We start from the raw sequence: 57,671 nt of genomic DNA on the forward strand, positions 1-57,671 counted from the left end.
TTACTTCCTGCGATATTTCTACTGCATTACTTGATACGTTTTGCGCTGCTATTGATACTTCATTTACTCCTGAGGTTAGTTCTTCTGTTGTCGCTGCTGCATTTTCTGCATTTTCTTCTATTGCTCTCGCTTTTTCCAGTGCTTCTTCGTTTGCCAGCATTGTCCTTTCCGCTACTTCTCCTAATATCTCCGATGATTCTTCTATTTTATTTCCCGCTTCTAATAACCATTTTACTGTTTCTTTCAGGTTATTTGACATGTTTTGCAATGACTTCGCTATTATCGCTGTTTCGTCTTTCCCTTTTGATTTGAATTCTACTGTAAAGTCTCCTGTTGCAAATCTGTCTACTTTTTTGCTTAATTCCATTAATGGTTTTGATATTTTTTTGGCAAATATTATTGATATTATTATCGATATTATTAATATTATTATTGAGGTTATTATCAACACTATTTTTATCTTTTCTGATGCTGAAAATGCTTCTTTTGTCGATACTTCTGATATAAATGCCCATTTTATCTCTTTGTATTTAAATGGCGCATATGCCACTATTACTTTTTCACCTTTGTAATTTTCCCCTATTTCCCATCCTGTTTCCCCTGATAATGCCTTTTCTACATAATCTGTTTCTACTTTTTGTTTTAATATCGTTTCTTCTCCTGGTAAATTGTTTCTCATTATTTTATCTTCACTTACTATGTATGTTTTTCCTGTTTCTCCCATGCCACTTTTGTCAAGAAATATATTTTCAAATGTTTCATCTAAAATTCTGACTATTAAATACCCTACATTTTCACCATCATATAATACTCTTTTTCCGGCAAAAAAGCCATGTTCTTCTTCACCAATATTATATGATTCTATATCCGAAAAATGCACATTATCATCATTAGATTGTTTTAGAATATTATATAACTTTCCTAAAACAGTATCTTTATATTTACCATTTTCTATATTTGTTCCAAAATCTTCATTTTTCTTCACAGAATACAATATATAACCATCTGGAGTTATATAATAAATATCATAATATATTGCTTTTATATTTATTAATTTTCTCAATAATGGGTTTATTTGCTCATGTATGGCATTATATTGATATATTTCATCCAATATATCTGGTGAAATTTTGTTTTGATCAAAATTATCATCATAGAAAAAATTATCTAATTTTTCCCTATTTTTATATGGGTTTTTTTCATAGTATACTATTTGTAGGTCTTTTAAATATTTATCAAATCCACCTAAACTTTTTGAGAAATCCTCTTCACCATAAAAACCATTCAAATTTTCTATTATAACCGGCATTTCTGTGAAATAAACTAAATCGCTTTTTACTTCAGATAATGTCTTTTCTAAAAACGCTTTTTTAGAATCTCTGGCAACTATGAGTTTATCAGCAAAACTTTGTTGAAGCGAATTTTGCGAATTTGTAAGACTTATATAAAAAAATATCGAAAAGGATATGAAAAGCAAAGAAAAAACCAGAATGAGAATTTTAGAATTTATTTTCATATTTTCCCCTCCCTGAAATAACAACTAATTTATAAACTCTAAAATATTAGAAATATATTTATCTTTATATCGTGGTTCATTAAAAATCTCATGCTTGGCATATTTATGTTTTTGTATGACCAATGTTTTGAATTTTTTTGCTAATTCATTACAATTATCAACTTTAATTATTTTATCGGATTCTCCATATTGCAATAATACAGGTATATCAACATTTTCCGCTTCTTCTAAAGCTTTTTCGGCTTCTGAAAAAAGTTGCTTTGCTGTTTTAAAGGCTATCTTATTATGAACAAGTGGATCGTCTAAATACTCTTTAATTGCCTTTTCATCATGACATAAATCTTTTGGGTCTATACCATTATTTATTGATATTTTTCCCATCCATCCTATTGTTGATAATAAAATTTTATGAAATGATGTATATAGTTTCCCAACTGCTGGAGAAGATAATATCAGTTTTTCCGGTTTTTTATTAGAATATTCTGTATATCTTAATGCGATTAGTCCACCCATACTATGCCCAAATAATATAAAATTTTCTGGTGTTATTTCTTCTATAAATTTGTATATTTTATAAAAACTTTTTATGTAACCTTTTGACCCTTCACTTACTCCATGCCCTGGAAGATCAAAAGTAATCACCTGATAGTCCATATCAAGAAGTATATCTATTAAAAATTTATATCTTCCAGAATGCTCACCTAACCCGTGAATGATTACAAATGTCTTTTTCGGATTTTCAGTATTTTTATATCTTTTCAAAAACATTTTATCACCTTAATTTTTTTTATTTTGTCTTAATTTATATTTTTTAATTCATAAATTTTTGTTTTTCTATTTCTTTAAATAATTTTTTATTATTGTCATATTTTCTCATTAATCTGAAAATTTCCATTAATGCTTCTTCTTTTGACAAATCATGTAACCAATTTCTTAAAATCCATGAATATCTGAGTTCTTCTTTTGTAAATAATAATTCTTCTTTTCTTGTTCCAGAAAGTTTTATATCAATTGATGGGAATATTCTTTTTGTAGCCAGTTCTCTTGATAATACCAATTCCATATTTCCCGTTCCTTTAAATTCTTCAAATATTACTTCATCCATCTTTGAACCCGTTTCAACAAGCGCTGTCGCCAATATAGTTAAACTTCCTCCCTCTCTAATTCGCCTTGCAGCACCAAAAAATTTTTTGGGAAATGTTAATGCGGAAGGATCTACACCTCCACTTAATAATTTACCACTTGGCGGAACATAAAGATTATATGCTCTTGCAAGCCTTGTCAATGAATCCATTAATATAATAACATCATGACCAAATTCAACCAATCTTTTTGCCATATTTAAAGTCATTTCAGCAACTTTTATCTGATTTTTTGGGTCCATATCAAAAGGAGCTGCTATTACTTCCGCATCAACTGTTTCTCTTATATCTGTAACCTCTTCAGGTCTTTCATCTATTAATAATACTATTCTTTTGGTCTCTGGATTATTTTTTGCTATAGAATTTGCCATGTCTTTTAATAATGTTGTTTTACCAGCTTTTGGTGGTGCAACTATAAGCCCTCTTTGCCCTTTACCAATAGGTGAAAATATGTCTATAATTCTTGAACTAACCGGGGAAGATTCATACTCCAGTTGAAGCCTTTCATTTGGATAGACTGGTGTAAGATTTTCAAAAGAAATTCTATCTCTTGCATGCTCAGGTGCCTGAGAGTTGACCGCTTCTACTCTCAATAAAGCAAAGAACTTCTCTCCTTCCTTTGGTGGTCTCACTTGACCAGCTACTACATCTCCAGTTGAAAGATTAAACCGCCTAATTTGAGACTGAGATACATATACATCATCATTTCCGTTTAATAATGAATTATGAGTATTTCTTAAAAAACCATATCCATCTGGTAATATTTCAAGAACTCCTTCATGAAAAAAATATCCAAATGATTCGGTTTGTTTGCTGAGTATTTTAAACTTCAACTCATGATCAGTCAGTACAGAATAATTTTCTATTCCATATTTTCGTGCAAGATTATATAATTGTCTTCTGGACATTTGATTTAATTTTCCCATATCTATTTCTACAGGAATTATTTCATCTTTTTTTATATCTTTATTATTTTCATTCACGCTTTCACCTCATTGAATTTATTTGTAATTGAATCTATTATATTCATTGATTATTTTTTGTAATTTCACTTCATATGTGTTATCATTAATAAGCATAATTGATATTAGCAGAATGTTAGGAGTTTATGAAGAATTATTTTTGTGGATGCTTTTTATTGTATATTATACCACATTTTTTATTATATAAAAAACTATCAACAACCTATTTCTAAAAAAAATTATATGTATTAAGGTTTGATTTTTTCTGTGTATAAAAATAGTTTTATTTACAATCTAAATAATAAAATGCCCCAATGGGGCATTTTATTATTTTTCTTCTTCGTTTTCCTTTTTCTCAATATTTTCGACTAATTGTAATAAGGATAATTCTGCAGCATCTCCTCTTCTAAAACCTATTTTTAATATTCTTGTATATCCACTGTTTCTATTTTCAAATACTGGTGCGATTTCATCTACTACTTTATTTGTAAACTTTCTGTCATTAAAATATCTATTTATCTGTCTTCTTAAAGCAACACTTCTATCTTTATTGTCTGTTGTTTTTGCTTCTTTAGCCTTTGTCAAGATTTTTTCAACTAATGGTCTTACTGCTTTAGCTTTTGCTGTTGTTGTTATTATGCTTCCATGTTCAAACACTTCTCTTGCTAAATTTTTTAATAATGCCTTCCTATGTGAAGCATATCTGCTTAATTTATTTGTTTTTACTCTATGTCTCATAGTAATCAGGCTCCTCCCTTCTGGATCTCATCATAATCCAATTGGAATTTTTCTTTTAATTCCTTTCGGATCTCATCTAAGGATTTCTTCCCAAAATTTTTGATTTTCATTAATTCATCAGGATCCTTTTTTAGAATATCTCTAACTGTATGTATTTTTTCTCTTTTTAAACAATTTTTTGCCCTTTTGCTTAAATCTAATTCATCAATTTTTGTTTCTAATATTTCAATATTTATAGTTTTAAATTCATCTTCTGCTTCTTGAGTTGCAGATTCATCCACGATACTTTCACCTATTTCAACAATAGGTTGTTCTTCTTCAGTTTCTTCCGTAATTTCTTTCCATGAAGAATATATAATATTAAAATGTTCAATTAGTATTTTGGTTGCTTTTACCAATGCATCTTTAGGATCTACTGATTTTTTTGTCCATACTTCCAGAATTAATTTGTCATAGTCAGTTCTTTTACCAACACGAACATTCTCTGTTAAATAATTTACTCTAATAACAGGACTGTAAACTCCATCTATATATATATATTCTATATCTTTTGATAAATCCATTTCTGCCGTTGAAACAAATCCTTTCCCAATAGTTGCATATAATTCCATTTCAAACTTTTTATTTGCATTCATGGTTGCAATCTTAAATTCCGGATTTGCTATTTCAATTCCAGCAGGGGTTATTATATCTCCAGCTTTTATTTCGGCTGGACCCATTTTGTCTATTCTTAAAATTATTGGTTCTTTTAAGTTAGTTATATTATCAAAATCTGTTACTTTTAGTTCCACTTTCTTTAAATTAACTGTGATTTCCAAAATATCCTCTTGAACGCCTTCTATTACATCAAATTCATGTAATTTTCCTGGAATTCTGATACTGGTAATTGCCAATCCAGGAATTGAGGATAACAATACTCTTCTCAATGCGTTACCTATTGTAACTGCATATCCTCTTTCTAAAGGCGACAAGACAAACCTGCCATATTTGTATTCTAATTCTTCTGATTCTTCTAAAGTTTCTAATATCATTTTTTCCGGTTTGATAAATTCCATTCATTACCCCCAATTTAGCTTTTCTAAATTGGAGTGCACCCCCTTTCTTTTTGTTAGGCGCGTTTTTGCGATAATTATCTGGATAATCAATGTAATTATTATTTTGAATAAAGCTCGATGATAGCCTGCAAGTCTACTGGTACTTCCATCTCATCTAATGTTGGCAATCTTAAAAATGTACCTTTGAATGCATTATAATCTACTTCTATCCAATCTAATTTTTTGTTTGCTTTTTGAGTTAATTCGATTCCCTGTTTAATAGGTAATATTGATCTGCTCTTTTCTTTCACTTCAATAACATCTCCTGGTTTTACTCTATATGATGGAATATCCACTTTTTTACCGTTCACAAGGAAATGCCCATGTCTTACTAATTGTCTTGCTGTTCTTCTGTTTACTGCATACCCCATTTGATATACAACATTGTCTAATCTTGTTTCAAGAATTCTCATTAAGTTTTCTCCTGTATTTCCTTCTTTTCTTGAAGCTTCCTCAAAGTATCTTCTAAATTGTCTTTCTAATACACCATAAATTCTTTTTAATGCCTGTTTTGATCTTAATTGTAATCCATATTGTGTTGGTTTTTTTGTTTGTTTTCCGTGTTGCCCTGGTGCATATGGTCTTCTTGCAAGAGCACATTTATCTGTATAACATCTTTCACCTTTTAAATATAATTTAAATCCTTCTCTTCTACAAAGTTTACAAAGAGATCCTATATATCTTGCCATTACATTCCCTCCTCTTAGGCCTTACATTCCTTTTCTTTTCTTTGGTCTACAACCATTATGAGGTATTGGAGTTTTATCTTTAATATTTTCAATTACCAACCCTGCAGCCTGCATTGTTCTTATTGCTGATTCTCTTCCAGCACCTGGTCCTTTTACATATACATCTAATCTCTTTACTCCATATTTCAAAGCTTCTTTTGCAACCTTGTCTGCTGCTAACTGTGAAGCATATGGAGTTCCTTTTTTTGTTCCTGAAAAACCAGCTGTTCCTCCACTTGCCCAATATAATGTATTTCCTGCTGGATCTGTTAATGTTATTATTGTATTGTTAAAAGTTGATTGGATATGTACAACTGCTTTTTCAAGAGATATTTTCTTTTTCTTTTGAGTTGTTCTCCTAGCCATAAATAAACCTCCTTATTACTTTTTCTTGCCGATTTTTGAAGGTCTTGGACCCTTTCTTGTTCTTGCGTTTGAATGTGTTTTTTGTCCCCTAACAGGTAATCCGTTTTTATGTCTGTAACCTCTGTATGAACCGATTTCAATTAATCTCGCTATACTTTTTTGAATTTCCTGTCTTAATTCTCCTTCAACGAGGTAATGTTCGTTAATATAATGTGTTATTTTACTAATTTCATCATCTGTTAATTCTTTTGCTCTTTTGTCAGGGTCTACTCCTGTTGATTCTAATATTTCCATTGCTCTATGTTTGCCTATTCCATATATATATGTAAGAGCAATGAACAACTTCTTGTTGTTTGGTACTTCAACACCCAAAATACGTGGCATTCAAATTTCCCTCCTTTAAAATTTATCCCTGTCTTTGGTTATGCTTAGGATTTTTGGAACAAACTACCCATACTCTGCCTTTTCTTCTTATAACCCTACAATGTTCACATCTTTTCTTTACTGAGGCTCTTACTTTCATTTGCTCATTCCTCCTCACTACTTGGATTTCTCTTAATTCTCTCTCTTCTTATTATTCTTCCTCTATTTAAATCATAGATAGATACTTCAACTATCACTCTATCTCCTGGTACTAATCTTATAAAATTTTTTCTCATTTTACCGGAAATATGAGCTAAAATCATATGCCCATTATCCAACTCTACTCTAAATGTAGCATTTGGCAACGATTCAACAATATGACCTTCCATTACAATAACATCATCTTTTTTTGCCACGATAATCACCTCTCGGGCTAATCTAATATAGTTAATATCTCTGGACCATTTTTAGTGATAACCAGAGTATTTTCATAGTGAGCTGCATACGATCTATCTGCTGTAATAGCAGTCCAACCATCTTCTAATACCTTTACTTTATTGGTTCCAATAGATACCATTGGTTCTATTGCAAAAGTCATTCTTTCTCTAATTAGAGGACCTTTTCCTTTTGGCCCATAATTTGGAATTTGCGGATCTTCATGTAATTTTCTTCCAACTCCATGCCCAACATAATCTTTAATTATTGAAAATCCAAATGACTCAACATATGTTTGAATAGCATTGCTGATATCGCCTATTTTGTTTCCTGGAATAGCCTGCTCTATACCTATCCAGAATGATTTTTCCGTTACTTCGACTAATTTTTTTATTTCTTCAGAAACTTCACCTATAATGAACGTCCTTGCGGCGTCCGCTATATACCCGTCTAATGTTAACCCTATATCTATTGATACTATATCTCCATTTTTGAATATTTTTCCCTTTAGTGGAAATCCATGCACAATTTCTTCGTTTACCGATATACACGTAGCGTACGGAAATCCACCATAACCTTTAAAGGTAGGAATAAAACCTTTTTCTTTCATATGGCTATTAACAAATTTTTCTACTTCATATGCATTCGAACCTTCTACTACTAAATCCTTTATTTTCTCAAAGAGTAGAGCGAGCTGTCTTCCAGCTCGCTTCATTTTATCAACTTCGGATTGCGTCTTAACTAAAATCATATTATCCCTTCCAATATATTAAACACTTCTTTTGTAACTATTTCAACCGTTCCACTACCGTCTAATGTAAAGAATTGGTTATAGTTCCTATAAAATTCTATTACAGGGTATGTTTTTTCCATATATACTTTGTATCTATCCCTCACTACTTCTTCTTTATCATCATCTCTTTGAATCAATTCTTCACCACATATATCACATTTATTTTCTATTTTTGGTTTTAATGTTATTACATTATATATTTTTCCACATTTTGGACATATTCTTCGTGAGGTTATTCTTTTTACAACTGTTTCCTCATCAACTTCAAGGTATATTATTCCAGTTATAGGATTTCCCATTTCATCTAATATTTTTTCTAAAGATTCAGCCTGAGGAATTGTCCTTGGAAATCCGTCTAATATAAAGCCTTTTTCAACATCACTTTGATTTAATCTGTTTTTTATTACTTCCAACATTATTTCGTCTGATACAAGTTGTCCACTATCTAATATTGATTTTACTTTTTTCCCTAATTCACTTCCTGAAGCAACAGCTTCTCTTAACATATCACCAGTAGAAATATGAGGTATATTATATTTTTTCGAAACTTCTTTAGCTATAGTTCCTTTTCCTGCTCCAGGAGGTCCAAAAAACAACAAGTTAAGCTTTTTCATTATTATCTCCTCCCACGGAGTTTACCTTTTTTCATAAAACCTTCATATTGTCTTGTTATCATATGAGCTTCAATCTGTTGCATTATATCTAATGAAACACCTACTGCAATAAGAGCTGAAGTTCCACCTATCCATATATTAACACCAGATGCACTTCTAATAATATAAGGCAATAAAGAAATTACTACAAGGAATATTGCCCCAATAAATGTTACTCTCATCATTGTTTTGGTTATATAATCAGATGTTGGTTTTCCAGGTCTTATACCTGGTATAAAGCCTCCGTATTTCTTTATATTTTCTGATATATCGTTTGGATCAATAACAACTGAATTATAAAAATATGCAAAGAAGAATATAAGTAATGCATATATTATTAAATAAATTGGTGTTCCATAACCAAACCATCTATTTACCCATTGAGCTCCTGTTGCGGTTGCAAGCATTGAGGGTAATGTCATAATAGCTGATGCAAAAATTATTGGTAATACCCCGCCACCATTCACTTTTATTGGAATGTATGTAGAAGCTCCTCCATATATTTTATTTCCAACAACTCTTTTTGCATATTGAACATTGATTCTTCTTTCTGATGTTTGTAAATAAACTGTTCCCACAACTACTGCAATTGCAACTATAATTAATATTATCCATTCAAAAACACTTAATCTTCCAACTAAACCACTTGCTACATATTGTGGAAATCTTGATACTATACCTGCAAAAATCAATACTGATATTCCATTACCTATACCTTTTTCTGTTATCATTTCACCTAACCATAATAAGAACATGGTTCCTGCAACTATTGATGTTGTTGATATCAATATGAATAATAAATAATTCAAATTAGGAGCTCTATATCCAGCTACTCCTAATGACAAGAAAAATCCTTGAAGCAATGCAAGACCTAATGTAACCTGTCTCGTCAATCTTCCAAATTTTTTTCTACCCTCTTCCCCTTCTTTTAACATTTCTTTCAAACTTGGAATTACTGATGCTAATAATTGTAAAATAATTGATGCGTTAATATAAGGTGTTACACTTAAAACAAAAATTGAAAACTGTTTTAAAGACCCTCCTGTAAATACATCAAAAAAACTAATTAATCCTTGTGAAGCTCCTCCTAATCCTGCTATAAAACCTTCCCATCTTACTAAATCTATACCAGGAATAGGTATATATATCCCTATTCTAAAAGCTATTAAAGCTAATAATGTAAATATAATACGATCCCGGAGTTCCGGGATCTTCCACATATTTTTAAATGCTTCTTTCATTACTGAATCACCTCGACACTTCCGCCGGCTGATTCTATTTTTTCCTGTGCTTTTTTACTAAAAGCATGAGCTTTTACTTTTAATGGTTTTGTCAATTCACCATTTCCTAATACTTTTACACCATCTTTTATTTTTTTAAGTATTCTTTTTTCTAAAAGTTTTTCTGGAGTTATTTCTTCGTTTGCTTCGAATTTACTTTCTAATACAGAAATATTTATTTCTGCATAGTCCTTTTTAAATGGTGCATTTGTAAATCCATATTTTGGAATTCTTCTAAATAAAGGTGTTTGACCACCTTCAAAACTTGGTCTAACCTTTCCTTTACCTCTGGATTTTTGACCTTTATGTCCTTTTCCACCTGTTTTTCCTAACCCAGAACTCCAACCTCTTCCTGTTCTTTTAGCTACTTTTCTTGATCCTTCGGCGGGTTTTAAGTCTGATATTTTAAGAGACATATTTGCTACCCCCTCATTCTTCAATTTCTTCAACTTTTATAAGATGTTGTACCTTTGTTATCATACCTCTTATTTCTGGTCTATCTTCTTTTATTACTTCTTGATTAGTTTTTCTTAACCCCAAGGCATCTAAGGTGGCGAGTTGTCTATAATTTTTTCCCGCTCTTCCTCTTACAAGTTTTATTTTTAATTTAGCCATTTCTTATCCCTCCTTATGGGCACCTTGAAATACCTTTTTAACACTCAAGTCTCTAAGTTCTGCATATTCTTTTGGAGATTTTAATTCTTTTAATCCATTCAATGTTGCTTTCGATAAATTTATAGCAGTTGTTGAACCCAATGCTTTCGAAAGAATATTATGTACCCCTGCTAATTCTACAACAGCACGAACCGCTGCTGAGGCAATAATACCTGTACCTGGTCCTGCAGGCTTTAATAATACCTTTGAAGCATCCTGTTTTCCTAATACTTCATGAGGTATAGTACCATTTTTTACAGGAACCTCTATCATATTTTTCTTTGCATTTTGAATTGCTTTCCTTATTGCTTGAGGAACTTCTCTTGCATTTCCACTTCCAACTCCAACTTTTCCATTTCTATTTCCTACAACAGCAACAACTCTAAAAGATATATTTTTTCCTCCTGTTGTAACCTTTGTAACCCTTCTAATTTCTATTATTCTTTCTTCAAATTCTTCAGCAGCTGCTGAAGCCATTAAATTCTTATCTAAGGCCATTTTCTGTTTACACCTCCTTAAAAGTCAAGACCTGCTTCACGTGCAGCATCAGCTAATGCTTTTATTTTCCCATGATATTTGAAGCCGCCTCTATCAAATGATACTTTGGATATTCCTTTTTCTAAAGCTCTCTTAGCAATCAATTTTCCAACTTCTTTAGCAGCTTCAATATTCCATGTTTTTTCTAAGTTTAGTCCTTTATCTACCGTAGAAGCAGCTGCTAATGTATGTCCTTTTGTATCATCTATAATTTGAACATATAAATGTTTATTGCTTTTGAAAACTGCCATTCTTGGTCTTTCAGGAGTTCCAAAAACTTTTCTTCTAACCCTTAAATGTCTTTTTCTTCTTAACTTTTTCTTTTGAATGGGTTTAATCATCTGGTCAGCCTCCCTTAAACTTTCTTACCTTGTTTTCTGATAATTACCTCACCAACGTATTTTATACCTTTTCCTGAATATACATTTGGTTTTCTGAATCTCTTAATTTTTGCTGCTACTTCACCAACTAAGTATTTATTAATACCTTTTACGATAACTTTGTTTGGTGCTGGTACTTCTATTGTTATTCCTTCAGGTGGAAGGTATTCAATTGGATGAGAATATCCCAATTGCAAAACCAATTTAGAACCCTGCATCGCAGCTCTATAACCTATACCAATTATTTCTAATTCTTTTTTAAATCCTTCAGTTACACCTTTAATCATATTTTTTACCAATGATGCATATGTTCCTTGAAACATATTAATTCTTTTTGCATCACTTTTTCTTTTCATTGATTCCTCATTGCCTTCAACTTTTATTTTATTATCTTCAATTACAAATTTAACATATGGCAAATATTCTTGAGTTAATTCGCCTTTTGGACCTTTAACTTTTATTATATTATCGTTAATTGTCACTTCTACTCCATTTGGTATATCTATTGGATTTTTTGATATACGTGACATTTATTCAGCACCTCCTACCAAACGTAACAAATTAATTCTCCACCGACTCCAAGTTCTCTTGCTTCTTTGTCGGTAAGAACACCTTTTGATGTTGAAATTATTGAGATACCCATTCCACCTTTTACTACAGGTATTTTATCTTTTGATACGTAAACTCTTCTACCTGGTTTTGAAACCCTTATAATACTATGAATTACTTTTTGTTTATTTTTTCTGTCACCTTTATATTTTAACTGTATTTTTAATATTCCCTGTTTCCCATCTTCTATAAATTTATAATCTAATATATATCCTTCTCTTTTTAATATTTCCGCTATATTTCTTTTTAAATTTGATGCTGGAATTTCTACACTTTCTTTCATAACAAGATTCGCATTTCTTATTCTTGTAAGCATATCTGCTACGGGATCACTCCACATTAAGATTCCCTCCTTACCAACTTGCCTTTTTAACGCCTGGTAATTTTCCTTCCAGGGCTAATCTTCTAAAACATACTCTACATAATCCAAATTCTCTATATACAGCTCTTGGTCTTCCACATATTATACATCTGGAATATTCTCTTGTTTTATATTTCTTTGGTTTTTTCCATCTTGCAACCATTGATTTTTTTGCCATTATTTACCTCCTCCTTAATCTCTCTTGAAAGGGAAGCCCATTAATTGAAGGAGTTTTCTTGCTTCCTCATCAGTCTTTGCAGTTGTAACAATGGTAATATCCATACCCTGAACTCTTTTAACCTGATCTGGTTTTAATTCAGGAAATACTAATTGTTCTGTTAAACCAAATGTGTAATTTCCTCTTCCATCAAAACTGTTTGGATTCATACCTCTAAAGTCTCTTAATTTTGGGAAGATTATGTTTATTAATTTAAACAAGAAATTATACATTTTTACATTTCTTAGTGTAACTTTTGCACCAATCGGCATTCCTTCTCTTAATTTAAAATTTGCAACACTTTTTTTTGCTCTTGTAACTACAGCTTTTTGACCTGTGATTAAAGATAATTCTTGAGCATGTTTTTCAACAACATCAGCGTTTCTTGCGCCCTCACCAATTCCCATATTAACAACAATTTTAACTATTTTTGGAACTTCATGAATGTTTTTATAGCCAAATTCTTTCATGAGGGCTGGAACTACTTCCTTTTCATATTGTTCTTTTAATGGAATGTATTCATATCTCATAATCTATTCCTCCCTCATTAAACCTTATCTATAATTTCATTACATTTTCTACAAATTCTTACTTTTTTACCTTCTTCTAAGAATCTGTATCCAACTCTTGTTGGTTTACCACAACTAGGACATACAATCATTACTTTACTTATATGTATTGGAGATGGTTGTTCTATAATTCCGCCTTCTCTTAATTGCTGGGTAGGTCTTTGATGCTTTTTTACTATATTTACATTTTCAACTATAACTTTATTTAATTTTGGTATTACCCTTAAGATTTTCCCTTCCTTACCTTTATCTTTTCCGGAGATTACTTTTACTAAATCACCCTTTTTTATTTTCATACTCTCACCTCACCATACTTCTTGTGCAAGAGATGCTATTTTTGTATAACCTGCTTCTCTTACTTCCCTAGCAATTGGTCCAAACACACGAGTACCTACAGGCATATTATTTTTATCTATTAAAACTGCTGCATTTTCATCAAATCTTATATGTGAACCATCTTTTCTTTTTATTTCTTTTTTTGTTCTAACAACTACAGCTTTTACTACCTGACCCTTTTTTATATCTGTGTGCGGTATTGCTTCTCTTACTGAACATACTACAACATCTCCAACTGTACCAACCGATTTATGAAAACCACCTAAAACTCTTATAACTCTTAATAACTTTGCTCCTGAATTATCTGCAGCTCTTAAATAACTTTCGGCTTGAATCATTATGCGTCACCCCCAACTTCTTCCACTGCTTCGGGTGTTTCATTATTTTTTTCCGCAAAAATATTCTTTTCAACTATTCTGACGACTTTCCATGTTTTTGTTTTTGAATATGGCTTTGTTTCTTCTATTTCAACAATATCTCCTATTTCACATTCATTATTTTCATCATGAGCATGAAATTTCTTTGATTTTTTAACGAACTTTTTATATATAGGATGTTTTATTTTTCTTTCTACTTTTACAGTAACGGTTTTATCCATTTTGTCACTTACAACTTCGCCTATTAACGTTTTTTTAGGCATTACTCATTACCTCCTTATACCCAATTCCCTTTGTCTGAGAATTGTTTTTATTCTTGCTATGTCTCTTCTCACCATTTTTATGGAAGCAGTATTTTTTATTTGTCCTAATTCGTGTTGAAATCTCATTTCGAATAATTTTTTCTTGGATTCTTCTAATTTTGCTCTTAATTCATCATCTGTTAAATTTATTAATTCAGCTACTTGTTTTTTCATTTTGCTTCCCCCCTTATATGGTACCTGGGTACTATTTTTGTCTTTATAGGTAATTTAGTTGCTGCATATTCTAAAGCTTCTTTTGCTAATTCTTCAGAAGTTCCGGCAATTTCAAATAAAATTTTTCCTGGTTTTACTACTGCCGTCCAACCTTCAACGTCTCCTTTACCTTTACCCATTCTTGTTCCGATTCCTTTTGAAGTAATTGGTTTATCAGGGAATATTTTAATCCATATTTTTCCATTTCTTTTTAATGTTCTAACCATTGCTAATCTACAAGCTTCAATTTGTTGCGAAGTTATTAAAGCAGGTTCTAAAGCTTTTAAACCCCATTCACCAAAGTCTACCAATGTTCCTCCTTTGGCATTACCTTTCATCTTTCCTCTTTGTATTTTTCTATATTTATATCTTTTTGGCATTAACATTTACATCACGCCCTCCTTTAGTTCATAACTGAGTATCGCCTTTATATACCCAAACCTTTATTCCGATTGTTCCAGACAATGTTTGTGCTTCAGCAGTTCCGTAATCAATATCAGATCTTAATGTTTGTAAAGGTAATCTTCCTTCCATATACCATTCAGTTCTTGCGATTTCTGCACCATTTAATCTTCCTGAGACCATAATTTTAATTCCTTTTGCGCCTCTTTTTAAAGCTGCTGATATTGCTCTTTTCATAGCTCTTTTGTATGAAGCTCTTTTCAATATTTGTGCCGAAATATTTTCTGCTATTAATAATGCATTTACCTGAGGATTTCTGATTTCATCAATATTTATTCTAACATTTCTATCATTAACCATTTTTTCAATTTCTTTTTTTAACGCTTGAATCTCTACACCTTTTCTTCCAATAATTATTCCAACTCTTACTGCTTTTATTGTTATGTTTATTTGTGTTGAAGATGGTCTTTCAATTAATATATCTCCTACACCAGCTTCGTAATATTTTCTCTTTATGTAATCTCTAATTTTTAAATCTTCTTTTAAAAATTCTGCATAATTATCTTCACTAAACCAATTAGCCTTCCATGGTTTTGAAATTCCTAACCTAAATCCATATGGATGTACTTTTTGACCCACGGACATTCCACCTCACTTCTGAGATTTTAACTCTTTTTCTTTTTCCCTATCTCTAACAACAACAGTAATATGCGCTAACCTTTTTTGTAATATGTCAGCTCTTCCTCTTCCTCTTGGCCATAATCTTTTCATTCTTGGCCCATCATTCACATATACTTCTGCAACGTATAAATCATCTGCATTTAAACCAAAATTATTTTCAGCATTTGCTATTGCTGATACCAATACTTTATATGTTAACCTTGCAGCTTTTTTAGGACTGAACATTAATATTTGTAATGCTTCATCTACATTTTTACCCCTTATAGCATTTACAACTGATCTTGCTTTTTTTGGGGAAATTCTTAAGTATTTTGCAGTAGCTTTTGCTTCGATTTTTGGCTGTGCTGCTTCAGCTTCTTTTCTTATTCTATGAAATACGGATCTTTTTAATTTTTTACCATCTTGAATTCTTGATACAGCCATGGTTACGTCCCTCCTCATTTCACCTTGCCTTTTTTAGCCTTTTTGTCAGCATGACCACCAAATCTCCTTGTTGGTGCAAATTCTCCCAATCTATGTCCAATCATATGCTCTGTTATATAAACAGGTATATGTTTCATGCCATTATGTACAGCAATTGTATGTCCTATCATTTCAGGTAAAATCATAGATGCCCTACTCCATGTTTTTATTACTTTCTTTTCACCTTTTTCATTTAATTCCCTAATCTTTTTCAACAGACTTGGGTGTACATAAGGTCCTTTCTTTAACGATCTACTCACTCACAGCACCCCCTAGGTTACTTTTTTCTTCTTCTTACTATAAATTTATCTGATTTTCTCTTTCCACGTCTTGTTTTGTATCCTTTTGCAGGTGTTCCCCAAGGACTTCTTGGTATATGACCTTTACTTGCACCTTCACCACCACCCATTGGGTGATCAACTGGGTTCATAGCCATACCTCTAACATGTGGTCTCTTACCAAGCCATCTTGTTCTACCTGCTTTACCAAATACTTCGTTTATATGATCTTCATTTCCAACCATACCAATTGTAGCCATACATTTTATATGAACTTTTCTCAATTCACTTGAAGGCATTCTTAATAATGCATATTTACCTTCTTTTGCCATTAATTGTGCATATGTCCCTGCCGATCTTGCTATTTTTGCACCTTTTCCAGGTTCAAATTCTATATTATGAATAATTGTACCTACAGGTATATTTTCTAATGGTAATGCATTACCAGGCTTTATTTCTGCATTTGGTCCTGATAATATTTCTTCTCCAACTTTTATACCTTTTGGAGCAAGAATATATCTCTTTTCACCATCTGCATATACTAATAATGCTATTCTTGCACTTCTATTAGGATCATATTCTATAGATACAACCTTTGCTGGAATACCAAATTTTTCTCTTTTAAAATCTATTAATCTGTATCTTCTTTTATGTCCACCGCCTCTATGTCTCATAGTAACTCTACCATATGAGTTTCTACCACCTGTTTTCTTGAGAGGTTTAATTAAGGATTTTTCCGGGGTGGATTTTGTAATTTCTGAGAAATCTGTGATTATCATAAATCTCCTTGAAGGAGTTGTTGGCTTAAATTTTTTGAGACCCATTCTAACTCACCTCTCCTTATAAATTACCTTGAAGCTCTTTTATAACATAACCTTCAGCTAATTTAACAATTGCTTTTTTCCATGATCTTGTTTTACCTTCAAACCTTCCCAATCTTTTTGGTTTTGGTTTCACATTCATTACATGAACTTTCTCTACTTTAACATTAAATATATCCTCAACAGCTTTCTTGATTTCTGGTTTTGTTGCATCTTTTGCAACTTCAAAAGTATATTTATTTTCACTCATCAACATATATGTTTTTTCTGTGAGGATCGGCCTGATTATTATATCATAATTAAATTGTTTTCTATCCATTAGCCGAGCACCTCCTCGATCTTTGTTACTGTATCCTTTGTAAGGATTACTTTTTCATTGTTTATTATATCAAATACGTTCAAACCATCAACATTTGTTTTATTTCCGTTTTTACCCTGATTTGGATTATCAGCGATTATAACTTTTACTCCAGGAATATTTCTTGCAGATAATTTTACATTTATATATTCATCTTTTTTCCACGGCAACACTATTAATGTTTTAGTATTTTCAAATCCAAAGTTCTTTAATACTTCTTTCATATCCTTTGTTTTTGGTTTTTCAAATGTCAATTCATCCACTACTATTAAATTATTTTCTTTTACTCTAACACTTAATGCGGATTTTAAAGCCAATTTTTTCATTTTTTTAGTTAATTTTTTTGACCAATCTCTTGGTTTTGGCCCAAATGTAACTCCACCATGTCTCCACAATGGTGATCTGGTAGAACCTGCTCTTGCTCTTCCAGTATGTTTTTGTGCCCACGGTTTTCTTCCGCCACCTCTTACTTCAGCTCTTGTCTTTGTTGAAGCTGTTCCTCTTCTTTTATTTGCTAACTGCATATCGACATATCTGTATAAAAGATCAATATTCGGTTCAATTGAAAAAATAGAATCTTTTGCTTCTATTGTTCCAATTTTTTCACCTTTAATTGAATAAAGGTCTAATTGAGCCATTTTTATTTACCTCCTCATTCTTCATTTTCGGGGCTTACTTTTTTATTGCTTCTCTTATTATTAATAATCCACCCCTCGCACCTGGAACTCCACCTTTAACAGCTATTAAGTTATTTTCTTTATCTATTTTTATAACTTCTGAGTTTAATACTGTAACTTTTTCATTCCCATATTGTCCGAACATTTTTTTACCTTTAAATACTTTTGCTGGTTCTGTATGATTACCCGTTGAACCCAATGCTCTATGGAATTTTGAACCATGTGTTTTTCTTCCACCACCAAAATTCCATCTCTTCATAACACCTGTATAACCTCTACCTTTTGACCAACCAGTTACGTCTATTTTTTCCCCTTCTTCAAATATTGTCACATCAATAACTTGACCAATTTCATAATTATCCACATTTTCAACTTTGAATTCCTTTAAGAATCTCATAGGTTTTACGCCAGCTTTTTTAAAAATCCCAAGTTTTGGCTTGTTTACTTTATACTCTTTAACTTCTTCAAATCCAACCTGAATAGCTGTGTATCCATCTTTTTCTTCTGTTTTTTTCTGTACTACTACACATGGTCCAGCCTTTATAACTGTGACCGGGATGGCTTTACCATCTTTATACACTCTTGTCATTCCTACTTTTCTTCCTAATATACCTTTCATGCTAATTCACCTCCAGAGCCCGATCAAATATTAAGCTTTCATATCTACTGATACACCCGATGGTAATTGTATCTTTAATAATTGTGTAACTGTTTCTTGAGTTGCATCATAAATATAAATAACTCTTTTATGTACTCTTTTCTCAAATTGTTCTCTTGAATAATTGTATTTGTGAGGAGATCTTATTACTGTATAGATTGTTTTTTCTGTTGGTAATGGTATTGGTCCTGAAACCTTTGCATTACTTTGTTTTACCGCATCAATTATTTTCTGCGCAGATTCATCTAACAATCTATGATCATAAGACTTTAATCTTATTTTGATCAATTTCTTTGCCATATAAACCCTCCTTTAAGCATTTAGCAAAGGGAGCGTGGAAGCTCCCCGATTTTATATTTTATAGTAAAAACTTTGCAAAAAGATTTTATTATTCTACTATTTCTGTAACAACTCCAGCACCAACTGTTCTTCCACCTTCACGAACAGCAAATCTCATGTTCTTTTCTAATGCTACAGGGTAGATTAATTCTACTGTTGTTACAATGTTATCACCAGGCATTACCATTTCTGCTCCGCCTTCGAATTCTAACAATGTACCTGTAACGTCAGCTGTTCTAATATAGAATTGTGGTCTGTAACCTTTTTTGAATGGTGTATGTCTTCCACCTTCTTCTTTCTTCAATACATAAATTTGTGCTTTGAATTTTTTATGTGGTGTTATTGAACCTGGTTTTGCTAATACTTGACCTCTCCATACTTCATCTTTATCAATACCTCTTAACAAACATCCAACGTTGTCACCAGCAATACCTTCATCTAATAATTTTCTGAACATTTCTACACCAGTAACTACTGTTTTTCTTATTTCATCTGTCATACCAACGATTTCTACTTCATCACCTGGATGAATTGCTCCTCTTTCAATTCTTCCTGTAACAACTGTTCCTCTACCTGTAATTGAGAATACATCTTCAACAGGCATTAGGAATGGCTGATCTACAGGTCTTTGTGGTTCTGGGAAGTAGCTGTCAACTGCATCCATTAATTCGTAAATCTTTTGTACCCATGGATCATCTTGAGAGTCTGCTTCTAATGCTTTTAATGCGGATCCTTTGATAACTGGTATTTCATCTCCTGGGAATTCGTATTGGCTTAATAATTCTCTTACTTCCATTTCTACTAATTCAATAATTTCTTCGTCATCAACCATATCTGTTTTATTTACAAACACAACAATTGCAGGAACATTAACCTGTCTTGATAATAATACGTGTTCTCTTGTTTGTGGCATAACACCATCTGTAGCTGCAACAACCAAGATAGCACCATCCATTTGTGCAGCACCTGTGATCATATTTTTGATATAGTCAGCGTGACCAGGACAGTCAATATGTGCATAGTGTCTGTTATCTGTTTCATATTCAACGTGTGCAATATTAATTGTAATACCTCTTGCTTTTTCTTCTGGAGCTTTATCGATTTGTTCAAATGGTGTAAAGTCTGCATATCCTTTCATTGCTAATGATTTTGTAATAGCTGCTGTTAATGTTGTTTTACCATGGTCAATATGTCCGATAGTACCAATATTCATATGTGGTTTGTTTCTGACAAACTTTTCTTTTGCCATTTTTTTCCCTCCTCTATGTTTTGTGATGAATTATTAACCGTTTATGATTTTCTCTGCTACTGAAGCAGGCACTTCTTCATAATGTGAGAATTGTATTGATTGTGTAGCTCTACCTTGAGATAATGATCTTAACACTGTCGCATATCCAAATAATTCTGATAATGGAACCAAAGAGTGAATTAATCTAGTATTTGTATTACCAACATTTTCAAAACCTTCTATTCTTCCTCTTCTTGAATTTAAATCTGCTATAATATCACCCATATATTCTTCCGGTGTTGTTATGTCAACCTTCATTATAGGTTCTAATAATACCGGATTTGCTTTTCTTGCAGCATCCTTTAATGCCATAGAACCAGCAATTTTAAATGCCATTTCTGAAGAGTCAACTTCGTGGTAGGAACCATCATATAATGTTGCTTTTATACCAACCATTGGATATCCAGCTAATATACCTGATTGCATTGCTTCTTTTATACCAGCTTCAACTGCAGGAATATATTCTTTCGGAATAATTCCTCCTACTATTTTATCTTCAAATTCCAATACTTTTGTATTATCTATAGGTTCAATTTTTACTTTAACATGTCCGTATTGTCCCCTACCACCAGATTGTCTGATATATTTTGTTTCAACATCTGCTGTTCCTCTAATTGTTTCCCTATAAGCAACCTGTGGCTGTCCTACTCTAACACCAACTTTAAACTCTCTTTTCAACCTATCTACAATTATTTCTAAGTGCAATTCTCCCATACCAGAAAGAATTGTTTCCCCTGTTTCATGGTCTAATTTTACATTTAAACTTGGATCTTCTTCAATTAAGGCCTGTAAAGCCTTAGATAATTTTGCTTCATCATTTTTTGTTTCTGGTTCTATTGATAGTGATATAACTGGTTCTGGGAATTCTAATTTTTCTAATACTATGCTTTCTGATTCTTCTGTTAATGTATCACCTGTTGTTGTATTTTTTAATCCTATAATAGCTACAATATCACCAGCTCTTATATAATCGACTTCTTCCCTTTGATCCGAATGCATAAACATCAGTCGTGAAACTCTTTCTTTTTTCCCTTTGGAGCTATTTTTTACATAACTACCCTTTTGTAATTTTCCAGAATAAACCCTTGCAAATGTTAATTTACCAACAAATGGATCTACCATTATTTTGAAAGCCAATGCTACAAATGGTCCATTTTCATCTGGAGTCAATTCTTTTACAAACTCTCCTGTTCTTTCATCATATGCTTTCACAGGAGGTAAATCCAATGGTGAAGGTAAATAATCAACTATCGCATCTAATACTGGTTGAACACCTTTATTTTTGAATGATGTTCCACATATAACAGGAATAAATGCTCCTTCAATAGTTCCTTTTCTAATAGCTGCTTTTATTTTATCTTCTGGAATTTCTTCGCCTTCAAAGAATAATTCCATTATTTCTTCGTCATATTCTGAAATTGCTGTAATTAAATCTTCTCTATATTGTTCTGCTTTTGAAACCAAATCCTCTGGTATATCTCTATATTCAAATTTTGTTCCGTCTTCACTAATCCAATAAACAGCTTTCATTTTTACCAAATCAACTACACCTTCAAAATCCGCTTCAGCACCAATTGGTATCTGAATGGGTAATGGATTTGTTCCCAATTTGTCTATCATTGTTTGAACCGCATTATAGAAATCTGCTCCAAGTTTGTCCATTTTATTCATATATGCAATTCTTGGAACATGATATCTATCAGCCTGTCTCCAAACTGTTTCTGATTGTGGTTCAACACCTACCTGTGCATCAAAAACCGCTACTGCTCCGTCCAATACTCTTAAAGCTCTTTCAACTTCAACGGTAAAATCAACGTGTCCGGGCGTATCAATAATATTAATCCTGTGATCTTTCCAGAAACATGTTGTTGCAGCTGAAGTTATTGTAATACCTCTTTCTTTTTCCTGTTCCATCCAATCCATTGTAGCAGTTCCATCATCAACAGAACCTAATTTATGCTTTTTACCAGTATAGAACAGGATTCTTTCTGTAGTAGTTGTTTTACCTGCATCAATATGTGCAATTATTCCTATATTTCTTGTTTTGTTTAAAGCATATAACCGCTCTTTCAAAATAATCCCTCCTCAATATATTACCAGCGGTAATGAGCAAAAGCTTTATTTGCTTCAGCCATTTTATGTACGTCATCTCTCTTTTTAACTGCTGCACCAACCCCATTATATGCATCTATTAATTCTTGAGCCAATTTTTCTTTCATTGGTCTTCCGGATTTTGAGCGAGCAGCTTTTACTATCCATCTTAAAGCTAAAGATATTGCCCTTTCTTCTGGCACTTCAAATGGAACCTGATATGTTGCTCCTCCAACCCTTCTTGGCCTTACTTCTATTAATGGTCTGACATTTTCTACTGCTTGATGGTACACTTCTAAAGGATCTTTTCCCAATTTTTCTTTTATTATATCAAACGCTCCATATACTATTGATTGTGCAACAGTTTTTTTACCGTCTTTCATTATTCTAACAACTAATTTAGAAACTAAAACATCATTATATATTGGATCAGGTGTTACCGGTCTTTTTGGTGCTCTTCTTCTTCTCATTTACTTACCTCCTTACTTCTTAGGTCTTTTTGTTCCGTATTTACTTCTACTCTGTTTTCTTCCTTCAACACCAGCTGTATCCAATGTTCCTCTAATAATTTTGTATCTAACACCTGGTAAGTCTTTTACCCTACCACCTCTTATTAATACATTCGAGTGTTCCTGAAGATTATGCCCTTCACCTGGAATATATGCTGTAACTTCTATTCCATTTGAAAGCCTTACCCTCGCAATTTTTCTTAAAGCTGAGTTTGGCTTTTTAGGTGTCATTGTTGAAACCCTTACACATACTCCTCTTTTTTGCGGGTTACTTTGTAAAGCTGGTGATTTTGATTTTTTCTTGATTTGTTTTCTTCCGTATCTTACAAGTTGATTTATAGTTGGCATAGTATTTTCTATTCCTCCTTTCAATATTTTAAAAAATACCAAGTGTATTTTACCTCAGGTCTTTTTAATTTTCAATTAAAAAGTTGTGATTTTTTTGTGAAGTTACGTTTATGTTAATCGAATTTCTATATTCATTTTTATGATTTTTATAAACATATGGAATTGATATATCAACCAAATCCTTTATATTAAATATTTTTATCAGTCATATATATTTTTTATAATTCTACTATATTCTATTCTACACGTTTTATAAAAAAAATGCTTTATTAATTTGTTACGATATAATACACGGTCCCGGGTGTTTTATTGCCTTATTACAAAACTATTACAGAATTTTCCCCATAAATATTTTCAGCATTACTTTTGAATTCACTATTGTGTTTTTCACTTAAAACGAATAATACTCTTCGTTTAACAATAGGTATATCTGTATAACCATCTGTAAATATTATTATACCTTCAGGCCTAACGTTTTCTTCTAAATAATTAATAGCCGGTTCAAAATCTGTATTACCTTTACCTTTAATTTCTATATTTTTCCAATCTCCTTTTCCATATTGTAAAACATTTTGTATATTATTATCAATTTGTACTATATATATTTTTGAATTATACATTCTAACTATTTTTTCTATTTCTGAAAAAAAAGCATTATACTCTTCTTCAATTATTGAACCACTTGTATCAAGTACTACCGCAATTTTTGGACCAAATTCAGTTCTCCAACCTGGTTGATTATCATATCGCCTATTAGGTCTCAATATTGTTCTATATTTTTCTATTATCATCGAACTTCCAAAAAATCTTCTAATTAAATCTTTCCAATTTTTTCTGGATTTTTTTATTATTAAAGATATGGGTACTTCTAATCCAGAAGGAATATCTCCTTTTGCTTTTTCATATGTTTCACTAATCACTTCACTTACAAGATCACTCACCACTTCTTCTATGAGTTCAAAATTTCCAAATTCTTCGTGTGAGTCAACTCTATAATCTTCCAATAATTCCAAATCAATTTTATTAGATTTTTCAAAATAATCTATAATATATTTATAATATTCTTCAACTGTTTTATTTATGTAATTAATCGGTGGTCCGATAAAAATATTTTCATTATCCGTTCCACAGCCTTCATCAAGCAATACGTTGAGCGGAATAGAAAACGCATCTAATTCTCTTATTTGTTGATTAACCGCTGCATCCATTGCTAAATTCCAGAGTTTTTTATCTTTTTTATCTTTTGATTTAATAAATATATGACCATGTATTATATGAAAAATTTCATGTTTTAAAAGAGATTTTGAAAATATTAAACCTTTTGCTCTTAATATTTTTGGATTATATATTATTTTAAATCTTCCAGATTTAGATATTGAAAGTTTTATTGTTCTTACATTAAAAGATGGTATATTATCAAAATACATTTTTAAATAATTATAAAATATACTTTCTTTTCCAAGTTCTATCCATGCTTTTTCTATTATATCATTTATATCTTCCATTTCAACACCTCTAATATTTCTAAAAGATTTATATTTCTGGAAATTCTATTTGCTATATTGTTATTGTAATATCTATAATCTTCCGTTACATCTTTTAATATTTTTATTTTTTCTTCTCTTAATATTTTAAAAAAATCTTCTGGTGTATATTTTTTTATTTCTTTCATTTCAATTTCCAGTAAATATTTTTCTTTTATATTATACTCTAAACCTTCTACATTTATAAATTTATCAAGCACTATTTCTGGATTTTCTTTTATTACATGCCTGATTTTTATAACCATTTTTTTATTAAATAAATGTTTAATATCTTTGGGAATATAATTTTCTTCTTTTTCTATTTTCTCGTGCGGAATTTCAGTATTGGCTTTATATGCAAAATTCCATTTCTTTATTAATTTATTGTTATCTTTTATTATTTGTAATCTAACCCTTTCTATCTCGTCTCTGGTATTTTTTATATACCATTGTATAATTCCTATTTTCTTTATAGATTTATCTTTTAATTTTATAGCTTCTTTTTCATTAATTGTATATTTTCTCTCAATTTCTAACATCATTTCCCTCCGCTTTTGCTCTTCTTTTTTTTGGTTTCAAAATTTTCAAGTATATTGGAAGATTTATTTCTCGTCTTTTAAACAATGTCGGATTTGATAATAACCAGCTTTTATATCTTATTGGTTTTTCATATGCTTCAACACTTGTCAGGTGCAATAAGGCATATATTCTCAATAAAAAACCTGCAAATAAGAGTATTTGAATTCCATGATATTTATCTCCTAATATATAAAAATTTCTTTCTTTTAATACATTACCAAAAAATCCCCCTATATTTGAAGCAATTATCGCTGAAATTCCAGAGATAAAAGCATATACACCTATATAACTTTCTGCTGGTTCTGAAACAGTTTCAAGCAATAAATTAAAAAACGTCAAATTTATAGCCGACCACGCAAATGCAGAAAATATACTATCGAGCAATAATAAACTTTTAAAATTATAATCAGTCATTACAAAATAAAGTAATGGAGCTATCGTAGCCAGAGTTATACCTATCATTAATATATTTTTATTTCCATATTTATCGCTCAATTTCCCATAAAACGGATATAATATTATTGTTATTAACCCTGATAATACGCTTAAATTTCCTAAAAACGTCGTATTAATGTGCAATATAGCTAATTGATAGTATGAAAAATATGGTCTGGTTAATTCTATTGAAAACGTCCATATGCCAACAAATACTAAAAATGTTTGAAATTTTTTATCTTGAAATGGTTTTTTTAAATTTATCTTAAAGGATTGTTCTGTAATTTCCGGAATTTGATGAAATAAAAAAAGAATTATTGTAACTATAGAAAAAAGCGCCACTAATGATGATACTATCAGTATTCCTGATTTTTTATCTGAAAAATCTAAAAAATGAGCATACATATATGTCGCTAAAATTCCTACTGCTGAAGCAAATACGTTTCTCATTCCAAAATATTTTCCCCTTTTTTCAAAAGGTACTAATTCCCTCATAGAAGTTGTCCATATGCTGCTAATAAATGTTCCAAATAATGAATATACAAGCATTATGCTTACAAAAACCCATGATTTTGTTATATTGAAAAATATTGCAACTGGAAGAAAAACTAAAGAGCCCCGTCCTATTATAGAAACAATCATTAAACTTTTTTTTCTTCCATTAAAAAGCTTATACCAAAAAGGAGTAAAGATTTGAAACATCTGTGAAAAAACAGGAAAAGATGAAACAATGGAAATCTGAAAAGGATTCGCATTGAAATATAATGCTATAGATATTATTATAAATGTTTGAGTCGCCACAAAAAAAGCATTGAAAAACATCGCTTCAATTATTGACAATTTTAAAGTTTTTGTGAGTTTAATCATTTTTTTCCTCCTTTTTACACATCATAATTATACCATATTATATGCTTTAATTATTTTATTTGCTTTAATTTTCTTTCATTATATATTTAAATTAATTTGTTATTATTAAAAGGATATTTTAACTTCTTATTGTATTTTATTGATTATAATCAATTTATATTATAATTAATTACCGTTTTTTTTATTTGTTTTAATTTTATAAACCGTTATAATAACCATGTATAAAAATATTTAATTTTAAATTTTATATAGGAGGAGATTCTATGAAAAACAGAATATTATTTTTTGCGTTATTCCTAATTTCTTCTTTAGTTTTAGCTACTTTCCCTATGTATAGTTCTGGTAAAACAGCAGAAGATTTTGGTGGAAAAACTGTTCTAATAGTTCATTATTACCGTTATGACAACAATTATGATGGTTGGAATTTATGGGTATGGCCTCATAAACCCGAGTCTTTAGAAGGACATGCATATAAATTTACCGGAAAAGATAATTTCGGACCATATGCCATTATAGTTCTGGATAAGAAATATACTGAATTAGGTTATATCATAAGATTAAACGAATGGCAGGCTAAAGATGTTGCAAAAGATAGATTTGTCAAAATACCTGAATCAGGTGTAGCCGAAATATGGGTTGTTACAAGTGTTGAAAAACCTTATTTAAATCCGAATAATATAGACATTAGTCCGAGAATTTTAAATGCTATTATGGATTCTAAAAAAGAAATTAAAGTTATTTTAACCACTCCATTTGATACAAAAAATTGGGCTGGAAAAATATCTGTTCTTGCTGAAAATAAGGAATTAAAGATTGATAAAGTTGAAAAACTAGATCCAACTGACATTTCAAAAACTACTAAAATAAAAATAATTTTAGAATCACCATTTAATGATGTCGACAAAAACGTAATAATAAAAATCAAAGGTTTTGTTGAAAAAAGTGTAATAATGAGAAATATATTAAATAATTTTTATTATAATGGCGATGATTTAGGAATTACCTATACTGATAATTATACTATTTTTAAAGTCTGGTCTCCTGTTTCAAAAAGTGCTGAGGTTTTATTATATAACGATTACAAATCACAAAAAGCTGATAAAACTTATCAAATGAAAAAAGCAAAAAATGGTGTATGGAGTATAAAGGTATCTGGCAATTTAAAAGGAAAATTTTATAAATATAGATTCTATTCTTATGGCAAATACAGAGAAACGGTAGATCCTTATTCAATAGCAGTATCCGTAAATTCCGAAAAATCTGCTATTATAGATTTAAATGATACTAATCCAAAAAATTGGGATAATGACATTAAACCTCCATTTATTAATCCTGAAGATGCTATTATTTATGAAATACATGTTAAAGATTTTACTATAAATAAAAATTCTGGTGTGGATGAAAAATATCGCGGTAAATATTTAGGATTAGTTCAGGAAAATACTCAAACTCCAGATGGTATAAAAACAGGACTATCTCATCTGAAAGAGTTAGGTGTAACTCACGTTCATATTATGCCTATACAGGATATTTATTTCATAGATGAAACTAAATTTAAAGAGCAGTATGGTTGGGGATATGACCCAAAATTATATAATGTCCCTGATGGATTTTATTCTATAAATCCATTTGACCCAAATTCGAGAATTAAAGAAGTAAAAGAAATGGTTAAAAAATTACACGAAAATGGAATAAGAGTTATATTGGATGTGGTTTATAATCATACTGCTGTTGTAGGAGAAGGTTCGGCTTTTGATCAAACTGTTCCATATTATTATTACAGAACAGATGATGCAGGACGTTATACTAACGGTTCAGGTGTAGGGAATGAAATTGCAACTGAAAGACCTATGGTAAGAAAATTTATAGTTGATTCTGTAAAATACTGGGTTAAAGAATATCATATTGACGGATTTAGATTTGATTTAATGGGATTAATTGATAAAAAAACTATGAATGAAATAAGCACTGAATTACATAAAATTGATCCTTCCATTTTACTATACGGAGAACCGTGGACTGGTGGCGGACCTTTATTATTTGGAAAAGGCGATCAAAAAAATATGCATATTGCTATGTTTAATGATGATGTAAGAAATGCTATTAGAGGAAGTGTATTCAACGCTAAAATAAAAGGATTCGGTTTGGGCTCATTAGGTAAAGAATTGAAAATAAAAAGAGGGGTTGTAGGGTCTATTGAATACGACTCTCGTATCAGATTATGGACAGATGACCCTGAAGAAACTATAAATTATGTTTCAAATCATGATAATCACACATTATGGGATAAAAACGCTTTAGCCCTTGGATATCAACCATGGAAAGAACCTCTTCCAGAAAAAATTGAAGAAAAATTAAAGAAAGCTCAAAAATTTTCAAATGCTATAATTTTAACTTCTCAGGGAATACCTTTTTTACACGGTGGAGTTGATTTTGCAAGAACCAAAATGGGAAATGATAATCCTTATAATAAAGAATTACCGAATATAATAGATTGGTCAAGAAAAGAAAAATATTATGATATTTTTGAATATTATAAAGGATTAATAGAATTAAGAAAAGCACATCCGGCTTTTAGAATGACAGATAAAAACATGATTAAAAATAATATTAAATTTTTAGAAACTCCTAAAAAAAGAATGGTTGCATTTTTAATAAAAGATAATGCAAATGGGGATGAATGGAAGAATATTCTTATTATTTACAATGCTAATTCTTCAAAAATAAAATTTAATCTTCCTTCTGGCATATGGAATGTTGTTGTAAATGATAAAAAAGCTGGAAACACTGTAATTAAAACTGTTGAAAATTCTATTACATTGCAAGCATTATCTGCTTATGTATTATATCAAAAATAATAAAAAGCCGCATAACGCGGCTTTTTATTAACATTATGTTTCTAGATCAAAGCTTAAAAAGTTGCAATAAACAAAAACTATATTAAAGTCAAGCCAATTCATTTCTTTATAGGTATTTTTATTTCAAATATTGTCCCTTTACCTTTTTTGCTATAAACCTGTAAATCTCCATCCATTTTTTTTATTAAAAAAGAAACAACTGTCAATCCTATACCTGTTCCTGGTTTTTCTCCTCTAATAAATGGTTCGAAAATTTTATCCTTTATTTCCGGATTTATTCCAATACCTGTATCAGCAACTTTTATAATCAAATAAGAATTTGTTCTCTTTATTGCTAAAAATACATGCCCTTTTTCTGTATATTTAAATGCATTGTTTAAAAGATTTGAAATTATTAAATCAATATAATTATAATAGCTATAAAATTCTATGTTTTTTTCTATTTCAATAATAAAATCTATATTTTTGTTTTTGGCAATTATTTTATAATTATGTATAATCTCCATGAATTTATCATAATCAATTTTTTCCTTTTTTATATTTTTGCATAAAGAATTATATTGCAATAAATCATATATTAAGGTGTTTATCTGATTGACAGCAGTTAATATATTTTCCAGATAAGCTTTTTTTTCTTCGACATCTTTTAATTTTTTTAATAACATTTCTGTATTTAATTTTATAATAGTTGTGGGACTTTTTAAATTATGTATTAATCCATTAAAAATATTCTTCTTTTTTTCACGCAAATCGTTTATAAACGTATTTAAAATATCTAAAGTTAAATCAAGTAATATAAAATAAGAAATAAATCTGAATAAATGCCCAAGCATATTAAAAAAACCATATACATCAACGTAAAGTGTGAAACTTAATTCTGCAGATATTGTAAATATCAACGCATAAATGTAATATTTTTTTACTTTTTGCGGAATACTCTGTTTTCCAATTAAATATATTGTAATTAATAAAATAAATACAATTATATATTCTGAAAAAATTTTAAAAGGTGTTAACCCACGACCTTCAATAAATGCATCTGGAAATACTCCAAAAAAAATCGCCATAATTCCAAAAATTCCAGAAGCATATATTATTACAGAAAATAACTTAAATATGTTCTTTTTTATATTTATAAGAAATAATCCAATAGTTTCCACCATTCTTCCCAATATCCATAATTGGGTCGGTAAATTTGCTGTAGCACCCGGAAATACGCCCATACCTTTATACGAAAGCGTATGTAATATATCTATTACAGCAACCATTGAATAAAGTATCCCTAATTTAAGCAGGAATTTATCTTTTAATATTTTATAAGAATTAACTCCTATGACAAATATAGCACCTGCTGTTATTATAGCAAATAATTCAACTATAGAATGAAAAAGTAAATAATTTTTTTTTGAAAATTGCCATAATATGATATTGATCAATATTATTGTTATGTATATATAACTTTTTTTCAAAGATAAAGAATAAATTTTCATATTTAACACCCCTATTACCATTTCATTAATATTATATCATATTTTTTTGAAATATAGGAGGTATTCTCTAAATCAAAAGAGTGTCTAAATCAATTCATTCTTAAACATTTTATGTTATCGACAAAATAGTTCTAAAAAATATAAGTAAAAAAATAGATATTGTTGTTTCCAAAACACTATAAATTTAACTTAATTTATGGTATAATTTAAATGCTTTATTGATTAAATGCTTTTTATACGCACTTATTATAAGCATTTGGATTGTATAATAGTCCCTTTTTGGTAAAAAAAAAGCCGGCTTACGCCGGCTATGGCTGGGGCGGATGGATTCGAACCACCGAATAACGGAGCCAAAATCCGCCGCCTTACCGCTTGGCCACGCCCCAATCACAGTATTTATTATATCATATTTTTCGTTTTTGTCAATACCTCTTTGTTTCTGTAAGAAAATAAGATTATTACAAAAAAATAAAGTCGCGAAAGGAGGAATAGTGTTGAGATATGAATTAAAGATAAATAATAAAATTTTTTATGCAGAAAAAGGTCAAAGATATATTGATATTATCGAAAATATCCAAAAGAATCACCCATTCCCTATTCTAGCTGTTAAACACAATAACAATATAAAGGAGTTAAATAAAGAGGTGGAGTATTCTGGAAATATTGATTTACTGGATACATCCACACTTGACGGTTTTAGAATTTATCAAAGAGGTGTTTTATTTCTTTTATATATGGCTTTAAAAGATTTATATCCAGAAGATAAGCTTTACGTTCATCACGCTATTGGAAGCGGATTATATTGTGAATTGAGAAACGGAAAACCTTCACAAAAAAAACTTGAAAATTTAAAGAAAAAAATGTTAGAATATGTTGAAAAAGATTTGCCTTTTGAAAAAACTACCATCAGCAAATTTAGAGCTATGAAAATTTTTAACAATGTTGATTTAAAGGATAAAGCTTCTTTATTTAAATACCGAAAAAAAGATAAGGTGAATATATATATATGCGATAAATATTTTAATTATTTTTACGGTTATATGCCTCCTTCAACTAAATATACTGATAAGTTCGATTTAATAAGTATAGAAGATGGTTTTGTAATAATTCATCCAACACCAGATTGTCCGGATAAACTCCCAAAATATAAGCACTATGCAAAATTGTCTTTTGCTTTCAATGAATATAAAGAATGGCTTAAGATTTTAGACGTTAGCACGGTTGGTGAATTAAACGAGTTAATTACAAAAGGTCCAAACGAAGTTATTGAATTAATAAGGGTTTCAGAAGCTTTACATGAAAAGAAATATGCTCAAATAGCTGATGAAATTATAAAGAGAAAAAATATAAAAATCGTTTTGATAGCAGGACCATCGTCTTCTGGGAAAACTACATCAGCTAAAAGGCTTGCATTGCAACTAAAGGTTAATGGGTTAAAACCAATCCCTATCTCTTTAGATGATTATTTTGTCGATAGAGAAAAAACTCCTAAAGATGAAAATGGAAATTATGATTTTGAATCAATTTATGCGTTAAATTTGGAACTTTTTAATACTCATTTGCAAAAACTTTTAAACGGTGAAGAAATAGAACTTCCTAAGTTTGATTTTGTCCACGGAAGAACTTTGAAAAGCGGAAAAAGAATAAAAATAGATGATAATCAAATTTTAATTATAGAAGGAATACATGGGTTAAACGAAACATTAACAGAAAGTATTCCAAAAGAGTTTAAATATAAAATTTATGTTAGTGCTTTAACTCAGATGAATTTGGATTCTATGAATAGAATTACTACCACAGATACAAGATTAATAAGAAGAATTGTTAGAGATTTTAAATTCCGTGGTCATTCAGCCCTTGCAACTTTAAAAATGTGGCCCAGTGTACGTCGAGGAGAAGACAGAAATATATTTCCATATCAGGAGGAAGCTGATGTTATGTTCAATTCTAATTTAATATATGAACTTTCTGTTTTAAAAATATTTGCTGAACCATTATTGCTTTCAGTAGATAACTCTAACAAGGAGTATTCAGAAGCTAAAAGACTTTTGAAATTTTTAGATTATTTCCTACCAATTACAGAATTGGAAGAGATTCCAAAAAAATCAATTATAAGGGAATTTATAGGAAGAAGCACTTTTAAATATTAGCTTTATAAATATTAATTTAATATGTTATGAAAGGAGAGATTTTTTTGAATAGAAGATTTAAAAGTATCGTAGTGGTTTTACTCATTATATTGTCCTTTGTCTTATTATGGGCAAATACAAATCAACAAAAAGATATTGAAAAATTATTTTTAGAAAAATTCCAGAATCCAATTTATACTTTGCTTTATTATATTAACAATATTTATTATGAAAAAGATAAAGTTGATTATGATAAGGTGTTAGATTCTACGTTAAAAGGTTTAGTAGAGGGATTAAATGATCCATTCGCATGGTATTTAGATTCACAACAGGTTACGGAAAGTAAAATAGAAGAATCTGGCGAATACGGTGGTCTCGGTATTCTTGTTAGTTATGATTCTAAACTTGAGGCCATAAGGATTGTAAGTCCAATGATTGGAACTCCAGCTTATGAAGCCGGTTTACAGGCAGATGATTTAATTATAAGTGTTGATGGTTCACCTGTTTCTGAAATTGGATACATTGGTGCTGTAAATAAAATGCGAGGCGCCCCTGGAACAACTGTGCAAATAGAAGTTTTTAGAGAAGGATGGGAAGAAGCTAAGAGAATTACTTTAGTTAGAGCAAAAATAGAAACTGTTACCGCTAAATATAAAGTATTTGAAGACAATAATTTTAAAATAGGTTATATAAAACTTACAAATTTTGCTGAAAAAAGCGCTTCTGAAATGCAAAAAGCTTTAAAGGCTATAAAAAGAAAAAATGTGGATGGAATTATTCTTGATTTAAGAAATAATCCCGGTGGTTTTTTAAACGTTGCTATAGATATTGCAAGTATGTTTATTAAAGATAAAACTATAGTTACTGTAAGATATTTCGATGGTTCTGAAGAAGTTATAAAACCAAAAACTTATGAGCATTTTGATTTTCTTGATAAATTGCCCATTGTTTTGTTGGTAAATAAATCTTCCGCTTCTGCTTCAGAAATTTTAACAGGTGCATTAAAAGATAATAAGATAGCCACCGTTGTTGGAAAAACAACTTACGGTAAAGCTGCTGTTCAAAGACCTATACCTCTGGAGAATGGTGGCGAAGTATGGTTGCCAATTGGACATTATTTTACTCCTAATGGCAATGATATACATTTAAAAGGTATAAAACCAGATATTGAAGTGGATAATCCAAAAAAAGAAATCAAAAATGTTGAACAATTAGAAGCTAAAAATACCACAACATTTGAAGCAGTTATTGATTTAAATAATGATTTACAATTATTAAAAGCCATTGAAATTTTGAAGGCGGGAGGAAAATAAATGAGAATATATGGGATGGTAATAGTTTTTTCTATTACCATTCTTTTATTAAGCATTATAACGTATTTTTTATTTGGAATGAATGAAACTAAAATTATCATAAGAGAGGCTATTCCAACTTTTTCAGCAAATAATTATCACAACGAAATAAAAGATAATATCATTTCTATGATTAAAGATTCAAAAAATCTTTCAAAGATTTTCTTCATTATTAAAGATTTAGGTGTCTTTATAGGAAAAATTCATATTAATTATTCCAATAATCATGTTTTTATAGCGGTGGTTAATAACGAAATATATGATGAATTAAAGACTACTTTAAAATCCTTTGATTCTTCTTTAATGGAATATAAGGAAAATTTAAGTTTTTATGGACTTCGATTAAATAAAAAAATTTCATATTCAAAAAATTTCACTTTAATTAATTACCCAACTATAGCAATATTGGATTTATCAAAATTATCTTTAAAAGAATTGAGTTTTTTAAAGTTAAAGTATTTTGTGATGGATGAAGATACATATAAACCATATTCTTTTAAAACAGAAATATTAGAAAAATTAAAAAAAGAAAATGGTATTATTTTAGATATTAACATTCTAAATAATCCTGGTGTAAAACCTTTACTGGATGTATTTGTTGAACTGGGAATAAATGTCATTTATGATATGAAAGTCTATACTGGAGGAATTCACTGATGTTTAATAATATTTTTAAAATCATTTTTTTGCCTCATAAAATTAAAACTGTACATTATGATACTATTTTTGTTGGTATTATTATTCTATTTTATTTTTGGTTTTCTCCAATGTTTAGATATGCTTCCTTATATACTTTTTTCGTGAAAAGTATTTTTCTAATCTTTTTTATATTTATCAATAATGTTTTAAGAGCTTTTTTTTATCCTATAAAGTATTTCAGAATAATTTTTCCATATTATATGCTTTCACTTTCACCACTTTTATTACTGGGTTTTTTTTCTTTTTTTAATTATTATTTTTTAGTACCATTTTTATGGATAGAATTATTAAAAGGATATAAAGATTTTAAAAATAAAAATTATATTTCTTTATTCATTGGCACTATAATAGATACTTTTATTTACATTCTGCTATGGAGATGAAATAATGAAAAAAAGATACCTGCTAATTTCAGAATTTTTAACGAAAAACTATAAATGGATTTTATTAATATTCTTTATACTATCAATTAGTTTTATTTATAATTTAAAAAACTTAAAAATAAACTCAGATCTTTTAGAATTGCTTCCTAAAGATGACCCCGTTGTTATTTCATACAGAAATGAAGTAAAATATCAATCTGAATCCGAAGTAATGATTGTTGCATTCTATATAAATAAAAATATAGATTACAAAAAATTGGCTTTAGCCTTTTATGATAGAATGAAAAAAATACCTGAATTTAAAGATTTAGCTAAAACTGATGTATCTTTATTACTATCTTATGGTTTTCTAAATGTTTCAAATTCAAAATTAATTGATGAACTCATGAAAAATATTAAAGATACTTTTCATGCTTTTTCAGATATAAATCCTTATGATTTTAAATCTTTTGAATATATAAACAATACTATATATTTATTAAATAAATTGGATAAAAATTTTGAAAAATCAAGGGAATCTGATCCAATGCTGGGATATTATACTTTATCTCCTGACAAAAATATAATGGTTATGGGAGTAACATTTAAAGAGCCAACTTCAAACTTGCAATTTGTAAATAAAATAATACCTAAAGTAAAAAAAATTCTTTCCGATCTAAATAAAATTTATTCTATAAAAACCGGATTAACTGGGGCTTATATATATACTTATGAAGCAAATAAAACCGTATCTTTTGATTTTTCAATTACTACTTATTTATCTATTGTTTTGATTATTATAATTTTTTATATAACTTTTGGTAGTTTAATTACTACAATACTCGTTTTTATTACTTTAGTAATTTCTGTTGGTATAACTTTAGGCTTATCAGCACTTATTTTTAAAGAACTTAATATCTTAACTTCATTTGTTGCAGCGATAACTCTTGGGTTGGGGATAGATTATGGTATCCATATAACAAGTCGTTTAATTACAGAATTCAAAGAGAGAAAGAATTACATTGAAGCACTTGCTATTACATATGAAACTGTGTTAATACCTGTAATTTTTGGAGTGCTTACTACAATTTTTGTTTTTTTGTCGTTAATTTTTATGAAATTACCAGCTTTTACAGAAATGGCTTTAATTAGCAGTATTGGACTATTCGTATTTTCTCTGGTAATGGTATTTATTACACCTATTACGTTTTACCCTTTTAGAAATATTATTCTTAAAACATATAGAGAAAATAAAATCAATATATGGTTTCAAAGACTCGGCATCTGGATACCAAAAAAAAGTCGTTTGATTTTACCCATTATAACTGTATTTGTTCTATTCTTTTCAGTTTTTGGAATAATTAATTTTGCCAATTTTTCTTATACTCCTCCTGGATTAGCTCCAACGAATTCAGAAAGCACAATAGTTTTTAAGGATATAGCCAGTCATTTTGGAACATCCTTATTTAATGAAATGAAATTTATTATTGGAATTGACGAGGATTCAAAAGAAATAATTGATGAATTAAAAAAGTCTCCATATATTTCAAAAATTGAAAGTTATCTGGATATATTAAAAAAACAACTCGGGGATTTTGAAAAATTAAAAATTAAAACCAGAGAAATTTCTGAATTAGTCAATGATCCTTTTTCTGTAGCTGTATTAAAAAAATATAATATATACTCTGAAACATTAAAAATCATTGATTTAGCTTCAAAATCAAAAAATGAAAAAGATTTTATTTTAGGAATAACTGAGTTAATACCTGAAAATTTAAGAAAAAATATTCTTATCAATGAAGCTGGGAAGGATTATTTTATTATATATATAACCCCTTCTATTAATCTAAACAAAAATAATGGAATGAAATATTTCTTTGACTCATTAAATAAAAAGTATTTAAATAGATTTTTAGGAAATCAAAAAGCTATATATAAATTGATGTATATAATAGAAAATAGATTTTATTATGTCATTTTATTTTCAATTTTTACAATAGGATTTCTAACATATTTTTCAAGAAAATCATTTAAAGAAACACTTGTTGCTATTTTCGGCCTACTTTTTGCTAATCTGACTACCTTTGGAATTATTTACTTTTTTGATATTAATGCAACATTCTTAACTATAATTTCATTACCTTTAATATTTGGAATAGGTGTTGATGGCTATATACATATTTTTCATGCAATCGATGAAGATAAGGTTCATTACTGGCATACATTAAAGGCAACATCACTTTCATTTTTAACAACCATTTCATCTTTTATTACCTTTCAACTATCAAGAGGAGAACTGCTTAAACAATTCAGTTTAACTATGGTTTTAGGCATTTTTATTGTATGGATTTTAACTGTTTTATTAATACCTGCATTAAAAAAATGAAATTTACATTACTCGGCTTTTTGTTACGTTTGAAAATTCACAATTAATATTTAAGTATTGAAAAGTAACATTTATTTTTGTATACTATTGATGTAAAAAGAAAATCCCCCTATCCCCCCCTGAAATAGATGGATAGACATTTAGCGGATCCGCTGGATCCGTTTTTTTTATATTATAAGCTATTATGATATAATATAATAAAAGTTTTAATAAAAGTTTTTATGCTGGAGTGATTTAATGAAAAAATATACTATATTCTTAATACTAAATTTTTTAGCTATAATTACTACTTTTATTGTTTTTGTATTTTCTATAAAATATAATATTGAAAATTATGAGCAAATCAAAGATATTAATTATTTAAAAAATGTTATAATTGCTATTGATAATAATTTAAAAGAAAATATATTCCATTATGTAAAATATAACCATATTTTGCTTAAACCTTTTAAATTAATATTGTATAAAAACAATAAAATTGTTTTTTCCGATTTTGAAAATCCAGATAATAAAGATTTTTATTTCAATAATATTGAAATTGGAAATGATTTATACTCTTATGGTTATGATTTATCAGAATATGTAAAATATATCAATAATTTCTTCGATTCTTTAATATTTTTAGAATATAACAACAAATTTTATCCAGAGTCTTTACCTAATACCAACTATAAAAAATTGAAACTTAATGATATTTATTTTTACATTATTTTCAATAAGAATTTTACTACTCTACTTGATCAGGAATTACCCATTTTTATAACTATAAACATTTTATTATTCTCTCTATTATTATTTTTAATATATAAAATTTTTGCTCTGTCAAATAAAGAACTAAATAATTTATTTTTATTTCTTGAAAATAATGAAAATATAGAATTAAAAACCAAAGAAGGAATTTTTTTAAAAGAAAAAATCAAACATATTATTAATGAATCAAAAAACAAAAAGAAAGAAGTAGAAGAGTTAAAGACAGAAATTAAAAAAATTAATACTAATCATAATAATCTAATAAATGAATTCATTTTTTATATAAATACACCTCTTCAAACACTTATTAATTCAATTAGTTTAAATTTATCAGAAGATATTGAAAAAAAGATTATTACTAATATTATTTCAGAAATAAATATTATTATAAACAAATTTAAAACTATATTTTATCATGAATATAATGTCAGCAATCAAAATTTCTTTGAATTTTTTGATATAAATGAGTTTCACAGTAATCTAATTTATTTTTTATCCATCTATATAGATAAAAATGATATCACTGTAGAAAAAGAAATAAATACAAAAAATAAATTTGTTTTTACGAATAAAAATAAGCTATATAAAGTAATATACGAAATATTACTTTTAATTTTTATGGATAAAAGTGGTGGAAGAATAAATATTCTTTATACTTCAACTGATAATTTTTTAGAAATAAAAATTATAGATAATGATAATATATTCAATGATTATATTTTATTATTAAATAATAAATCATTGTTTGATAAATCAAATATGGAATCATATAAGATCGAATCTATATTAAAATATATTGATGATTTAAACGGAAAGATTTTTTTAACTCAAAGTGCTTCTAATTCTATTATTAAAATTGAAATCCCTATTGATATTAATGAATTCATAATAAATTTTGATTTCAATGCATTAAAATCTTTGTATTTAGCCAAATTAATTGAGAAAAAGTATACTATTAATCAGGCAGAAAAATACCTATATGAATTTTTATCAATATATGTCGATGTTTTAAAAAATCCTCAGAATGATACTTTGAACGATTTAATTGCTGTTTTAGAAAAAAATGATTTTTATTTATTAACAAATTGGTTAAAATTCATATTGAAATATCCTGATAATAAGAATATTGTACAATTCAAAAATTTATTAATAAAAAAATTGGAGAGCTTATAGCTCTCCAATTAAAATTTTTCTTTAATTTTATCTGGATCCTCATTTATTTCTTCCCAAATTTTTCTTAATTCATCATCAGACATTTTAGTTAGATAATCTGGCTAATTTTTCAGGAACTCCCTGTCTTTTCCCTGGCAAACAACCTTCTGGTTTTACATCACCATTCACAAATCCTTTAGCAAAACCAGAACATCCTGGATAACCACATGCACCACAATTTATCCCTGGTAATAAATTTTCTGCAAAAATAACTCTAACATCTTCTTTAACCTCAAACTTTTTTTCAGCAAATGCTAAAAATGTTCCAGATAAAAAGCCAAGTACTGAGAGAAGTATTATTGTATTTATAATAACAGACATTAAAATTCCTCCCTTATATTTTTATGAGACCAGAAAATCCCATAAAAGCCATTGATAATAATCCAGCAGTAATAAGAGCTATAGCCGTTCCTTTAAAAGGCTCTGGTATCTCATAATAGTCCATTCTTTCTCTGATAGCAGAGAAAATAATCAAGGCCATAGCAAAACCTAAACCTGCACCAAGTGAATTTACAATTGTTTCTATTAATGAGTAGTTATATATAACATTTAGTAATGCCAATCCTAAAATTGCACAATTAGTTGTTATTAATGGAAGATATATACCCAATGCTTCATACAAATTAGGAGAAACCTTTTTTATATAAAATTCTATAAATTGAACTAATGTTGCTATTACAAGAATAAATACAATTGTAGTCAAAAATTCTAATCCCATTTTTACAAGCAATAAATTTAGAAACCATGTTATAGTACTTGAAACTACCATAACAAAAATAACAGCCATCGACATACCTGATGCTGAACTTATCTTTTTTGATACTCCCAAAAATGGACATATTCCTAAAAATCTAGATAATACAAAATTATTTACTAATATTGCTGATAAAAATATAAAAAATAATCTCATCTTCTTTCACCAGCCTTTACTCTATTTCTTTTATAAATTCCAATTGAATTGAACATTGCTAATAATACACCTAATACTAAAAATGCTCCTGGTGGAAGAATCATTACATATAATTTCATGGCATCTCCCCAAACAGGTAATCCAAACACTGTTCCGTTCCCTAACAATTCTCTAACCGAACCTAATAACACTAAAGCACCTGTGAATCCCAAACCCATCCCCAATGCATCATATATGGAATCTAAAACACCATTTTTTGATGCAAATGATTCTGCACGACCTAAAATTATACAGTTAACAACTATTAACGGTATAAATAATCCCAATGTTTTCCATAATTCATATGTATACCCGTGCATCAATATATCAACTATTGTAACAAAAGATGCTATTACAACTATATATACAGGTATTCTTATGTTTTTAGGAACCCATTTTTTTATTATAGAGACTACTGTATTAGATAAAAGCAAAACAGCTAATGTTGCAAGTCCCATACCAAGCGCATTTATAGAATTTGTAGTTGTTGCAAGTGTAGGACACATACCCAATACCTGTACAAATATAGGATTTTGCTGAAATAATCCTACTTTTAAATTTTTTATATTAGCCATTATTGAATCACCCCTTTGGATTTGAGGTATTCGAATCCTGTATTTATTGAATCAGCAACAGCCCTTGGAGTAATTGTAGCTCCTGTCATCACATCGCTTGTCTGAACTATTCCTTCTTTTTTTCCATTTTTTATTTGTTCTGGTGTTGTTAAAAGGACCCCTGCATCTTTATTAACTTTCACCCCGTTAACAAGGCCTTTGTAATCAATTGGATAAAATCTTTCTTTTACATTATCCTGAGAAATGTTGGCTCCTAATCCTGGTGTTTCCTGGGAATAAGAAACCACTTCCAAATTATTAAAATATAATTCTTTTTTGTCTTTTACAAAGGAAATAACTGATATTACTTCTCCACCAAACCCTACTCCTGAAACTGTCAAAATATATATTTCTTTCCCTTCACTATTTACATATTTATATGCTGGCGAATATACTTTTGTACTTGCATCTAAATATAAAACCCCTGTTTCATTAGAATCCCAAATCGAACTATTTAACTGCTTTAAACTTTTAGGTATTTCACTCTTAGAAATTAATAAATTTCCTGTTTTTGAATCAATTAAAACTTTTTTTATTGCTTTTAATTTTGCCTCTAATTCAGAATTATCTATAGCAGGTTTTGCAAAAACATACACTATAGATACTACTAATCCGGAGATTATAATAAATAACATCAATATCAATCCAGTTTTTATATATTCTTTCATTTTTTACCACCTCTTACAGTTCCAAAAATACGTGGTTTAGCATAAATATCAATCAACGGAACAAGGGAATTCATAATTAAAATAGAAAAAGAAACACCTTCTGGATATCCTCCAAAAAGTCTGATTATCATTGTTATAAAACCCAAACCTACACCGAAAATAATATGTCCTTTAACAGTCATTGGACTTGTAACCATATCTGTAGCCATGAATAATGCCCCTAACATCAATCCACCACTTAATATATGGAATAAAGGAGAAGCATATTTTGAAGGATCTATCATATAAAAAATACCAGAAATAATAAATACTGTAGAAATATATGTGATTGGAATCCAGATTTTTATTCTTTTTCTAATCACTAAATATATAAAACCTATTATTAAAGCTATAGCACTTACTTCTCCTATCGACCCCGGTACTGTTCCAATAAATAAACTTTTTAAATTAATAGCATAATCTGGATTATTATATAAAGCTTCAATTCCATGCTCTTTTAATATAGCTAATGGAGTTGCAGTTGTTATTGTATCATATTTAAAATAAAACGGTCTATACCATGTTGTCATAGCGACTGGAAACGAAATTAACATAAATACTCTTCCAACTAAAGCAGGATTAAAAATATTTTTTCCTAATCCACCATAAACATGTTTTCCTAATCCAATTGCCACTAAAACTCCTATAAATATTTGCCACCAATTCACTGCTAAACTCAAATTCATAGCTAATAAAAGACCTGTTACCGATGCACTAAAATCTGGTTTGAAATTTTTTTGTTTCCTTAAAACTTTCATTATAAATATTTCCATACCTTCTGCTAAAATCATTGTATATAACATTATCCATACAGCCCTGAATCCAAATACCCATGCTGATACTAAAAATGATGGTATGAGGGCAATTAACACATCTAACATTACACTTCTAACATTATCTTTTGTTCTTAAATGTGGAGCTGCCGCTATGTTCAATTTCACTTTTTAGCCCTCCCTTTTAAAGCTCTTGCTACTTTTTTCCCGGTTTTAAAGTTTTTCACCAATTCTATACCTGCAGGACAGGCATATGAACATGAACCACATTCTATACAATCCATCAAACCATATTCCATTGCTTTATCATACTCTCTTTTTTCGACTTGTAATTTTAATAAATAAGGCATTAAATTTATAGGACAAACCTGTACACATTTTGAACATCTAATACATGGAAAACTTTCTTTTTTAGGCACAATGTCTTTCGTTAACACTGTTAATGCATTATTCCCTTTAAATGTTGGTAATTCAATATCAGGAAGAGGGATTCCCATCATTGGACCACCATATAATATTCTATCTATTTTTTCTTCTTCAACCAATCCAACATGATCTAATAAATCTTTAACCTTTGTTCCTATCCTATATATAAAGTTGCCAGGATTTTTTACTCCTTCACCAGTTAATGTTATTCCTCTTTCTACCAACGGTTTTCCATGCTCTACGGCTTCATATATAACATATGTTGTTGATACATTAAATACTATTACTCCAACATCTAAAGGCAATCCGCCAGAAGGTACTTCTTTTTTAGTTATTGCATAAATCAATTGTTTTTCAGCACCTTGAGGATATTTTGTCTTTAATACTTTTACCTCTATTGGCTCCCCTGACACAGCTTCTTTCATTTTTTCAATTGCTTCTGGTTTATTGCTTTCAATTCCTATATAAGCCTTTTTCACACCTGTTGCATGCATTATTATTTTTATTCCTTTTACAATTTCAGAGGATTTCTCTATCATCATTCTATTGTCTATTGTTATATAAGGTTCACATTCTGCTGCATTAATTATTAAATACTCTGCTTTTTTACCTTTTGGGATAGACATTTTTACATGTGAAGGGAACATTGCTCCACCTAACCCAACTATTCCCGCTTCTTTTACTATATTTACTATCTCTTCAGGAGTTTTTTTTGTATAATCTCCATGCTCTGGAATTAAATCCCATTCATCATCTCCAGTTCTCTGGATTACCACTACATCGTTTCTTGTTCCAGTTGCGGCATTTGTCATTTTCACTATTTCTATAACTTCTCCAGTTATAGTTGAATGAATATTTGCGGATATAAACCCATTTGCTTCACCTATTTTTTGACCTGTTTTTACCTTTTGCCCTGGTTCTACTATAATTTTCGCTGGAGTGCCAAGATGATTTGTCGTATAAATGTATACTTTTTCAGGCAATGGCAGAATTTTAATTTGTTTATGTTCTGCCAGCTCTTTTTTTTCTGGCGGATGTACTCCACCTTTAAAAGTTAATAACGCCATTTCCTTCCTCCTTTCATAAATTCCTTGTTTGTGGGATATTATACAATATCTTATTTGGTTTTTCATTATAAAATGGTCTTGTACAATAACTACATCCGCTTGTTTTAATTGCTTCATCCTCTGAAATCTTTATTTCAGGAAATTTAATTAAAGAATTATTCTCAAACATAAAGTCTTCTTTCTTTACATTAGTTTTTTCAATGATTTCTCTGGCAATCTGTATTTTTCTGTATCTTTCTATTGAAGGAGGTTGTTTATTTCCTAATTTTGTTCCCTGAATAGGTGTAAAAGCAAATAATGATACTAATATATTGTATTTTTTCATTTCAAACATTAAATCTATTAAATCTTTATCCGTTTCACCTAATCCAACAATCACATGTGTTGTAACCTTTCCAGGATATTTTTCAGCTGATTGTATTAAAATATTAAAGAGAGAGTCAAAACTCCCCCCTCTGATCTTTGTAAATAATTCTTTATTTGCTACATCTAAAGAAATCCCCAGATTGTCAATATTATAATTAAATATATTTTCAACTTCTTCAAAACTTTTTGGGCGAAACGAAATAGCTTTTAAGATATCTATATCATTTATTTCATTTAAGAAATTCTTCAAATCATAAAAATAGATTTCTGTATTAACAACCTGAATACATAATCTTTTAAATGGATTATTTTCTTTAAGTTTGCCTAAAAATTCTTTTATATCGTATTCTGGCCATTTTATTCTTGATAGATAATTTTTGTCAGATTTTGCTTCGCGAGCTTGAGCACAAAAACTACAATTATAAATACATTTTTCTCCTAACATTAAATAAGCTGTTGGCATTTCAAAATTGATTTTTCCTTTTTTTAAACCAAGCAAAACAGCTGTTGCATATGATAATTTTAACTTCATTTTATTCCTCCTGAATTCTAATACCTTCTATACCATTTTCAAAGGTTATTTTTATCAGTGTAGCTGAAGGACTGACATATATTATTTCAGAATTATATTTCCCCTCACTAAAATAGGTTTCTGTATCTGTTATTAATTTTAATTCATTTTTAAATATATTTTTTCTATATATGGAATTTTTATATATATAATTTATCATAATTAGATTAAATACAATACCAACAATTATTAAAGAAATTATTAAAATCAAAGAATATGTATTCATTAAAATACACCCAACCATATTCCTAATAATATAGCTCCTATTATTAATCCCATAGATAATCCAAAAATTATTAGAATATCACTACTTTTTACTTTATTTTCTGGCAAATTTGCTTCTCTTTTTAAACCTGCTATAGAATCTTTTAAAATATCTCCTATTATTTTATCTTCTGGTGGATTAAAATATTCTTCTCTTTTTCTATGCATTTCAGCAATTTTATTAGAATCTACCATCATTTTTAAATTTTTCGAAATAACCGCTTTCCCAATTATTCCACCACCAAGATCCATTTTTATAAAATAGTAATCGGTATCAGGAATTAATTCTTTAGCTATTAATTTTGATTCAATCGGTAAAATATTTTTTCCGGTTTCGTCAAACTTATCTGGATATTGCTCTTTCAATCTATTCAAATTTGCAGGTTCTACAGGATCTATAATTAGTGAATATATTGGGTCTCCTACATCCAGATTATTTATTGTCATTCCAGTTAAAGGATCGGACAATGGTAATACCTCTGGAGAAGATTGAACATCTACTCTATTTAAGTATGACTTTTCTTTTTCACTAAAACTTCTATGCTGTGTCATCAACCATACAAGATCTTGATACGTTAATTTTTCAGCAACTATTTTTAAATTCACTTCACCTTCCCATTCTTCAAATATTTCGGACAATATGGCTTTTACTACTGCTACATCAGAGTCTCTTACTCCCAAAAACATTTTGGCATTTATTATTTCTGGTCCATATCTTTTTATGGTTGACTGGACAAAAGCTAAAAATTGTTTATTTAAATCTAATACTGTAGAATCTTTTATTGCTTTATAATACAATTCTTCCAATTTAGATTTATACTCTATATAAGATAAATTAATATCTGGCAATTCAAATTTTGGCAATTTGGATTTTGGTATTGATAACACTTTATATTCAGGGGTTCCTTTTTGTTTCCCAAACATATATCCTATTATTATTTCGGCTGTTAACGAAGATGTTGCAAAAAATTTTACAGCGTAAAAATCCATAAAGTTCACCTCCTTCTTACACTACATAACCGCCAGAAGGTATGTCTCCTGATATATCTGTTATATAGTTTCCTACTATAACATTTTTACCAATCTTTATATTTGATGGAATGGAGGTATTAAATCCTATTAATGTTATATCAGTATTATAAACTTTTTTATTATACGAACTTTCTTTAAATTCTCCAACTCCAATTTTTGAATTTTCTCCAATTTCAGAATTTTCACAAATTATAGCTTTTTCTATATATGCACCTTTTCTTATTATTGTTTTATTCATTATAACTGAATCCTTAATTATCACTCCATCCTCTACTACAACTCCTTGAAATAAAACTGAATTATGAACTTCACCATATATTTCACATCCTTCACTGATTAAAGATCCCGTTAATTTAGCCTCTGAAGATATAAATGCAGGTGGTAATTCTTCTGATTGAGTATATATTTTCCAGTTAACATCATGTATATTTAACATAGGCATAGGACCTAACAGTTCAAGATTTGACTCCCAATAAGATTGCAATGTCCCAACATCTCTCCAATATCCTTCATAATTGAATGCATACATTTTCTTTCCTTCTTCGAGCATTTTAGGTATTATATTTTTTCCAAAATCATGTTCTGAATCTGGATCCTTTGAATCGTCAAGTAATAGTTTTTTTAAAATAGACCATGTATAAACATATATTCCAAGTGATGCCAGATTTCCTCTCGGCTCTTTTGGCTTTTCTTGAAATTCTATTATTTTTCCAAATGAATCTGTAACCATAATTCCAAATCTATAAGCTTCACTTATAGGTACTTCCATACAGGCAATAGTAACATCAGCATTTCTTTCTATATGATAGTCTATCATTTCGTTATAATCCATTTTATATATATGATCTCCTGATAATATAACAACAAAATCTGGATTAAAACCATCTATATATTCAATATTTTGATATATTGCATCAGCTGTTCCTTTATACCATGATTGTTCTGTACTGCTAACATATGGAGGCAAAATAGTCAATCCTCCTGATTTTATGTCAAGGTCCCATGGCCTTCCAATTCCTAAATGTTTATTTAAAACATGTGGTCTATATTGAGTTAATACTCCTACATTATATATTCCAGAATTCACACAATTACTTAAAGCAAAATCTATAATTCTATATTTTCCACCGTATGGAACTGCTGGCTTTGCTAAATATTCTGTTATAACTCCTAATCTGGTTCCCTGACCTCCAGCTAATATTAAAGCCACAACATTCATTATTGTCCCCCCTTTTTCTGACTTGACTTATAGAAATCTATATAATCGTTCCTTTTTCTATTACCATTATTTTATTTTCGCTTATAATCTTTTTACCTTCTCTTATTTCACAATCTTTATCTATAATAACATTTTTTATAACGCTTCCTTCAGATATTATTGTATCCTGTAATATTATTGAATTTTCAACTACTGCACCAGCCTTTATTTTAACTCCACGAGAAATTATCGAATTCCTTACTGTTCCATTTATTATTGTTCCATCTGCAATGAAAGCATTATGTATATTAGCATTTATATTTATTTTTGGTGGCGCATAGTCTTTTAATTTTGTATATATTTTATTTGAATAAAATAATTCTTTCCTTACATCATCTTTTAATATATCCATGTTTGTTTCATAATATGTTTTTATTGATTTCTTTATATTTGACCAGTAGCCTCTAAAATCATATGCATACACCCTTAATTTTTTCAGATTTGGTATAATAATATCATGAACTATATCTTTACCACCATTAGGCACAGTTGTATACAATAATTCTATTAACAATGCTTTATTTATAAAATAAACTCCAAGAGATATCCTTTTTGATATTGTTTTATCAGGTTTCTCATGAAATTCAAGAATTCTTCCTTCTTCATCTGTAATTATCTGTCCATATGTATTTATAAATTCATCATCTTCTATTTCTTTTGATAGTATTGTTATATCAGCCGCATTTGATAAATGATAATGATATAATTTGTTAAAATCAAAATTATATATATGATCACCCGATCCTATAAGTACAAAATCCTCGTCTCCTCTTCTTAATAATGTCATATTTTGAAATATTGCATCGGCTGTTCCCCTGTATACAGGAATTTCTTCTTTGTTTTTAAAATATGGCTGCAATATAAACAAACCACCTGTTTTTCTATCTAAATCCCATTCTTTCCCACTACCTAAATGATCCATTAGACTTCGTGGATAATATTGGGTCAACACTCCAACTTTTTTGATTTTTGAATTAACAAAATTACTTAATGTGAAATCAATAGCTCTATATTTACCAAAAATCGGCACTGCTGCACTGGCCCTTTTCCTGGTTAATTCACCTATTCCACTTTTAGAAGAACCTGCCAGAATTAATCCTAAAACTTTCATTTTATCAATCCCCCTTGAGAATTAAAAAAAATTCTTTTTCAATTTCCAATAGTTCTTTTTTAGTTTTTTCATCCAACTTCGGATATAAATAAGTATAATCCTTTCCTAAAAATTTTAATATTTTTACAAGAATTTTCTCTTTAAAATATGGATATTTGAATAATATCTTTAAATTTTTGAGCATCTTTTTATATGCATATTTATAACTAATTTCTTTTACTCCAAATTCAATTTTCAATATTCTATCAAATTCATCTGAGATTTTTTCAATCTCTTTTATTTTCAGGATTTTCCACCATTTATGTTCTATAAAATGTATTCCAAAAAATTTTAATGAAAGTAGTTCATCAAAATTGTATTCGAATTTTGTATGAGATATTGTTTCAGAATAATATGAATTTATTAATCCATGTAATTTTTCATCCAATTCCATATGGGATATAAAACCATAATAAAAACTATCTGGAAAATTTCTAAGAATTGTTTTATAATCCATGCTGTTTAATTCATGTAATTTGCTTCCAATTTCAATATATTTTAATTCATTAGCATAAAAAAATACATCTGGTCCCTGAGCTCCTAAGTATAATGCCGGACCCCATAAATCCTTCTGAATTTTCGTTGCATATAAAATATGTGCTAATATACTGGGCATCTAATCACCTCAAAATTCTAACCCATAAACATTTCAAATATAAACTTTCTGGTATCTGTAATATCCATGGATGATCATTGGATTGAGTAATAATATCCATATTTTGTAATTTTATCCCCTCTTTTTCAACACTTCTTCTAAGAGACTCAATAAGCAATTTTATATCAGCTTGATAGGCGCAGCTACATAAACTTAATATACCAGAATCTTCTAATCTTTGAATACCCAATCTTGAAATCCTTTTGAAAATTTGAACCCCTTTAAATCTTTCTGCTTTTTTCTTAATTAAAGATGGGGGATCCAGCATCATTAAGGTAAATATATTTTCTGTTTTACTCAAAAAATTTTCTACATCGTCAAAAACCACCTCTATTTTTTCTGATAAACTATTTATTTTAGCGTTTTCTTTCAATATTTCCAATGCATATTCATCTTTATCAACAGCAATTACCCTTTTCGCTCCATATTTAGCCATATTTAAAGCAAAACCACCTGTGTAGGAATATGCATCGAGTCCTATAGCCCCTGAAGAATATTTTCTAATATAAACTCTATTCTTTCTTTGATCAAAAAAGAATCCTGTTTTTTGCCCATTTTTTATATCAACAATGTATTTTATTCCTTCTTCTTCGATAATAAAATTATCAGGTGGTTCTTCACCATATAAAACACCTGTATTCCTTTTTAAATTTTCTTTAGATGATGTCTCAAAATCACTTCTTTCGTATATCCCTTTTATTTCATCATTAAATATCTTTATTAATGCATTTATTACTTCATCCTTTTTATTCTCCAACCACACATTTCTAAACTGGATAACTAAAAAATCCTCATATTTATCTATTATTAAACCTGGGATTCCATCAGCCTCAGCATGAAAAAGTCGATATGATTTCCCAAAATTATTTCTTAATTTCAATGCTCTTATGAATTTATGATAAAAAAAGTTTTTATCTATTTCTTCATCCTTTAAAGATAATATTTTCACCATAATATTCGACGAGCTTGAAAATATTCCCTTTCCTATAAATTCAAATTCATTTGAAAAAACATTACAGATTTCTCCATCCTTTTTTTCGCCTGTTATTTCTTGAATTTCGTCTTTAAAAATCCATAAATATCCATTTTTTATTTTATTATCTTTACCTTTTTTTAATTTCACTATAATCATAAATCGTGTTGCACATCCAATCTATAACTTAAAATTTCGTCTTCTTTAAAGAATATTTTAATTTCACGTTCTGCATTTTCCAGTGAATCTGAAGCGTGAACTATGTTTTTTGTAACGCTCATACCAAATTCCCCACGAATACTTCCAGGTGAAGCTTTTAAAGGGTCTGTGTTTCCAATTATATGCCTTACCATTTCAATAACCCGTGGTCCTTCTAACACCATGACAACAACTGGTCCTGATAAAACAAATTCTATAAGATCATTATAGAATGATTTTCCTTCATGTTCTTTGTAAAGTTCCTTTGCCTGATTTTCTGTTACCCATACCATTTTCATGGCTATTATTTTTATTCCTCTTCTCTCTAATCTGCTTATTACTTCACCTACTAATCCTCTTCTTACGGTATTTGGTTTTAAAAATAAAAATTCTCTTTCCATAAAGATTCCCCCTTTTTTAACCTTTTTTTCAAACTATTTTTTTTATCAAACCATCTTCCAATAAAATTGTTTTATTACAGTATTCCATTAGTTCTTTTTCATGAGAAACAACTATTACAGTTTTATCAAACTCTATCATTTTTTCAAATAATTCAAAAACTATTCTTTTATTTTCAACGTCCAAACTCCCTGTTGGTTCATCGGCCAGTATAATTTTCACATCACCAACTACGGCTCTTAATATGCTCGCCCTTTGTTTTTCTCCACCAGAAAGCTCGTCAGGATATTTATTCAATAATTTATATATACCCAGAATTTTAGAAAATTTTTCTATTTCTTTTATATTTTCTTTTTTTGTTCTAATATATTGAGCTAATTTTGCATTTTCTAAAATTGTTAATTCATTTATTAAATTAAAGAATTGAAATACAAAACCTATGCTTTTTTTTATATTTTTAAAAGAATATAATATTTCTCCTGAAGTTGGTTTTAAAAGATCTCCTAACAGAAATAATAAAGTACTTTTTCCACTTCCAGAATATCCGTATATACCGTAATAATTGTTCTTTTGTATTGTTAAATTTATATTTTTTAAAACTTCATTTTTTCCATCATATGAAAATTTTATTTTTTTCATTTCAATTAATTTATTCTCCATGGAGCACCTCTACGGGATTAAAAGATAGTAACTTTCTTGAGGAAAACCACGAAAAAGAAAATGATAATATCAATATAAACAAAAAACTTATAAATATATCCTGTAAAGATATGTAAAATGGTATTTTTTCTATATAAAATACTCCAGATGGCAATTTTAGATTTATTCGTTGTAATATTAAAATTGTAGTTAATGAAAAAATAACTCCACTAACAAAACCGCTTATCGCTATAATTAAACTTTCAATTATAAATATAATTGAGATTTTAGTTTTATTCATACCCATTGAATATAAAATTCCTATTTCTTTTTTTCTTACAAATATGGAATACATAACTGAATTAGAAATACTAAATCCACTCATTAAGACAACAAAAAATGTTATTAGCAGTGCAAAATATGAATCTATCTCTACAGCTTTGGCAAAATTCTCATTTTGTTCTTCCCATGTCGTTGAAAAATATCCTTTTAAATACCTATCTTTTATATTTTTCGCATTCTTAGGATTATTTAAATATATACCTGTGTAATTTAATTTTTTGACATTTTCCTTTTTTACAATAAATGATGAATCTATAATATATATTCCAGAATGAAATATTCCTGTAATTTTTATGTTTTTTAATTTTATTTTGTTTTCACTATCTGTATATAGTATATTCAATGTATCTCCCGGTTTAATATTCAAATTTTTAGCCATAACACTACCTATTATACTTCCCTGAATATTACCATTTACTATGAGTTTTTTATAATAATCCAGATTATTAATTTCCCAATATGACACTCCTATTTTTTTTTTATTTTTATTAAAAAATCCCTGATACATTGAAAAATATATTTTAAACTTTTCGTCTTCTAATTTTACAGAAGTTTTATCATACACTATTATATGAGGATAGAAAGAAGTCAGTGAATCTATTAAAGCTTTATCAAATCCTTTTATTACAGAAATAACAACAATCATTCCCCATACACCAATAAAAATTGAAAGAAATGGAAATAAAAAATGTTTTTTGTTCTTTCTTAAAAAACCTTTTATTAATAATATTATATCTTTCATGAATTATCCCCCACTAACATAATCACATCAGAATTTAACGTATTATATGAATTATTGCTTAAAAATTCTATAATAGAAAAGTATAACTCAGGGTTTTTTTGTATATCTATCACTTCAAAAACGAACTTGGAATATCTGTTTTTTATTTCATTCATAATCTTTTTTTCGTATTTTTTATTTTTTATTATTAAATACGACTTGTTTCTTAATATACCTTCTATATCAGGCAATATATCAACTATTTCGATTAAATACCCATAAGAACCTTTCCATTTATTTCTCATCACAGTATAAAAACTTAGCTTAAAATCAGGCATATTGTTAATTAATGTTATCCATATTTTTTTATTTTCCTCTGGTTCTTCAAATTCTACTAAATATTTTTCCATATATTTTATTCTATCTGTATCTATTTTGACATAATTTCCCACTACTTCAATTGGAAGAGACAAAAATTTTATTTCAGATTTTTTTGATACAAGAAATAAAGAAAATAATTTTTTAAAATCAAATGAGTTTACCGTTCGATTTAAAACTTTATCTATAGAATACAATATTTTAGATAATCCGGAATTTTTTGCCGCATTCATCAATGCGAATAATACATCTTTCTGTCTTTGAATTCTACCTAAATCACCTAAAGCATCATATCTAAATCTAGCATAATACAATAATTCTTCTCCGCTTAAATAATTATATCCCTGTTTGAAATTTATATGTAAATTTTGGTGAAAATCTTCATAATACATATCTTTAGGCACATATATTTTAACAGGAGAATATATGTCTCCTATTTCTTTAAATAAACCATAATCAAAAATTAAATAATCAGATATTTTTACTTTAAAAATATTTTGTATTAATTCCTGTAATTTCTCTATTCCGTATTTTACATATACTGCATTTATTCTCATAGTATTATTATCAATTGTTACTAGTAAATCTCTTGGAATGGGTAAAACCAGGACTTTATTTTTCTTTTCACTAACTCCAACCAATAATATCGAGTCTGTTCGAGATACCTTTCTATTAATATCTACTGTATCCATACCTAAAACTAAAAAATAATATGGATCGGATAATTTATCCATTTTTGTATAAGTTTCAACAAAAGGAAAAAACATAGACATTATTACTATAATAGAAAAAATAATGCCTAATATGTACATAAGGAATTTCATTTAATCACTCCAGAATTGTTTTCAATGATTCAAGAGAAGTTTTATCAACATAATTTCTTTCCATTTTCTTTTTTAAATCTGGCAAATTTATCGTCACCGGTTTTGACAATAATGTTTTTATTTCTAATTTATTATAACTTGTTATAGAGTATTTTGAAAAGCTCTGTAATAAAGCAAATGCCCCATTATAAGATAAATTTGTATTACCATACTTTCTTACTTCTTTTACAATATTATTAGCTGTCAACATATCAAATAATCCGGATTTTCTGGCTTTTAAAAAACTGAATAAATCATCTATTGAGTTTCCCTGACCTTTTAATATAGCTAAAAATGGTGAAATATCTTCACTTTTTAAAACAAAATGATATTTGATAGTTGACGGATTTATATCAAACATCTGTTCAAAATTTGTCAATGCTTCCTCAGGTTTTAACGAGTCTATATATAAATTTTTTTCAGAATAATATATATTATCCGGACTTTTAACTATGAAAATTTTTCTTGATTGATTTTTTATTCTAATAAAATATAATTCTGTTTTCTGTGGCATTTCATAGGTAATAAGATAACTTACTGCATCTGCTTTCATTTCAGTAGTATTTTTTAAATTATTATAAAAATAAAAGATAACTCCTAACCCAATCACTATTATTAATATAAACAAAAATATTAACCATTTATTTGAACCCTTTCTTTTGCCTCCAACCTGAATTCTTGTTGCCAACGCAATCCACCTCCAAAATTTATTTAATATTGTAATATGTTGTTCCATGCATCAACTGTATTATTCAATAAAAAATGGTTTTTATTTAAAGAATATATAATTTTATTTTTTAATATTTCTTTATATGCCTTATTAATATCATGAAAAGCTATCTTTCTAAAATATTCAACATTATCATAATTTCTTGTCGGTTCTATAGAATCAGAAACAAATAATATTTTACCTATTAATCCATAATATTTATAACCACCTGTATGATAATAAATAGCTTCGTAAATATCATCTGGTATATTATATTCCCTTTTAAGATATTCTGCAGCAATTTTACCATGTAATAAAATAGGATTTTTCTCTTCTGCAAAAGAAATTTTTATATTATATACTTTTGCTATTTTTAAAAATTTATACGGTTTAATATCACGAAATAAATCATGCCCAATTGCTGCTAATTTTGCTCTATTTTCTTCAATATTATACTTATTGGCTAACATCTTAGCTGTATACAATACACCCATGATATGTTTTAATCTATATTCTGATACTATTTTTTTTAATGTTTTTTTTATTTCATTTATTATTTCCTCCAAATATCATCACCTCTATAATATCTCATATTTTGAATTTATTACCATTAGACCGTGTTTGTATTCTATTTCTTCTTCTATTTTTTGAAAAAATGTTAATAAAAAATCCTTACTTTTTGAAAGAGTTGTGATTGAGATTTCGAGAATTTTCTTATTATCATTAAAATCACTCTCTATAACAGCTATATTGTATTGCTTTCTAAGGTTATTCGTTAATTTTTTTACTATACTTCTTTTTTCTTTTAATGATTTTACATTTATTAATTCAATTTGATATGTCGCTAAAATTATCCACACTATATCACCATTTTTTATATTCAATCTTATTTATTAAAAATTCTTCATATCTTGCCATTATAAATAGCAGATCAGATAATCTATTCATATATATCAATAATTCCTCAGAAACTTTATCTTCATCATTTACGCAGATTATCCTTCTTTCTGCCCTTCGAGCAATAGTTCGACATATATCTAATTTGGCAGATTCTATTGTGCTACCTGTAATAACAAATCCATTTAATTTAACCCTTTCCTCAAAATTTTTTATATATTTCGTTAATTTTTCCCCATCTTCTTTTGTTATTGGTTGAATAAATTCTTTATTTTTAGAAGCCAGTTCTCCAGCTACTTTAAATAAATCATTTTGTATTTCATTTATTATATTTTTTACTTTATATGATTTCACATAATGTTTTACTTCTCCTAAATGTGCGGATAATTCATCTATTGTACCATATGCCTCCACTCTTAAATCATTTTTAGGAACCCTTTCACCTGACCATAAACTTGTCTTACCTTTATCTCCTCCACCAGTACTTATCGACATAAAAATCCTCCTTATTTTAAAGATGATATTTATTATTCAATTTTATTATACCATTTTATATGTGAAATTTTAAGAACTTTAATAAAAAAAGCGGTCGAAACCGACCGCTTTTTTTATTATCTTTATTTTAACTATTTTTTATTCTTGTTCCGCTTTTTCTCTTTCTCTTTCCTGTATTATTTTTTGTTGTATATCAGGAGTTACTTCCTGATAAGTTGAAAATTTCATTGTAAAGTATCCTTTACCACTTGTAATTGAACTTAATCTTGGAGAAAAATCGAGCATTTCAGCAAGGGGTATTTCTGCATCTATTCTATCCATTCCCCTGCCCATCGACTGCATACCCATAGGTCTTCCACGTTTGGATGATATTTCTCCCATCACATCTCCTGTATATTCTGTCGGTGCAAATATCTCAACTTTCATTATCGGTTCCAGAATAACAGGGTTTGCATTTTTCATCCCATCTTTAAAGGCCTGCCTTGCAGCTATCTGGAAAGCAATATCAGATGAATCCACATCGTGGTACGAACCATCAAACAAAGTAACCTTTATATCCACTACCGGATATTCAGCTACAACACCCTTTTTCATTGCTTCTTTTATACCCTTATCTACAGATGGTATAAAGTTTTTAGGAATTACTCCACCAACAATTTTATCAACAAATTCATATCCTTCTCCTCTTGGCAATGGTTCTATTTCTATTTTTACATGCCCATATTGTCCATGCCCACCCGTTTGTTTTTTATGTTTATACTCAGCTATTACTTTTCTTCTAATGGTTTCTCTATAGGCTATTTTAGGTTTTCCTACTTCAACGTTCACTTTAAAAGTCTTTTTTAATCTTTCAATCATTATTTCTAAATGAGTTGTACCTAATCCAGACACTATTGTTTCTCCAGTTTCTGGATCAAATTCCCATGAAAATGTAGGGTCTGACTCTTGCAGTTTAGATAATGCATTATTCACTTTATCTATCTCATTTTTAGATGTTGGTTTTACAGATTTTGAAATCATTGGTTCAGGAAATTCTGGTATATTTA

71 protein-coding genes and 1 tRNA gene (1 of these 72 running past the window's edge) are annotated in these 57,671 nt (G+C 28.8%); 7 read left to right on the top strand and 65 right to left on the bottom strand.

Translation table 11 applies throughout. The annotated features are described in order from the left end of the window. The 41 genes from XO12_RS02640 to XO12_RS02840 form a co-directional block, all read right to left on the bottom strand. Nucleotides 1–1,516 (bottom strand): methyl-accepting chemotaxis protein (locus tag XO12_RS02640; RefSeq protein ID WP_175419645.1); only part of this gene is annotated, 1,516 nt, incomplete at its 3' end. A gap of 24 nt (nucleotides 1,517–1,540) precedes the next feature. Then, nucleotides 1,541–2,284: an alpha/beta fold hydrolase gene (locus tag XO12_RS02645; protein WP_175419646.1), complete on the bottom strand. Its 744-nt coding sequence runs from the start codon at nucleotides 2,282–2,284 to the stop codon at nucleotides 1,541–1,543. 43 nt (nucleotides 2,285–2,327) lie between these two features. Then, entirely contained in the window at nucleotides 2,328–3,584 is a 1,257-nt protein-coding gene (rho, locus tag XO12_RS02650; protein WP_047265789.1) for a transcription termination factor Rho, read from the bottom strand. A 363-nt stretch (nucleotides 3,585–3,947) separates the two neighbouring features. Further along, nucleotides 3,948–4,358, bottom strand: coding sequence for a 50S ribosomal protein L17 (rplQ, locus tag XO12_RS02655; RefSeq protein WP_175419647.1), 411 nt, complete (start codon nucleotides 4,356–4,358; stop codon nucleotides 3,948–3,950). A gap of 5 nt (nucleotides 4,359–4,363) precedes the next feature. Then, the gene (locus XO12_RS02660) at nucleotides 4,364–5,413 is read right to left on the bottom strand and encodes a DNA-directed RNA polymerase subunit alpha (RefSeq protein ID WP_047265660.1); all 1,050 of its coding nucleotides are present in this window, start codon (nucleotides 5,411–5,413) and stop codon (nucleotides 4,364–4,366) included. Nucleotides 5,414–5,511: 98 nt separating this feature from the next. Further along, on the bottom strand, nucleotides 5,512–6,141 hold the full coding sequence (gene rpsD / locus XO12_RS02665; RefSeq protein WP_047265661.1) for a 30S ribosomal protein S4: 630 nt from the start codon (nucleotides 6,139–6,141) through the stop codon (nucleotides 5,512–5,514). A 21-nt stretch (nucleotides 6,142–6,162) separates the two neighbouring features. Next, nucleotides 6,163–6,546, bottom strand: coding sequence for a 30S ribosomal protein S11 (gene rpsK / locus XO12_RS02670; protein ID WP_047265662.1), 384 nt, complete (start codon nucleotides 6,544–6,546; stop codon nucleotides 6,163–6,165). Nucleotides 6,547–6,561: 15 nt separating this feature from the next. Beyond that, entirely contained in the window at nucleotides 6,562–6,930 is a 369-nt protein-coding gene (rpsM, locus tag XO12_RS02675; RefSeq protein ID WP_175419648.1) for a 30S ribosomal protein S13, read from the bottom strand. A gap of 22 nt (nucleotides 6,931–6,952) precedes the next feature. Then, nucleotides 6,953–7,069 (bottom strand): 50S ribosomal protein L36, encoded by a 117-nt coding sequence (gene rpmJ / locus XO12_RS02680; protein WP_047265664.1) that lies wholly within the window; start codon nucleotides 7,067–7,069, stop codon nucleotides 6,953–6,955. Between the two features lie 4 nt (nucleotides 7,070–7,073). Then, nucleotides 7,074–7,325: a translation initiation factor IF-1 gene (gene infA, locus XO12_RS02685; RefSeq protein ID WP_084822634.1), complete on the bottom strand. Its 252-nt coding sequence runs from the start codon at nucleotides 7,323–7,325 to the stop codon at nucleotides 7,074–7,076. Nucleotides 7,326–7,342: 17 nt separating this feature from the next. Beyond that, entirely contained in the window at nucleotides 7,343–8,095 is a 753-nt protein-coding gene (gene map / locus XO12_RS02690) for a type I methionyl aminopeptidase (protein ID WP_047265665.1), read from the bottom strand. After that, nucleotides 8,092–8,751, bottom strand: coding sequence for an adenylate kinase (locus XO12_RS02695; protein WP_047265666.1), 660 nt, complete (start codon nucleotides 8,749–8,751; stop codon nucleotides 8,092–8,094). The genes map and XO12_RS02695 overlap by 4 nt, the downstream gene beginning before the upstream one ends. A 2-nt stretch (nucleotides 8,752–8,753) precedes the next feature. Continuing rightward, entirely contained in the window at nucleotides 8,754–10,031 is a 1,278-nt protein-coding gene (gene secY / locus XO12_RS02700; RefSeq protein WP_047265667.1) for a preprotein translocase subunit SecY, read from the bottom strand. Next, nucleotides 10,031–10,486, bottom strand: coding sequence for a 50S ribosomal protein L15 (gene rplO, locus XO12_RS02705; protein WP_047265668.1), 456 nt, complete (start codon nucleotides 10,484–10,486; stop codon nucleotides 10,031–10,033). The genes secY and rplO overlap by 1 nt, the downstream gene beginning before the upstream one ends. Before the next feature lie 13 nt (nucleotides 10,487–10,499). Continuing rightward, nucleotides 10,500–10,685 (bottom strand): 50S ribosomal protein L30, encoded by a 186-nt coding sequence (gene rpmD / locus XO12_RS02710; RefSeq protein WP_175419649.1) that lies wholly within the window; start codon nucleotides 10,683–10,685, stop codon nucleotides 10,500–10,502. A gap of 3 nt (nucleotides 10,686–10,688) precedes the next feature. Beyond that, the gene (gene rpsE, locus XO12_RS02715; RefSeq protein WP_156166138.1) at nucleotides 10,689–11,222 is read right to left on the bottom strand and encodes a 30S ribosomal protein S5; all 534 of its coding nucleotides are present in this window, start codon (nucleotides 11,220–11,222) and stop codon (nucleotides 10,689–10,691) included. A gap of 17 nt (nucleotides 11,223–11,239) precedes the next feature. Beyond that, a complete protein-coding gene (rplR, locus tag XO12_RS02720; protein ID WP_047265670.1) occupies nucleotides 11,240–11,602 on the bottom strand; it encodes a 50S ribosomal protein L18 in 363 nt (120 codons plus the stop codon). Nucleotides 11,603–11,616: 14 nt separating this feature from the next. Beyond that, nucleotides 11,617–12,171: a 50S ribosomal protein L6 gene (gene rplF / locus XO12_RS02725; protein WP_175419650.1), complete on the bottom strand. Its 555-nt coding sequence runs from the start codon at nucleotides 12,169–12,171 to the stop codon at nucleotides 11,617–11,619. A 14-nt stretch (nucleotides 12,172–12,185) separates the two neighbouring features. Further along, the gene (rpsH, locus tag XO12_RS02730; protein ID WP_047265672.1) at nucleotides 12,186–12,590 is read right to left on the bottom strand and encodes a 30S ribosomal protein S8; all 405 of its coding nucleotides are present in this window, start codon (nucleotides 12,588–12,590) and stop codon (nucleotides 12,186–12,188) included. Between the two features lie 13 nt (nucleotides 12,591–12,603). Beyond that, on the bottom strand, nucleotides 12,604–12,789 hold the full coding sequence (locus tag XO12_RS02735) for a type Z 30S ribosomal protein S14 (RefSeq protein WP_047265673.1): 186 nt from the start codon (nucleotides 12,787–12,789) through the stop codon (nucleotides 12,604–12,606). Between the two features lie 14 nt (nucleotides 12,790–12,803). Continuing rightward, a complete protein-coding gene (gene rplE / locus XO12_RS02740; RefSeq protein WP_047265674.1) occupies nucleotides 12,804–13,358 on the bottom strand; it encodes a 50S ribosomal protein L5 in 555 nt (184 codons plus the stop codon). Nucleotides 13,359–13,375: 17 nt separating this feature from the next. Next, the gene (gene rplX / locus XO12_RS02745) at nucleotides 13,376–13,693 is read right to left on the bottom strand and encodes a 50S ribosomal protein L24 (protein WP_175419651.1); all 318 of its coding nucleotides are present in this window, start codon (nucleotides 13,691–13,693) and stop codon (nucleotides 13,376–13,378) included. Nucleotides 13,694–13,702: 9 nt separating this feature from the next. Continuing rightward, a complete protein-coding gene (gene rplN / locus XO12_RS02750; protein ID WP_175419652.1) occupies nucleotides 13,703–14,071 on the bottom strand; it encodes a 50S ribosomal protein L14 in 369 nt (122 codons plus the stop codon). Continuing rightward, nucleotides 14,071–14,373, bottom strand: a complete 303-nt coding sequence (rpsQ, locus tag XO12_RS02755) for a 30S ribosomal protein S17 (RefSeq protein WP_175419653.1) — start codon at nucleotides 14,371–14,373, stop codon at nucleotides 14,071–14,073. Before rpsQ ends, rplN begins: the two co-directional genes overlap by 1 nt. Before the next feature lie 6 nt (nucleotides 14,374–14,379). Next, nucleotides 14,380–14,586: a 50S ribosomal protein L29 gene (rpmC, locus tag XO12_RS02760; protein WP_175419654.1), complete on the bottom strand. Its 207-nt coding sequence runs from the start codon at nucleotides 14,584–14,586 to the stop codon at nucleotides 14,380–14,382. Continuing rightward, on the bottom strand, nucleotides 14,583–15,011 hold the full coding sequence (rplP, locus tag XO12_RS02765; protein WP_047265679.1) for a 50S ribosomal protein L16: 429 nt from the start codon (nucleotides 15,009–15,011) through the stop codon (nucleotides 14,583–14,585). Before rplP ends, rpmC begins: the two co-directional genes overlap by 4 nt. Before the next feature lie 22 nt (nucleotides 15,012–15,033). Further along, complete coding sequence (gene rpsC / locus XO12_RS02770; protein WP_047265680.1) at nucleotides 15,034–15,666, bottom strand: 30S ribosomal protein S3; 633 nt, start codon at nucleotides 15,664–15,666, stop codon at nucleotides 15,034–15,036. Between the two features lie 12 nt (nucleotides 15,667–15,678). Further along, complete coding sequence (rplV, locus tag XO12_RS02775; protein WP_047265681.1) at nucleotides 15,679–16,131, bottom strand: 50S ribosomal protein L22; 453 nt, start codon at nucleotides 16,129–16,131, stop codon at nucleotides 15,679–15,681. A 14-nt stretch (nucleotides 16,132–16,145) separates the two neighbouring features. After that, a complete protein-coding gene (gene rpsS, locus XO12_RS02780) occupies nucleotides 16,146–16,430 on the bottom strand; it encodes a 30S ribosomal protein S19 (protein WP_047265682.1) in 285 nt (94 codons plus the stop codon). A gap of 17 nt (nucleotides 16,431–16,447) precedes the next feature. After that, nucleotides 16,448–17,272, bottom strand: coding sequence for a 50S ribosomal protein L2 (gene rplB, locus XO12_RS02785; protein WP_047265683.1), 825 nt, complete (start codon nucleotides 17,270–17,272; stop codon nucleotides 16,448–16,450). 16 nt (nucleotides 17,273–17,288) lie between these two features. Beyond that, on the bottom strand, nucleotides 17,289–17,588 hold the full coding sequence (rplW, locus tag XO12_RS02790) for a 50S ribosomal protein L23 (protein WP_047265684.1): 300 nt from the start codon (nucleotides 17,586–17,588) through the stop codon (nucleotides 17,289–17,291). Continuing rightward, nucleotides 17,588–18,265 (bottom strand): 50S ribosomal protein L4, encoded by a 678-nt coding sequence (gene rplD, locus XO12_RS02795; protein ID WP_175419655.1) that lies wholly within the window; start codon nucleotides 18,263–18,265, stop codon nucleotides 17,588–17,590. The genes rplW and rplD overlap by 1 nt, the downstream gene beginning before the upstream one ends. 34 nt (nucleotides 18,266–18,299) lie before the next feature. Further along, complete coding sequence (rplC, locus tag XO12_RS02800) at nucleotides 18,300–18,923, bottom strand: 50S ribosomal protein L3 (protein ID WP_047265686.1); 624 nt, start codon at nucleotides 18,921–18,923, stop codon at nucleotides 18,300–18,302. Nucleotides 18,924–18,953: 30 nt separating this feature from the next. Beyond that, nucleotides 18,954–19,262 (bottom strand): 30S ribosomal protein S10, encoded by a 309-nt coding sequence (rpsJ, locus tag XO12_RS02805; protein ID WP_047265687.1) that lies wholly within the window; start codon nucleotides 19,260–19,262, stop codon nucleotides 18,954–18,956. Between the two features lie 88 nt (nucleotides 19,263–19,350). Next, nucleotides 19,351–20,550, bottom strand: a complete 1,200-nt coding sequence (tuf, locus tag XO12_RS02810; RefSeq protein ID WP_047265688.1) for an elongation factor Tu — start codon at nucleotides 20,548–20,550, stop codon at nucleotides 19,351–19,353. A gap of 33 nt (nucleotides 20,551–20,583) precedes the next feature. Further along, the gene (gene fusA, locus XO12_RS02815; protein ID WP_047265689.1) at nucleotides 20,584–22,662 is read right to left on the bottom strand and encodes an elongation factor G; all 2,079 of its coding nucleotides are present in this window, start codon (nucleotides 22,660–22,662) and stop codon (nucleotides 20,584–20,586) included. Between the two features lie 20 nt (nucleotides 22,663–22,682). Beyond that, nucleotides 22,683–23,150 carry a 30S ribosomal protein S7 gene (rpsG, locus tag XO12_RS02820; RefSeq protein ID WP_047265690.1) on the bottom strand — a complete coding sequence of 156 codons (468 nt, stop codon included), beginning with the start codon at nucleotides 23,148–23,150 and terminating at the stop codon, nucleotides 22,683–22,685. Between the two features lie 12 nt (nucleotides 23,151–23,162). After that, a complete protein-coding gene (gene rpsL, locus XO12_RS02825; protein WP_047265792.1) occupies nucleotides 23,163–23,537 on the bottom strand; it encodes a 30S ribosomal protein S12 in 375 nt (124 codons plus the stop codon). A gap of 317 nt (nucleotides 23,538–23,854) precedes the next feature. Further along, the gene (locus XO12_RS02830; protein ID WP_047265691.1) at nucleotides 23,855–25,042 is read right to left on the bottom strand and encodes a VWA-like domain-containing protein; all 1,188 of its coding nucleotides are present in this window, start codon (nucleotides 25,040–25,042) and stop codon (nucleotides 23,855–23,857) included. Continuing rightward, the gene (locus XO12_RS02835; RefSeq protein ID WP_175419656.1) at nucleotides 25,030–25,599 is read right to left on the bottom strand and encodes a hypothetical protein; all 570 of its coding nucleotides are present in this window, start codon (nucleotides 25,597–25,599) and stop codon (nucleotides 25,030–25,032) included. The genes XO12_RS02830 and XO12_RS02835 overlap by 13 nt, the downstream gene beginning before the upstream one ends. Then, nucleotides 25,586–26,941 (bottom strand): MFS transporter, encoded by a 1,356-nt coding sequence (locus tag XO12_RS02840; protein ID WP_047265693.1) that lies wholly within the window; start codon nucleotides 26,939–26,941, stop codon nucleotides 25,586–25,588. The genes XO12_RS02835 and XO12_RS02840 overlap by 14 nt, the downstream gene beginning before the upstream one ends. Before the next feature lie 329 nt (nucleotides 26,942–27,270). Between XO12_RS02840 and pulA the strand changes: the two genes are divergently transcribed. Beyond that, nucleotides 27,271–29,799 carry a type I pullulanase gene (pulA, locus tag XO12_RS02845; protein ID WP_047265793.1) on the top strand — a complete coding sequence of 843 codons (2,529 nt, stop codon included), beginning with the start codon at nucleotides 27,271–27,273 and terminating at the stop codon, nucleotides 29,797–29,799. 98 nt (nucleotides 29,800–29,897) lie between these two features. Here pulA and XO12_RS02850 read toward each other — a convergent pair whose 3' ends face one another. Next, a complete protein-coding gene (locus tag XO12_RS02850; RefSeq protein ID WP_052913178.1) occupies nucleotides 29,898–31,289 on the bottom strand; it encodes an MASE3 domain-containing protein in 1,392 nt (463 codons plus the stop codon). 311 nt (nucleotides 31,290–31,600) lie between these two features. Next, nucleotides 31,601–31,675 (bottom strand) — tRNA-Gln (locus XO12_RS02855). Nucleotides 31,676–31,783: 108 nt separating this feature from the next. Here XO12_RS02855 and XO12_RS02860 point away from each other — a divergent pair. The 6 genes from XO12_RS02860 (at nucleotide 31,784) to XO12_RS02885 (ending at nucleotide 40,140) form a co-directional block, all read left to right on the top strand. Further along, a complete protein-coding gene (locus XO12_RS02860; protein ID WP_175419657.1) occupies nucleotides 31,784–33,439 on the top strand; it encodes a nucleoside kinase in 1,656 nt (551 codons plus the stop codon). Between the two features lie 44 nt (nucleotides 33,440–33,483). Next, a complete protein-coding gene (locus tag XO12_RS02865; protein ID WP_084822638.1) occupies nucleotides 33,484–34,731 on the top strand; it encodes a S41 family peptidase in 1,248 nt (415 codons plus the stop codon). After that, a complete protein-coding gene (locus XO12_RS02870) occupies nucleotides 34,732–35,427 on the top strand; it encodes a hypothetical protein (RefSeq protein ID WP_047265694.1) in 696 nt (231 codons plus the stop codon). It begins immediately after the preceding gene. Next, nucleotides 35,427–35,852, top strand: a complete 426-nt coding sequence (locus XO12_RS02875; protein ID WP_047265695.1) for a hypothetical protein — start codon at nucleotides 35,427–35,429, stop codon at nucleotides 35,850–35,852. Before XO12_RS02870 ends, XO12_RS02875 begins: the two co-directional genes overlap by 1 nt. A 4-nt stretch (nucleotides 35,853–35,856) precedes the next feature. Further along, the gene (locus XO12_RS02880) at nucleotides 35,857–38,217 is read left to right on the top strand and encodes an RND family transporter (protein WP_047265696.1); all 2,361 of its coding nucleotides are present in this window, start codon (nucleotides 35,857–35,859) and stop codon (nucleotides 38,215–38,217) included. 237 nt (nucleotides 38,218–38,454) lie between these two features. Continuing rightward, nucleotides 38,455–40,140, top strand: coding sequence for a hypothetical protein (locus XO12_RS02885; protein WP_047265697.1), 1,686 nt, complete (start codon nucleotides 38,455–38,457; stop codon nucleotides 40,138–40,140). Nucleotides 40,141–40,224: 84 nt separating this feature from the next. On the opposite strand, the gene XO12_RS02890 is transcribed toward XO12_RS02885, so the two are convergent. The 22 genes from XO12_RS02890 to fusA (XO12_RS02995) form a co-directional block, all read right to left on the bottom strand. After that, the gene (locus XO12_RS02890) at nucleotides 40,225–40,500 is read right to left on the bottom strand and encodes a (Fe-S)-binding protein (protein ID WP_175419658.1); all 276 of its coding nucleotides are present in this window, start codon (nucleotides 40,498–40,500) and stop codon (nucleotides 40,225–40,227) included. Nucleotides 40,501–40,513: 13 nt separating this feature from the next. Next, nucleotides 40,514–41,089, bottom strand: coding sequence for an electron transport complex subunit RsxA (gene rsxA / locus XO12_RS02895; RefSeq protein ID WP_047265699.1), 576 nt, complete (start codon nucleotides 41,087–41,089; stop codon nucleotides 40,514–40,516). Continuing rightward, nucleotides 41,086–41,703 (bottom strand): electron transport complex subunit RsxE, encoded by a 618-nt coding sequence (gene rsxE, locus XO12_RS02900; RefSeq protein WP_175419659.1) that lies wholly within the window; start codon nucleotides 41,701–41,703, stop codon nucleotides 41,086–41,088. Before rsxE ends, rsxA begins: the two co-directional genes overlap by 4 nt. Further along, entirely contained in the window at nucleotides 41,703–42,410 is a 708-nt protein-coding gene (locus XO12_RS02905; protein ID WP_047265701.1) for an RnfABCDGE type electron transport complex subunit G, read from the bottom strand. The genes rsxE and XO12_RS02905 overlap by 1 nt, the downstream gene beginning before the upstream one ends. Continuing rightward, a complete protein-coding gene (locus tag XO12_RS02910; RefSeq protein ID WP_047265702.1) occupies nucleotides 42,407–43,390 on the bottom strand; it encodes an RnfABCDGE type electron transport complex subunit D in 984 nt (327 codons plus the stop codon). Before XO12_RS02910 ends, XO12_RS02905 begins: the two co-directional genes overlap by 4 nt. Then, the gene (rsxC, locus tag XO12_RS02915) at nucleotides 43,387–44,715 is read right to left on the bottom strand and encodes an electron transport complex subunit RsxC (RefSeq protein WP_047265703.1); all 1,329 of its coding nucleotides are present in this window, start codon (nucleotides 44,713–44,715) and stop codon (nucleotides 43,387–43,389) included. The genes XO12_RS02910 and rsxC overlap by 4 nt, the downstream gene beginning before the upstream one ends. A gap of 13 nt (nucleotides 44,716–44,728) precedes the next feature. Beyond that, entirely contained in the window at nucleotides 44,729–45,613 is an 885-nt protein-coding gene (locus XO12_RS02920; RefSeq protein ID WP_047265704.1) for a radical SAM protein, read from the bottom strand. A gap of 1 nt (nucleotide 45,614) precedes the next feature. Then, nucleotides 45,615–45,878 carry a hypothetical protein gene (locus XO12_RS02925; protein ID WP_047265705.1) on the bottom strand — a complete coding sequence of 88 codons (264 nt, stop codon included), beginning with the start codon at nucleotides 45,876–45,878 and terminating at the stop codon, nucleotides 45,615–45,617. Further along, on the bottom strand, nucleotides 45,878–46,906 hold the full coding sequence (locus tag XO12_RS02930) for a DUF4899 domain-containing protein (protein ID WP_175419660.1): 1,029 nt from the start codon (nucleotides 46,904–46,906) through the stop codon (nucleotides 45,878–45,880). The genes XO12_RS02925 and XO12_RS02930 overlap by 1 nt, the downstream gene beginning before the upstream one ends. Nucleotides 46,907–46,922: 16 nt before the next feature. Then, complete coding sequence (locus XO12_RS02935; RefSeq protein ID WP_047265707.1) at nucleotides 46,923–48,170, bottom strand: glucose-1-phosphate adenylyltransferase; 1,248 nt, start codon at nucleotides 48,168–48,170, stop codon at nucleotides 46,923–46,925. Between the two features lie 34 nt (nucleotides 48,171–48,204). Beyond that, nucleotides 48,205–49,317 carry a glucose-1-phosphate adenylyltransferase subunit GlgD gene (gene glgD / locus XO12_RS02940; RefSeq protein WP_047265708.1) on the bottom strand — a complete coding sequence of 371 codons (1,113 nt, stop codon included), beginning with the start codon at nucleotides 49,315–49,317 and terminating at the stop codon, nucleotides 48,205–48,207. A 4-nt stretch (nucleotides 49,318–49,321) separates the two neighbouring features. Beyond that, nucleotides 49,322–49,972 carry a zinc dependent phospholipase C family protein gene (locus XO12_RS02945; protein ID WP_047265709.1) on the bottom strand — a complete coding sequence of 217 codons (651 nt, stop codon included), beginning with the start codon at nucleotides 49,970–49,972 and terminating at the stop codon, nucleotides 49,322–49,324. A 4-nt stretch (nucleotides 49,973–49,976) separates the two neighbouring features. Continuing rightward, nucleotides 49,977–51,143: a class I SAM-dependent rRNA methyltransferase gene (locus XO12_RS02950; RefSeq protein ID WP_047265710.1), complete on the bottom strand. Its 1,167-nt coding sequence runs from the start codon at nucleotides 51,141–51,143 to the stop codon at nucleotides 49,977–49,979. Beyond that, nucleotides 51,140–51,583: a nucleoside-diphosphate kinase gene (gene ndk, locus XO12_RS02955; protein WP_047265711.1), complete on the bottom strand. Its 444-nt coding sequence runs from the start codon at nucleotides 51,581–51,583 to the stop codon at nucleotides 51,140–51,142. Before ndk ends, XO12_RS02950 begins: the two co-directional genes overlap by 4 nt. Nucleotides 51,584–51,611: 28 nt before the next feature. Beyond that, nucleotides 51,612–52,241, bottom strand: coding sequence for an ABC transporter ATP-binding protein (locus XO12_RS02960; RefSeq protein ID WP_047265712.1), 630 nt, complete (start codon nucleotides 52,239–52,241; stop codon nucleotides 51,612–51,614). Continuing rightward, nucleotides 52,231–53,304: an ABC transporter permease gene (locus XO12_RS02965; protein WP_047265713.1), complete on the bottom strand. Its 1,074-nt coding sequence runs from the start codon at nucleotides 53,302–53,304 to the stop codon at nucleotides 52,231–52,233. Before XO12_RS02965 ends, XO12_RS02960 begins: the two co-directional genes overlap by 11 nt. Then, complete coding sequence (locus XO12_RS02970) at nucleotides 53,301–54,485, bottom strand: LCP family protein (protein ID WP_175419661.1); 1,185 nt, start codon at nucleotides 54,483–54,485, stop codon at nucleotides 53,301–53,303. The genes XO12_RS02965 and XO12_RS02970 overlap by 4 nt, the downstream gene beginning before the upstream one ends. A gap of 4 nt (nucleotides 54,486–54,489) precedes the next feature. Continuing rightward, nucleotides 54,490–55,212, bottom strand: coding sequence for a hypothetical protein (locus tag XO12_RS02975; RefSeq protein WP_047265715.1), 723 nt, complete (start codon nucleotides 55,210–55,212; stop codon nucleotides 54,490–54,492). A 23-nt stretch (nucleotides 55,213–55,235) separates the two neighbouring features. After that, nucleotides 55,236–55,799 carry a bis(5'-nucleosyl)-tetraphosphatase (symmetrical) YqeK gene (gene yqeK, locus XO12_RS02980; protein WP_047265716.1) on the bottom strand — a complete coding sequence of 188 codons (564 nt, stop codon included), beginning with the start codon at nucleotides 55,797–55,799 and terminating at the stop codon, nucleotides 55,236–55,238. A gap of 12 nt (nucleotides 55,800–55,811) precedes the next feature. After that, entirely contained in the window at nucleotides 55,812–56,117 is a 306-nt protein-coding gene (locus tag XO12_RS02985; protein WP_047265717.1) for a DUF503 domain-containing protein, read from the bottom strand. After that, nucleotides 56,098–56,625, bottom strand: a complete 528-nt coding sequence (locus tag XO12_RS02990) for a cob(I)yrinic acid a,c-diamide adenosyltransferase (protein WP_047265718.1) — start codon at nucleotides 56,623–56,625, stop codon at nucleotides 56,098–56,100. The genes XO12_RS02985 and XO12_RS02990 overlap by 20 nt, the downstream gene beginning before the upstream one ends. Nucleotides 56,626–56,763: 138 nt before the next feature. After that, on the bottom strand, nucleotides 56,764–57,671 hold the end of the coding sequence (fusA, locus tag XO12_RS02995; RefSeq protein WP_047265719.1) for an elongation factor G. 1,177 nt of this gene lie beyond the right edge of the window; the window shows 908 of its 2,085 coding nt (coding positions 1,178–2,085); the start codon falls outside the window, past its right edge; its stop codon occupies nucleotides 56,764–56,766.

It is taken from the genome of Marinitoga sp. 1154 (assembly GCF_013363285.1).
In the GTDB taxonomy this organism is placed as follows: Bacteria; Thermotogota; Thermotogae; order Petrotogales; family Petrotogaceae; genus Marinitoga.

Excerpts from the sequence above, each read along its gene's own strand:
- XO12_RS02850 (WP_052913178.1), bottom strand. The coding sequence starts at position 31,289 with ATGAAAATTTATTCTTTATCTTTGAAAAAAAGTTATATATACATAACA.
- XO12_RS02695 (WP_047265666.1), bottom strand. The coding sequence starts at position 8,751 with ATGAAAAAGCTTAACTTGTTGTTTTTTGGACCTCCTGGAGCAGGAAAA.
- rplP (WP_047265679.1), bottom strand. The coding sequence starts at position 15,011 with ATGTTAATGCCAAAAAGATATAAATATAGAAAAATACAAAGAGGAAAG.
- rpmC (WP_175419654.1), bottom strand. The coding sequence starts at position 14,586 with ATGAAAAAACAAGTAGCTGAATTAATAAATTTAACAGATGATGAATTA.
- XO12_RS02960 (WP_047265712.1), bottom strand. The coding sequence starts at position 52,241 with ATGGAGAATAAATTAATTGAAATGAAAAAAATAAAATTTTCATATGAT.
- rpsH (WP_047265672.1), bottom strand. The coding sequence starts at position 12,590 with ATGTGGAGTGATCCCGTAGCAGATATGCTTACAAGAATAAGAAATGCG.
- rpsM (WP_175419648.1), bottom strand. The coding sequence starts at position 6,930 with ATGCCACGTATTTTGGGTGTTGAAGTACCAAACAACAAGAAGTTGTTC.
- XO12_RS02645 (WP_175419646.1), bottom strand. The coding sequence starts at position 2,284 with ATGTTTTTGAAAAGATATAAAAATACTGAAAATCCGAAAAAGACATTT.
- rpsE (WP_156166138.1), bottom strand. The coding sequence starts at position 11,222 with ATGGCCTTAGATAAGAATTTAATGGCTTCAGCAGCTGCTGAAGAATTT.
- rplC (WP_047265686.1), bottom strand. The coding sequence starts at position 18,923 with ATGAAAGGTATATTAGGAAGAAAAGTAGGAATGACAAGAGTGTATAAA.
- XO12_RS02840 (WP_047265693.1), bottom strand. The coding sequence starts at position 26,941 with ATGATTAAACTCACAAAAACTTTAAAATTGTCAATAATTGAAGCGATG.
- rsxA (WP_047265699.1), bottom strand. The coding sequence starts at position 41,089 with ATGAGATTATTTTTTATATTTTTATCAGCAATATTAGTAAATAATTTT.
- XO12_RS02965 (WP_047265713.1), bottom strand. The coding sequence starts at position 53,304 with ATGAAAGATATAATATTATTAATAAAAGGTTTTTTAAGAAAGAACAAA.
- rplE (WP_047265674.1), bottom strand. The coding sequence starts at position 13,358 with ATGAGATATGAATACATTCCATTAAAAGAACAATATGAAAAGGAAGTA.
- ndk (WP_047265711.1), bottom strand. The coding sequence starts at position 51,583 with ATGGAAAGAGAATTTTTATTTTTAAAACCAAATACCGTAAGAAGAGGA.
- rplB (WP_047265683.1), bottom strand. The coding sequence starts at position 17,272 with ATGGGTCTCAAAAAATTTAAGCCAACAACTCCTTCAAGGAGATTTATG.
- XO12_RS02870 (WP_047265694.1), top strand. The coding sequence starts at position 34,732 with ATGAGAATATATGGGATGGTAATAGTTTTTTCTATTACCATTCTTTTA.
- XO12_RS02660 (WP_047265660.1), bottom strand. The coding sequence starts at position 5,413 with ATGGAATTTATCAAACCGGAAAAAATGATATTAGAAACTTTAGAAGAA.
- glgD (WP_047265708.1), bottom strand. The coding sequence starts at position 49,317 with ATGAAAGTTTTAGGATTAATTCTGGCAGGTTCTTCTAAAAGTGGAATA.
- XO12_RS02905 (WP_047265701.1), bottom strand. The coding sequence starts at position 42,410 with ATGAAAGAATATATAAAAACTGGATTGATATTGATGTTATTTATTATA.
- XO12_RS02880 (WP_047265696.1), top strand. The coding sequence starts at position 35,857 with ATGAAAAAAAGATACCTGCTAATTTCAGAATTTTTAACGAAAAACTAT.
- secY (WP_047265667.1), bottom strand. The coding sequence starts at position 10,031 with ATGAAAGAAGCATTTAAAAATATGTGGAAGATCCCGGAACTCCGGGAT.
- XO12_RS02890 (WP_175419658.1), bottom strand. The coding sequence starts at position 40,500 with ATGTCTGTTATTATAAATACAATAATACTTCTCTCAGTACTTGGCTTT.
- rpsG (WP_047265690.1), bottom strand. The coding sequence starts at position 23,150 with ATGAGAAGAAGAAGAGCACCAAAAAGACCGGTAACACCTGATCCAATA.
- pulA (WP_047265793.1), top strand. The coding sequence starts at position 27,271 with ATGTATAGTTCTGGTAAAACAGCAGAAGATTTTGGTGGAAAAACTGTT.
- rho (WP_047265789.1), bottom strand. The coding sequence starts at position 3,584 with ATGGGAAAATTAAATCAAATGTCCAGAAGACAATTATATAATCTTGCA.
- XO12_RS02950 (WP_047265710.1), bottom strand. The coding sequence starts at position 51,143 with ATGATTATAGTGAAATTAAAAAAAGGTAAAGATAATAAAATAAAAAAT.
- rpsQ (WP_175419653.1), bottom strand. The coding sequence starts at position 14,373 with ATGCCTAAAAAAACGTTAATAGGCGAAGTTGTAAGTGACAAAATGGAT.
- XO12_RS02875 (WP_047265695.1), top strand. The coding sequence starts at position 35,427 with ATGTTTAATAATATTTTTAAAATCATTTTTTTGCCTCATAAAATTAAA.
- XO12_RS02930 (WP_175419660.1), bottom strand. The coding sequence starts at position 46,906 with ATGGATTTTTACGCTGTAAAATTTTTTGCAACATCTTCGTTAACAGCC.
- XO12_RS02835 (WP_175419656.1), bottom strand. The coding sequence starts at position 25,599 with ATGTTAGAAATTGAGAGAAAATATACAATTAATGAAAAAGAAGCTATA.
- XO12_RS02830 (WP_047265691.1), bottom strand. The coding sequence starts at position 25,042 with ATGGAAGATATAAATGATATAATAGAAAAAGCATGGATAGAACTTGGA.
- rsxC (WP_047265703.1), bottom strand. The coding sequence starts at position 44,715 with ATGGCGTTATTAACTTTTAAAGGTGGAGTACATCCGCCAGAAAAAAAA.
- XO12_RS02970 (WP_175419661.1), bottom strand. The coding sequence starts at position 54,485 with ATGAAATTCCTTATGTACATATTAGGCATTATTTTTTCTATTATAGTA.
- rplX (WP_175419651.1), bottom strand. The coding sequence starts at position 13,693 with ATGAAAATAAAAAAGGGTGATTTAGTAAAAGTAATCTCCGGAAAAGAT.
- rplQ (WP_175419647.1), bottom strand. The coding sequence starts at position 4,358 with ATGAGACATAGAGTAAAAACAAATAAATTAAGCAGATATGCTTCACAT.
- rpmD (WP_175419649.1), bottom strand. The coding sequence starts at position 10,685 with ATGGCTAAATTAAAAATAAAACTTGTAAGAGGAAGAGCGGGAAAAAAT.
- XO12_RS02925 (WP_047265705.1), bottom strand. The coding sequence starts at position 45,878 with ATGAATACATATTCTTTGATTTTAATAATTTCTTTAATAATTGTTGGT.
- XO12_RS02945 (WP_047265709.1), bottom strand. The coding sequence starts at position 49,972 with ATGCCCAGTATATTAGCACATATTTTATATGCAACGAAAATTCAGAAG.
- rplV (WP_047265681.1), bottom strand. The coding sequence starts at position 16,131 with ATGGCTGTATCAAGAATTCAAGATGGTAAAAAATTAAAAAGATCCGTA.
- rpsL (WP_047265792.1), bottom strand. The coding sequence starts at position 23,537 with ATGCCAACTATAAATCAACTTGTAAGATACGGAAGAAAACAAATCAAG.
- XO12_RS02990 (WP_047265718.1), bottom strand. The coding sequence starts at position 56,625 with ATGTCGATAAGTACTGGTGGAGGAGATAAAGGTAAGACAAGTTTATGG.
- rplF (WP_175419650.1), bottom strand. The coding sequence starts at position 12,171 with ATGTCACGTATATCAAAAAATCCAATAGATATACCAAATGGAGTAGAA.
- XO12_RS02920 (WP_047265704.1), bottom strand. The coding sequence starts at position 45,613 with ATGAAGTTAAAATTATCATATGCAACAGCTGTTTTGCTTGGTTTAAAA.
- rpsD (WP_047265661.1), bottom strand. The coding sequence starts at position 6,141 with ATGGCAAGATATATAGGATCTCTTTGTAAACTTTGTAGAAGAGAAGGA.
- rpsJ (WP_047265687.1), bottom strand. The coding sequence starts at position 19,262 with ATGGCAAAGAAATTGATCAAAATAAGATTAAAGTCTTATGATCATAGA.
- rplD (WP_175419655.1), bottom strand. The coding sequence starts at position 18,265 with ATGGCTCAATTAGACCTTTATTCAATTAAAGGTGAAAAAATTGGAACA.
- rsxE (WP_175419659.1), bottom strand. The coding sequence starts at position 41,703 with ATGGCTAATATAAAAAATTTAAAAGTAGGATTATTTCAGCAAAATCCT.
- XO12_RS02885 (WP_047265697.1), top strand. The coding sequence starts at position 38,455 with ATGAAAAAATATACTATATTCTTAATACTAAATTTTTTAGCTATAATT.
- rplR (WP_047265670.1), bottom strand. The coding sequence starts at position 11,602 with ATGATTAAACCCATTCAAAAGAAAAAGTTAAGAAGAAAAAGACATTTA.
- tuf (WP_047265688.1), bottom strand. The coding sequence starts at position 20,550 with ATGGCAAAAGAAAAGTTTGTCAGAAACAAACCACATATGAATATTGGT.
- rplW (WP_047265684.1), bottom strand. The coding sequence starts at position 17,588 with ATGGATAGAAAACAATTTAATTATGATATAATAATCAGGCCGATCCTC.
- rpmJ (WP_047265664.1), bottom strand. The coding sequence starts at position 7,069 with ATGAAAGTAAGAGCCTCAGTAAAGAAAAGATGTGAACATTGTAGGGTT.
- rplN (WP_175419652.1), bottom strand. The coding sequence starts at position 14,071 with ATGATTCAAGCCGAAAGTTATTTAAGAGCTGCAGATAATTCAGGAGCA.
- XO12_RS02735 (WP_047265673.1), bottom strand. The coding sequence starts at position 12,789 with ATGGCAAAAAAATCAATGGTTGCAAGATGGAAAAAACCAAAGAAATAT.
- rpsK (WP_047265662.1), bottom strand. The coding sequence starts at position 6,546 with ATGGCTAGGAGAACAACTCAAAAGAAAAAGAAAATATCTCTTGAAAAA.
- rplO (WP_047265668.1), bottom strand. The coding sequence starts at position 10,486 with ATGTCTCTTAAAATATCAGACTTAAAACCCGCCGAAGGATCAAGAAAA.
- map (WP_047265665.1), bottom strand. The coding sequence starts at position 8,095 with ATGATTTTAGTTAAGACGCAATCCGAAGTTGATAAAATGAAGCGAGCT.